This is a genomic window from Cobetia sp. 5-11-6-3, from assembly GCF_013374055.1.
In the GTDB taxonomy this organism is placed as follows: Bacteria; Pseudomonadota; Gammaproteobacteria; order Pseudomonadales; family Halomonadaceae; genus Cobetia; species Cobetia marina.
Genome location: NZ_BLWJ01000005.1, coordinates 57,672 through 115,342, shown reverse-complemented (window position 1 = coordinate 115,342; position 57,671 = coordinate 57,672). Strand labels below are relative to the sequence as shown.

General features: G+C 62.5%; 47 protein-coding genes (2 of these 47 cut by a window edge). 23 read left to right on the top strand and 24 right to left on the bottom strand.

The window, feature by feature from the left end; translation table 11 throughout:
• On the top strand, window positions 1-1,722 hold the 3' portion of the coding sequence (gene glmS / locus HXS66_RS10220; protein WP_176503494.1) for a glutamine--fructose-6-phosphate transaminase (isomerizing). The gene continues 126 nt to the left of window position 1, outside the view; 1,722 of the gene's 1,848 nt are visible here — the last part of the coding sequence; the start codon falls outside the window, past its left edge; the stop codon is at window positions 1,720-1,722.
• 169 nt (window positions 1,723-1,891) lie between these two features.
• Window positions 1,892-3,181, top strand: coding sequence for a 23S rRNA pseudouridine(2604) synthase RluF (rluF, locus tag HXS66_RS10215; protein WP_077379820.1), 1,290 nt, complete (start codon window positions 1,892-1,894; stop codon window positions 3,179-3,181).
• Here rluF and HXS66_RS10210 read toward each other — a convergent pair.
• Complete coding sequence (locus HXS66_RS10210) at window positions 3,178-3,870, bottom strand: YitT family protein (RefSeq protein WP_077379821.1); 693 nt, start codon at window positions 3,868-3,870, stop codon at window positions 3,178-3,180. The genes rluF and HXS66_RS10210 overlap by 4 nt on opposite strands.
• 333 nt (window positions 3,871-4,203) lie before the next feature.
• On the opposite strand from HXS66_RS10210, the gene HXS66_RS10205 reads away from it, so the two are divergent.
• Both HXS66_RS10205 and HXS66_RS10200 read left to right on the top strand, forming a co-directional pair.
• Window positions 4,204-5,031 (top strand): DUF72 domain-containing protein, encoded by an 828-nt coding sequence (locus tag HXS66_RS10205; protein WP_240704349.1) that lies wholly within the window; start codon window positions 4,204-4,206, stop codon window positions 5,029-5,031.
• Window positions 5,032-5,432: 401 nt separating this feature from the next.
• Window positions 5,433-6,800 (top strand): sodium-dependent transporter, encoded by a 1,368-nt coding sequence (locus HXS66_RS10200; protein WP_077379825.1) that lies wholly within the window; start codon window positions 5,433-5,435, stop codon window positions 6,798-6,800.
• A 483-nt stretch (window positions 6,801-7,283) separates the two neighbouring features.
• Here the strand turns inward: HXS66_RS10200 and HXS66_RS10195 are convergent, their stop codons facing one another.
• Window positions 7,284-7,502, bottom strand: a complete 219-nt coding sequence (locus HXS66_RS10195; RefSeq protein WP_077379827.1) for a PA3496 family putative envelope integrity protein — start codon at window positions 7,500-7,502, stop codon at window positions 7,284-7,286.
• A 166-nt stretch (window positions 7,503-7,668) separates the two neighbouring features.
• On the opposite strand from HXS66_RS10195, the gene hexR reads away from it, so the two are divergent.
• The 3 genes from hexR (at window position 7,669) to HXS66_RS10180 (ending at window position 12,209) form a co-directional block, all read left to right on the top strand.
• A complete protein-coding gene (gene hexR, locus HXS66_RS10190) occupies window positions 7,669-8,535 on the top strand; it encodes a transcriptional regulator HexR (protein WP_043331730.1) in 867 nt (288 codons plus the stop codon).
• Between the two features lie 144 nt (window positions 8,536-8,679).
• The gene (gene uvrD, locus HXS66_RS10185; protein WP_136939512.1) at window positions 8,680-10,902 is read left to right on the top strand and encodes a DNA helicase II; all 2,223 of its coding nucleotides are present in this window, start codon (window positions 8,680-8,682) and stop codon (window positions 10,900-10,902) included.
• 206 nt (window positions 10,903-11,108) lie between these two features.
• A complete protein-coding gene (locus HXS66_RS10180) occupies window positions 11,109-12,209 on the top strand; it encodes a TRAP transporter substrate-binding protein (protein WP_077379831.1) in 1,101 nt (366 codons plus the stop codon).
• Between the two features lie 129 nt (window positions 12,210-12,338).
• Here HXS66_RS10180 and HXS66_RS10175 read toward each other — a convergent pair whose 3' ends face one another.
• Window positions 12,339-12,764: an acyl-CoA thioesterase gene (locus tag HXS66_RS10175; protein ID WP_077379833.1), complete on the bottom strand. Its 426-nt coding sequence runs from the start codon at window positions 12,762-12,764 to the stop codon at window positions 12,339-12,341.
• A 388-nt stretch (window positions 12,765-13,152) separates the two neighbouring features.
• Here HXS66_RS10175 and HXS66_RS10170 point away from each other — a divergent pair, with 388 nt between their 5' ends.
• The 6 genes from HXS66_RS10170 (at window position 13,153) to cysZ (ending at window position 20,856) form a co-directional block, all read left to right on the top strand.
• Window positions 13,153-14,151: a PstS family phosphate ABC transporter substrate-binding protein gene (locus tag HXS66_RS10170; protein WP_176493840.1), complete on the top strand. Its 999-nt coding sequence runs from the start codon at window positions 13,153-13,155 to the stop codon at window positions 14,149-14,151.
• Between the two features lie 139 nt (window positions 14,152-14,290).
• Complete coding sequence (locus tag HXS66_RS10165; protein ID WP_176503493.1) at window positions 14,291-16,321, top strand: ABC transporter permease subunit; 2,031 nt, start codon at window positions 14,291-14,293, stop codon at window positions 16,319-16,321.
• Window positions 16,318-18,117 carry a phosphate ABC transporter permease PstA gene (pstA, locus tag HXS66_RS10160; protein ID WP_084207710.1) on the top strand — a complete coding sequence of 600 codons (1,800 nt, stop codon included), beginning with the start codon at window positions 16,318-16,320 and terminating at the stop codon, window positions 18,115-18,117. The genes HXS66_RS10165 and pstA overlap by 4 nt, the downstream gene beginning before the upstream one ends.
• Window positions 18,114-18,959: a phosphate ABC transporter ATP-binding protein PstB gene (gene pstB / locus HXS66_RS10155; protein WP_176503492.1), complete on the top strand. Its 846-nt coding sequence runs from the start codon at window positions 18,114-18,116 to the stop codon at window positions 18,957-18,959. The genes pstA and pstB overlap by 4 nt, the downstream gene beginning before the upstream one ends.
• Window positions 18,960-19,215: 256 nt before the next feature.
• Complete coding sequence (gene phoU, locus HXS66_RS10150) at window positions 19,216-19,941, top strand: phosphate signaling complex protein PhoU (RefSeq protein WP_077379844.1); 726 nt, start codon at window positions 19,216-19,218, stop codon at window positions 19,939-19,941.
• Between the two features lie 186 nt (window positions 19,942-20,127).
• On the top strand, window positions 20,128-20,856 hold the full coding sequence (cysZ, locus tag HXS66_RS10145; protein ID WP_084207711.1) for a sulfate transporter CysZ: 729 nt from the start codon (window positions 20,128-20,130) through the stop codon (window positions 20,854-20,856).
• Between the two features lie 94 nt (window positions 20,857-20,950).
• On the opposite strand, the gene phoR is transcribed toward cysZ, so the two are convergent.
• The 4 genes from phoR to HXS66_RS10125 all read right to left on the bottom strand — a co-directional run bounded on the left by phoR (window position 20,951) and on the right by HXS66_RS10125 (window position 24,802).
• Window positions 20,951-22,246, bottom strand: a complete 1,296-nt coding sequence (gene phoR / locus HXS66_RS10140; protein WP_136939518.1) for a phosphate regulon sensor histidine kinase PhoR — start codon at window positions 22,244-22,246, stop codon at window positions 20,951-20,953.
• Window positions 22,247-22,253: 7 nt separating this feature from the next.
• Complete coding sequence (phoB, locus tag HXS66_RS10135; protein ID WP_077379851.1) at window positions 22,254-22,943, bottom strand: phosphate regulon transcriptional regulator PhoB; 690 nt, start codon at window positions 22,941-22,943, stop codon at window positions 22,254-22,256.
• Window positions 22,944-23,170: 227 nt separating this feature from the next.
• Window positions 23,171-24,052, bottom strand: coding sequence for a 4-hydroxybenzoate octaprenyltransferase (gene ubiA / locus HXS66_RS10130; RefSeq protein ID WP_176503491.1), 882 nt, complete (start codon window positions 24,050-24,052; stop codon window positions 23,171-23,173).
• A gap of 30 nt (window positions 24,053-24,082) precedes the next feature.
• Window positions 24,083-24,802, bottom strand: coding sequence for a chorismate lyase (locus HXS66_RS10125; RefSeq protein ID WP_255303203.1), 720 nt, complete (start codon window positions 24,800-24,802; stop codon window positions 24,083-24,085).
• Window positions 24,803-24,881: 79 nt separating this feature from the next.
• Here HXS66_RS10125 and HXS66_RS10120 point away from each other — a divergent pair, with 79 nt between their 5' ends.
• The 3 genes from HXS66_RS10120 to HXS66_RS10110 all read left to right on the top strand — a co-directional run bounded on the left by HXS66_RS10120 (window position 24,882) and on the right by HXS66_RS10110 (window position 27,151).
• Window positions 24,882-26,066: an NAD(P)/FAD-dependent oxidoreductase gene (locus tag HXS66_RS10120; protein ID WP_176503490.1), complete on the top strand. Its 1,185-nt coding sequence runs from the start codon at window positions 24,882-24,884 to the stop codon at window positions 26,064-26,066.
• A gap of 274 nt (window positions 26,067-26,340) precedes the next feature.
• Window positions 26,341-26,616: an HU family DNA-binding protein gene (locus tag HXS66_RS10115; protein ID WP_024952843.1), complete on the top strand. Its 276-nt coding sequence runs from the start codon at window positions 26,341-26,343 to the stop codon at window positions 26,614-26,616.
• 178 nt (window positions 26,617-26,794) lie between these two features.
• Entirely contained in the window at window positions 26,795-27,151 is a 357-nt protein-coding gene (locus HXS66_RS10110) for a hypothetical protein (protein WP_136939521.1), read from the top strand.
• Window positions 27,152-27,234: 83 nt separating this feature from the next.
• On the opposite strand, the gene HXS66_RS10105 is transcribed toward HXS66_RS10110, so the two are convergent.
• The gene (locus HXS66_RS10105; protein ID WP_077379862.1) at window positions 27,235-27,651 is read right to left on the bottom strand and encodes a DUF2780 domain-containing protein; all 417 of its coding nucleotides are present in this window, start codon (window positions 27,649-27,651) and stop codon (window positions 27,235-27,237) included.
• Window positions 27,652-27,853: 202 nt separating this feature from the next.
• Here HXS66_RS10105 and yccS point away from each other — a divergent pair, with 202 nt between their 5' ends.
• Window positions 27,854-30,106 (top strand): YccS family putative transporter, encoded by a 2,253-nt coding sequence (yccS, locus tag HXS66_RS10100; RefSeq protein WP_084207716.1) that lies wholly within the window; start codon window positions 27,854-27,856, stop codon window positions 30,104-30,106.
• Window positions 30,107-30,186: 80 nt separating this feature from the next.
• Here yccS and recG read toward each other — a convergent pair whose 3' ends face one another.
• Together recG and HXS66_RS10090 are read right to left on the bottom strand one after the other, a co-directional pair.
• On the bottom strand, window positions 30,187-32,328 hold the full coding sequence (gene recG / locus HXS66_RS10095) for an ATP-dependent DNA helicase RecG (protein ID WP_176503489.1): 2,142 nt from the start codon (window positions 32,326-32,328) through the stop codon (window positions 30,187-30,189).
• Window positions 32,325-33,290, bottom strand: a complete 966-nt coding sequence (locus HXS66_RS10090; protein WP_176503488.1) for a hydrogen peroxide-inducible genes activator — start codon at window positions 33,288-33,290, stop codon at window positions 32,325-32,327. The genes recG and HXS66_RS10090 overlap by 4 nt, the downstream gene beginning before the upstream one ends.
• Window positions 33,291-33,361: 71 nt before the next feature.
• Between HXS66_RS10090 and HXS66_RS10085 the strand changes: the two genes are divergently transcribed.
• Entirely contained in the window at window positions 33,362-34,249 is an 888-nt protein-coding gene (locus tag HXS66_RS10085; protein WP_077379870.1) for an NAD-dependent epimerase/dehydratase family protein, read from the top strand.
• A 210-nt stretch (window positions 34,250-34,459) separates the two neighbouring features.
• On the opposite strand, the gene HXS66_RS10080 is transcribed toward HXS66_RS10085, so the two are convergent.
• The 4 genes from HXS66_RS10080 to gmk all read right to left on the bottom strand — a co-directional run bounded on the left by HXS66_RS10080 (window position 34,460) and on the right by gmk (window position 38,589).
• Entirely contained in the window at window positions 34,460-34,849 is a 390-nt protein-coding gene (locus HXS66_RS10080; RefSeq protein ID WP_077379872.1) for a RidA family protein, read from the bottom strand.
• 208 nt (window positions 34,850-35,057) lie between these two features.
• Complete coding sequence (locus HXS66_RS10075; RefSeq protein ID WP_176503487.1) at window positions 35,058-37,223, bottom strand: bifunctional (p)ppGpp synthetase/guanosine-3',5'-bis(diphosphate) 3'-pyrophosphohydrolase; 2,166 nt, start codon at window positions 37,221-37,223, stop codon at window positions 35,058-35,060.
• Window positions 37,224-37,334: 111 nt separating this feature from the next.
• Complete coding sequence (gene rpoZ, locus HXS66_RS10070; RefSeq protein ID WP_077379876.1) at window positions 37,335-37,586, bottom strand: DNA-directed RNA polymerase subunit omega; 252 nt, start codon at window positions 37,584-37,586, stop codon at window positions 37,335-37,337.
• 346 nt (window positions 37,587-37,932) lie between these two features.
• Window positions 37,933-38,589 (bottom strand): guanylate kinase, encoded by a 657-nt coding sequence (gene gmk / locus HXS66_RS10065; protein WP_176503486.1) that lies wholly within the window; start codon window positions 38,587-38,589, stop codon window positions 37,933-37,935.
• 546 nt (window positions 38,590-39,135) lie between these two features.
• Here gmk and HXS66_RS10060 point away from each other — a divergent pair.
• Window positions 39,136-40,323: an MFS transporter gene (locus tag HXS66_RS10060; protein ID WP_077379879.1), complete on the top strand. Its 1,188-nt coding sequence runs from the start codon at window positions 39,136-39,138 to the stop codon at window positions 40,321-40,323.
• 115 nt (window positions 40,324-40,438) lie between these two features.
• Here the strand turns inward: HXS66_RS10060 and HXS66_RS10055 are convergent, their stop codons facing one another.
• Window positions 40,439-41,440 (bottom strand): GlxA family transcriptional regulator, encoded by a 1,002-nt coding sequence (locus HXS66_RS10055; RefSeq protein ID WP_255303202.1) that lies wholly within the window; start codon window positions 41,438-41,440, stop codon window positions 40,439-40,441.
• Between the two features lie 294 nt (window positions 41,441-41,734).
• On the opposite strand from HXS66_RS10055, the gene HXS66_RS10050 reads away from it, so the two are divergent.
• A complete protein-coding gene (locus HXS66_RS10050; protein WP_176503484.1) occupies window positions 41,735-43,315 on the top strand; it encodes a BCCT family transporter in 1,581 nt (526 codons plus the stop codon).
• A gap of 340 nt (window positions 43,316-43,655) precedes the next feature.
• Entirely contained in the window at window positions 43,656-45,236 is a 1,581-nt protein-coding gene (locus HXS66_RS10045) for a BCCT family transporter (RefSeq protein WP_077379885.1), read from the top strand.
• A 96-nt stretch (window positions 45,237-45,332) separates the two neighbouring features.
• Here HXS66_RS10045 and HXS66_RS10040 read toward each other — a convergent pair whose 3' ends face one another.
• From HXS66_RS10040 to HXS66_RS10010, 7 genes are all read right to left on the bottom strand, one after another.
• Window positions 45,333-45,761 (bottom strand): organic hydroperoxide resistance protein, encoded by a 429-nt coding sequence (locus HXS66_RS10040; RefSeq protein WP_077379887.1) that lies wholly within the window; start codon window positions 45,759-45,761, stop codon window positions 45,333-45,335.
• Window positions 45,762-45,910: 149 nt separating this feature from the next.
• Entirely contained in the window at window positions 45,911-46,756 is an 846-nt protein-coding gene (locus tag HXS66_RS10035; RefSeq protein ID WP_176503483.1) for a DUF6339 family protein, read from the bottom strand.
• Window positions 46,753-47,670, bottom strand: coding sequence for a hypothetical protein (locus HXS66_RS10030; RefSeq protein WP_176503482.1), 918 nt, complete (start codon window positions 47,668-47,670; stop codon window positions 46,753-46,755). Before HXS66_RS10030 ends, HXS66_RS10035 begins: the two co-directional genes overlap by 4 nt.
• Window positions 47,667-49,514 carry a hypothetical protein gene (locus HXS66_RS10025; RefSeq protein WP_176503481.1) on the bottom strand — a complete coding sequence of 616 codons (1,848 nt, stop codon included), beginning with the start codon at window positions 49,512-49,514 and terminating at the stop codon, window positions 47,667-47,669. Before HXS66_RS10025 ends, HXS66_RS10030 begins: the two co-directional genes overlap by 4 nt.
• The gene (locus tag HXS66_RS10020) at window positions 49,511-50,515 is read right to left on the bottom strand and encodes a PD-(D/E)XK motif protein (RefSeq protein WP_176503480.1); all 1,005 of its coding nucleotides are present in this window, start codon (window positions 50,513-50,515) and stop codon (window positions 49,511-49,513) included. Before HXS66_RS10020 ends, HXS66_RS10025 begins: the two co-directional genes overlap by 4 nt.
• The gene (locus tag HXS66_RS10015; protein ID WP_176503479.1) at window positions 50,508-53,129 is read right to left on the bottom strand and encodes a Z1 domain-containing protein; all 2,622 of its coding nucleotides are present in this window, start codon (window positions 53,127-53,129) and stop codon (window positions 50,508-50,510) included. Before HXS66_RS10015 ends, HXS66_RS10020 begins: the two co-directional genes overlap by 8 nt.
• Before the next feature lie 221 nt (window positions 53,130-53,350).
• Window positions 53,351-55,039 (bottom strand): DNA cytosine methyltransferase, encoded by a 1,689-nt coding sequence (locus tag HXS66_RS10010; protein WP_176503478.1) that lies wholly within the window; start codon window positions 55,037-55,039, stop codon window positions 53,351-53,353.
• A 44-nt stretch (window positions 55,040-55,083) separates the two neighbouring features.
• Here HXS66_RS10010 and HXS66_RS10005 point away from each other — a divergent pair, with 44 nt between their 5' ends.
• The gene (locus tag HXS66_RS10005) at window positions 55,084-55,539 is read left to right on the top strand and encodes a very short patch repair endonuclease (protein ID WP_141392227.1); all 456 of its coding nucleotides are present in this window, start codon (window positions 55,084-55,086) and stop codon (window positions 55,537-55,539) included.
• Window positions 55,540-55,610: 71 nt separating this feature from the next.
• Here HXS66_RS10005 and HXS66_RS10000 read toward each other — a convergent pair whose 3' ends face one another.
• Window positions 55,611-56,474 (bottom strand): YicC/YloC family endoribonuclease, encoded by an 864-nt coding sequence (locus tag HXS66_RS10000; RefSeq protein WP_084207724.1) that lies wholly within the window; start codon window positions 56,472-56,474, stop codon window positions 55,611-55,613.
• Window positions 56,475-56,673: 199 nt separating this feature from the next.
• Between HXS66_RS10000 and rph the strand changes: the two genes are divergently transcribed.
• The gene (rph, locus tag HXS66_RS09995; RefSeq protein WP_176503477.1) at window positions 56,674-57,420 is read left to right on the top strand and encodes a ribonuclease PH; all 747 of its coding nucleotides are present in this window, start codon (window positions 56,674-56,676) and stop codon (window positions 57,418-57,420) included.
• 133 nt (window positions 57,421-57,553) lie between these two features.
• Here rph and HXS66_RS09990 read toward each other — a convergent pair whose 3' ends face one another.
• On the bottom strand, window positions 57,554-57,671 hold the end of the coding sequence (locus HXS66_RS09990) for an exodeoxyribonuclease III (protein ID WP_077379899.1). It continues 650 nt past the right edge of the window; only the last 118 of its 768 coding nucleotides appear in the window; its start codon lies beyond the right edge, outside the window — the gene reads right to left on this strand; the stop codon is at window positions 57,554-57,556.

The window sequence follows — 57,671 nt, the reverse complement described above, 5'->3', positions numbered from 1 at the left end:
TTGAATCGCGTGCGTGCGCTGGGCAAGGTGGCGGCGTTGCAGGAGCGTCTCGAAGAATCACCGCTCAAGGGACGCGTGGGTATCGCTCACACTCGCTGGGCCACGCATGGGGCGCCGAGTGAAGCCAATGCTCACCCGCACCAGTCCGGTGACAGCCTGGCCGTGGTCCACAACGGCATCATCGAGAATTACGAGACGCTCAAGCGCGAGCTGCAAGGTCAGGGGTATGTCTTCACCTCCGAGACCGACACCGAGGTGGTCGCCCACCTGCTGGCGCGTGAATACACCCTGAGCCAGGACCTGCTGACCGCCGTCCAGAAGGCCGTCGCCCTGCTGGATGGCGCCTTCGCGCTGGGCGTGGTGCATCGTGCCCAGCCGGACGTGCTGATCGGCGCGCGTCAGGGCAGCCCGCTGGTGATCGGTGTCGGGATCGACGAGCACTTCCTGGCCTCCGATCAGCTGGCGCTGCTGCAGGTCACCGATCGCTTCATCTATCTCAAGGAAGGCGATCTGGTGCGCATGACCGCCGAGCAGATCGAGATCTTCGAGCAGGGCGAGCGTCTGATCACCGAGGCCAACGAGCGCCCGGTCCAGACCTTCGAGCACGCGCAGGATGCCGCCTCCAAGGGCGACTATCGCCACTTCATGCTCAAGGAAATCCACGAGCAGTCCCGTGTGCTGGCTGCCACGCTGGAAGGTCGCCTGAACGGTGATCACGTGCTGGTGCGCAGCTTCGGCAGCGAGGCGGAAAACCTCTTCCGTCAGGTCAAGCAGGTGCAGATCGTCGCCTGTGGTACCAGCTACCACGCCGGCATGGTGGCGCGTTACTGGATCGAGCGTCTGGCCGGCATTCCGGCGGCGGTCGAGGTCGCCTCAGAGTTCCGCTACCGTCCGGTGGTGGTGGCCGATGGCACCCTGTTCGTCACCCTGTCCCAGTCCGGCGAGACCGCCGACACGCTGTCCGCACTGCGCTATGCCCAGTCGCTGGGCGGCTTCCTCGGCAGTCTGGCGATCTGCAACGTCCCGGGCAGCTCGCTGGTGCGTGAATCGGACCTCAGCCTGATGACCATGGCCGGACCGGAAATCGGCGTCGCCTCCACCAAGGCCTTCACCACCCAGCTGGTCGGTCTGATGCTGCTGACGCTGTCGCTGCGTCGCGTGCGGGGTGGCGATGAGGCCGGGGAAGCCGAGGTGGTGAGTGAGCTGCGTCAGCTGCCGTCACTGGTCACCAAGGCGCTGGCCATGGACAGCGAGATCGAGCGTCTCTCAGAGGCCTTCGCCGACAAGCACAACGCGCTGTTCCTCGGGCGTGGCACCCAGTTCCCCATCGCGCTGGAAGGCGCGCTCAAGCTCAAGGAAATCTCCTATATCCACGCCGAGGCCTATCCGGCGGGCGAGCTGAAGCACGGCCCGTTGGCGCTGGTGGATGCCGACATGCCGGTGGTCGCGGTGGCACCCAACGACGAGCTGCTCGAGAAGCTCAAGTCGAACCTGCAGGAAGTGCGTGCACGTGGCGGGGAGCTGTTCGTCTTCGCTGACGAGAACATCAGTCTCGAAGAGAGCGAAGGCGTGCGCGTGCTGCGCATGCCACATGTCAGCGAAGTGCTGGCACCGATTCTCTACACTCTGCCGCTGCAGCTGCTGTCCTACCATGTCGCCGTGCTCAAGGGCACCGATGTCGATCAGCCGCGCAACCTGGCCAAGAGCGTCACGGTCGAGTGATCCGCGATGCAAGACGGCTGCGTCATGTCTGGCGCAGCAGCAGATGAGCTCAGTCTCATCGTGCCAACGGCAGCCTCAGGGCTGCCGTTTTTGGTATCCTGTGCGCCTGCCTTCTTATCCTCTTACGTCCGCTGCGCGTTCATCGCCCGGCGCACGCACGTGACCTGCCATGACTGATCGCGACGCATCGCTTACCCGCCTCAACAAGTTCATCAGCGAAACGGGCTTCTGCTCGCGGCGCGAGGCGGATCGCCATATCGCCGAAGGGCGAGTGACCATCAATGGTGTCGTCCCCGAGATGGGCACCAAGGTCGCGCCGGGCGATGAGGTGCTGGTCAACGGCAAGCCGTTGAAGGCCAAGCAGGAAGCGGTCTATCTGGCCTTCAACAAGCCGGTGGGCATCACCTGTACCACCGAGCGCCACGTGGAAGGCAACATCATTGACTACATCGGCCATCCCAAGCGGATCTTCCCGATCGGTCGCCTCGACAAGCCCTCCGATGGCCTGATCTTCCTGACCAGTGACGGCGACATCGTCAACAAGATCCTGCGGGCCGGCAACGCCCACGAGAAGGAATATGTGGTGCGGGTCGACAAGCCGATCAACCCGGACTTTCTCAAGCGCATGGCAGCCGGCGTGCCGATTCTGGATACCATCACCCAGCCGTGCCGCATCGAGCAGATTTCCACCTACGTGTTCCGCATCATCCTGACGCAGGGGCTCAATCGCCAGATTCGCCGCATGTGCGAGGCGCTGGGCTATGAGGTCTTCAAGCTCAAGCGGGTGCGCATCATGAATGTCAGCCTGGACGGGCTGGGCATCGGCGAATGGCGCTATCTCACCCAGCGCGAGATGGACGACATCCATCGGATGATCGAAGGCTCCAGTGGTACCGAGGAGGCCTCACGACTGGCGGAGGCGCCGACGCCTTCCCAGCACGCGACTGCCGCGCGCCATCAGCGTGCCGCGCAGGATACGGATAGCGGCCGGCGTGGTGGAGCTCGGCGCGAGGACAGCAGCAAGCGCGCCATGGGCCAGCGCAGCTCGGATCAGCGCGGCTCAGGTCAGCCCAAGACAGGCCAACGCTCGGGTGCTCGCCAGGAAGGGGCGGGGCGGCGGGAGCGTACCGATGAGTCCAGGTCCGTTCGTGGCAATCAGGAACGCAGCAGCGCCGGCAAGGGCGGCTCCCAGCCGGGCAGCAAGAGCGCCAATGGCGCGGGCAAGCTCGCGAGCGGCCTCAAGCCACGCACGCGTGGCAAGGCCGGAGAGCGTCGCGATGAGCGCGATGCGGCGAGCAGGGGGGCTGGCGAAAAGTCCTCTGGTAGCAAGTCTTCTGGTAGCAAGACCTCTGGCAACACGACCTTTGGCAAGAAGAATCCTGGCGGCAGAAGTGCCGGGGGCAAGAGCTCGTCGTACAAGGGCGGCGGCGGCTCCAATGGCGGGCGTGGTCGCCGCTAGTGAGCTGCCTGCACCTGCTTGCCATCGTCTTGAGCGGTGGTGCTGGCATCTGAGCCTTGAGGCGTGCGGCGGTGGTAGCGGCCCAGTACGAAGGACAGCGTGGCGAACGCCAGTGCCGAGCAGATGACCTGCGGCCAGGGATAGACCAGCGCGGCGAGCGCGATCAGCAGCAGATCGAAGGCGAAAGTCGTGCGGCCTGCATGGATGGCGAAGCGTCGCTCCAGATCCAGCGCGAGAATGTTGAGTCCGCCGAGGGAGGCGTTCTCGCGAAACAGCAGGGTGACCCCCAGCCCGATGAGCAGGCCTGCGGCAATTGCCACCACCGGCAGATTGACGTCGCCCAGCGGCAGACTGACCGCCAGTAGATCCGTCAGGACCGAGAGCAGACTGACGCATCCCAGGGTGCGCAGCGTGAAGTTGAGCCCCAGCTGCTTCCAGGCTAGCCCGTAGAAGGGCAGGTTGATCAGGAAGAACAGACTGCCGAAGCTCAAGCCCGTCAGGTCCGAGCCAAGCAATGACATCCCGGCAGTACCACTGACCAGCAAGCCGCCGGCCTGCAGCAGGCGCACGCCGAGTGCCACCAGCAGACAGCCCTCGAAGAGCGTGATCAGGCTACGCAGCGTGATGGCATTGGCCGCACGGGAGCGGCCGTCGTTGGCACGCAGGATGAGTCGTTGGAAAGCAGTCATGACAGGCTCCGGGGTATGGGCAGTCAACAATGATGGCTTCCGACCTGCTTGTGGCGGGCAGAAAGCGATGTCGCGGCGAGGGGTGGTTCGCCTGTGACGGTTCATGCAGGAAGCGGACCATAGCACGCCGTGATGACAGTTTTTATTGTGCTTACGTCGCTCTAGCAGACGATATTATTCGGTGTATTGAGCCTTTGACCCTCACATTCCTCTAGCTATGGCGCCTTCATGCACCATTTTCATGCATCCTCCGCACCGACGGAGATGAATGTTCCGCACGCTGCGGGCCATGACAGAGCTTGCGAGGCGGGGCATCTTCATCTCGGGCTCGCGATGTGGGCCAACGATGACTGGCGCGGCAGCCTGCTGCCGGGCAGTGGCCCGCGCGAGCATCTGGCGGATTACGCGCAGGTCTTCGACTGTGTCGAAGGCAATACCAGCTTCTATGCTCTGCCGCCGGAGAGCGCCGTGGCCAGCTGGGCCCGCCAGGCGCCCGAGCACTTCCGCTTCTGCTTCAAGTTGCCGGGACGACTGACCCATGAGTTGAGGCTTCAGGGAATCGAGGAGGAGCTGGCGGAATTCCTGGCGCGGCTTGCGCCGCTTAAGTCGCGCATGGGGCCGATCATGATCCAGCTGCCGCGTGACCTCGGGGAGGAGGTACTCCCGCGTCTTGCGCAATTCTTCGCGCATGTCGAGGGTGCTGGCCTTGATTGGGCCGTGGAGCCCCGTGCCCCGAGTTTCTTTGCCAAGGGCTCGGTGGAACGACAGTTGAATCGCTTGTTGATAAGTCACGGAGTCGATCGCGTGATGCTGGATGTCCGTCCACTCTTCAGTGGCCCCGATACCGCGCATCCAGGGCTTGCCGTGGCACGCTCGGAAAAGCCGCATCGCCCATTGCATGTGTTCTCCAGCGCACGCCAACCGCTGGTCCGCTTCATCGGGCATCATGACGACGCGACCAATCTGGCCTTCTTCCAGCCCTGGGTGGAACGTCTTTCTCTGTGGATAAGTCAGGGGAAAAGCCCTTTCCTGTTTGTGCATACTCCTGACAACAAGGCGGCTCCGGCCTTGGCACGTCGTCTGGCCAATCAGGTGCTGGAGCGGCTTGATCGGCCATTGATCGGTGCCTTCCCCGGGGAAGGACAAGGACGTCTCTTCTAGCGCCATCCGCTGCCTGTCGCGCTTCAGTGTCTTGCGGGACGGGGGAAGTGACCTGCCGGCCTCAGTCGCTGTTTTCTATCGTGAGGCGATGGTCTGAGGGTGGCTTGCTGGTAGATATCGGGTCAATCGAGTAACTTTACCTACCTATTGTCGTTACCACGGCGATATTTACCGGGGCGGGCAGCGTGTCCATTCCGGCGTGTCTATCGACACCAGTCTGTCTGTCATACGGGCCTATCCGGCCATGATGACGGCCAGATGCACCACAGCAGTGATCCTGCGACGCCATCCTGTCGGCCACGGTTCATCCTTCCGTCTCGCCAGCATGATGCAACAAGCACAACAAGATGCCACAGGCCGCTACCCGTGGCTGGCATCATCGCGACGAATCAGGGACTCACATGTCATCCAAACCGCATTCCCACGCTCAGTGGTCTTCTCGCCTGGCCTTCACCCTGGCCGCCGTCGGTTCCTCCGTCGGACTGGGCAACATCTGGAAATTCCCGTACATGACCGGTGAGAGCGGCGGCGGTGCCTTCGTTCTTGTCTATCTGGTCTGCATTCTGTTGATCGGTCTGCCGATCCTGATGTCCGAGTGGCTGCTGGGCCGCCTGGGACAGAAGAACCCGATCTCGACCATGAGTCACATCAGTGCGCGCCTCAAGCGTAGCCCCGCCTGGGTGTTGATCGGGGTGGCCGGTGTGCTCGGCGCCTATCTGATCCTGTCCTTCTACAGTGTCATCGGTGGCTGGGCACTGGCCTTCATCGCCGACGCCGCCAGTGGCAGCTTCGAAAGCCTGACCTCTGACACGGCAGGCAGTCTGTTCGGTGGTCTGCTGGGCGACCCGACCACCCTGCTGGCCTGGCACAGTGCCTTCATGCTGATGGTGATCCTGGTCGTGGCCGGGGGCGTCGCGGGTGGTCTGGAGCGTGCCGCCAAGATCCTGATGCCGCTGCTGGCGGTCATGCTGGTCATGCTGGTCGGGTATGCGGCGACCACTGATGGCTTCGCCGAAGCGGCTGCCTGGCTGCTGACACCGGACTTCTCCAAGCTCGACAAGGATGGCGTGCTGGCGGCGATGGGGCATGCCTTCTTCACCCTGTCACTGGGCATGGGCATCATGATGGCCTACGGCTCCTATCTCTCCGATGACGTCAACATCGGGCGTACCGCGCTGATCGTGGTGGTGCTGGATACCGTCATCGCTCTGCTGGCGGGGCTGGCCATCTTCCCGGTGGTGTTCTCCAATGGTCTCGACGCCGCTGCGGGCCCGGGCCTGATCTTCCAGACCCTGCCGCTGGCCTTCGGCCACATGCCGGGCGGAGAAGTGTTCGGCGTGGTGTTCTTCGTGCTGCTGGTCTTCGCGGCCTGGACCTCAGGCATCTCGCTGCTGGAACCCATCGTCGAATGGCTGGAAGAGAAGACGCCGATGTCACGCGTGGCCTCTGCCTGGGTGGCGGGGATCGCGACCTGGCTGCTGGGGATCGCCACCATCCTGTCGTTCAATCTGTGGAGTGATGTGGCGCCGCTGGGCATGTTCGCCAAGTTCGAGGGCATGACCATCTTCGACCTGCTCGATTACGCGACCAGCAAGCTGATGCTGCCGCTGACCGGCCTGGCGACCATCGTCTTCGTCGGCTGGTTCATGGGGCGTGATGAAGTGCGCAGTCAGCTCAACATGAGCGACTCGGCCTTCAAGCTGTGGAGCTTCGTGGCGCGCTTCATCGCCCCGATCGGCGTGGTGGTGGTCTTCGCCTCCAGCCTGTAATCCCGGCCCCACTCTTCAGGCTGTCCTGATGTTCTGTCAGCACGGATCTGACGGCATTGAAGAACGACAAGAGGCTCGCCTATCCGGCGAGCCTCTTGCGTTTCTGGCCGAGATGGCCCGTGCACGACACCCAGGCGGCGACTCGATGCTCAGTGTGGGAGATGGCGGGCGTCACGTTCATGTCAGTGTGTACTTGCACCCTGTTGGTGCATCGTCCTGGGCGATGACATGACAATGAGGCAGAGAATGTCGGTGCAGATGAAGGACGATCGAGAGTGACACCGTGGCGAGCGCGCGGCAGAAGGCAGAGTCGTTGCAGAGGGAAATGAAGGCTGAGGGCCCGAAGGCAGAAGAAAATGTCGCGAGGGGGGCTGACCATGCTCATCAGAGATGGCGGCAAGGAAGACAGAAGCCCTCGTCCCTGAGCTGGCAGGGAGATGGGGGACTGCTCGGCGGGGAGACGTATCGCTCCCCGCCCGAGAATCAGTGGGTATCGATATCGCTTTCCGTTTCCAGCACTTCGATGTCGCTTAAATCCTCGCTCAGGCGCTTGATTTCGTTGTGCATTTCGATTCCGCGTCTGGCGCGGAGGTGGCGGACTGCGCTTTGTTTCTTGCGGGCCTGATGTTCGTCGGCACCGAGGGTCATGAAAATATCGAGAAGCTCGTTCTTGAGCGTATCTACCTGCTCTGAATTACGCATGATTCGACCTCCATGGCATCCAAAGGATGTGGGCTTTCACTGGCGCCACACCGTTTTACTATAGCTCACTTGACAAAATTGTGACCACAGACAGCCTGTGATGGCGACACCCCCCGGGGGATGTCGTAAGCTCAGGCATGCCCATGAAGTCTGCAAGGAGTGTGCCGTGAGTCATGCCATCTTCGACGACCTGAGGAGCCGGATGGAGAATTTCCGCCGCTCTGAACAGAAGGTTGCCCGTTACGTCCTCCGCCATCCGGAGGAGGTGATTCACATGCGGATCGTCGATCTGGCCAGTGAATCCTCGGTCAGTGAACCGACGGTAGTGCGCTTCTGTCGTGCGATGGGCTTTGCCGGCTTCCAGGACTTCAAGCTCCAGCTGGCGCAACGCCTGGCCACGGGCACCCAGTTCGCCCAGTTCTCGATGAATGACTCCGACAGCGTGGCGGAGTTCTCTCACTCCCTGTTCGATTCCACCATCGGCACGCTGCTGTCAGTGCGTGACCGTCTGGATGCCGAAGCCGTCGCACGTGCCATCCACTCGCTGGCCTCCGCCAGCCGGGTCGAGTTCTACGGCTATGGCGCCTCGGGTGCCGTGGCCCACGATGCCCAGCACAAGTTCTTTCGTCTGCAGATCTCCACTGCCGCCTACACCGACCCGCACATGCAGAACATGTCAGCGGTGACGCTGGGGCCGCGCGACGTGGTGGTCGCCATCTCCCAGACCGGACGCACCAAGGCGCTGATCGCCAGCGTGCGTCTGGCACGGGATGCCGGCGCGACCGTCATCGGCCTGTGTCCCAGCGGCTCGCCGCTGGCGGATGAAGTCACGCTGCCGCTGCACATCGATGTGCATGAAGACACCGAGATCTATACGCCGATGAGCTCACGCATCGCGCATCTGGTGATCGTCGATACGCTGGCGGTGGGGGTCGCCAAGGCACGTGGTCCCAAGCTCAAGGAGCAGCTGGAAGCGGTCAAGAAGAGCCTTGCCACCCTGCGCATCGATGATCACGACTTCGATACGCACTGAGTGCCATACAAGCGTCACCGGTCAGGGATGACGCGTGCAGGGAAGAGCAGGGCAGGCCGCTGTGATAAGGTGGATGCCTGAACAGGGGCAGCCCCCGACCCGCTGCCCCGCCCCTCGACTTCTCTGCCCTGTGGTGAGCCCTGCATGTCCGAATCGCCCCTCCTCGATCACCTCAACACGCATCAGCGTGAGGCCGTGTCCGCGCCGCCGGGCAACATGCTGGTACTGGCGGGCGCCGGTTCCGGCAAGACCCGCGTGCTGGTCCATCGCATCGCCTGGTTGATGGACCGATATCAGTTCTCGCCCTATGCCATCCTGTCGGTGACCTTCACCAACAAGGCCTCCCGCGAGATGCGCACGCGTCTCGAGGCGCTCAATGGCAGCAGTCTGCGCCACATGTGGGTCGGCACCTTCCACTCCATCAGTCACCGTCTGCTGCGCACCCACTGGCAGGAGGCGCGTCTGCCCGAGCACTTCCAGATCATCGACAGCGATGACCAGCTGCGCATGGTCAAGCGACTGCTCAAGGAGCACAACGTCGATGACGAGCGCTGGCCGCCCAAGCAGGTCCAGTACTTCATCGCCGGCTGCAAGGAAGAGGGGCTGCGGGCCCATCAGGTCCAGACCCACGGCGACGCCTACATGGGCAAGATGGTCGAGATGTACGAGCTCTATCAGCTGGCTTGCGAGCGTGGCGGGCTGGTGGATTTCGGTGAGCTGCTGTTGCGCTCGCTAGAGCTGCTGCGTGACACGCCGCACCTGCTGGCGCATTACCGCGAGCGCTTCGCCCACCTGCTGGTCGACGAGTTCCAGGATACCAATACCCTGCAGTACGCCTGGCTGAAGCTGCTGGCCGGCGATCGCGAGTGCATGACCGTGGTCGGCGATGATGACCAGTCCATCTACGGCTGGCGTGGCGCGCGGGTCGAGAACATCCAGCGCTTCACCGAGGAGTTCGCCAATACCCGGGTGGTGCGTCTGGAGCAGAACTACCGCTCCTCCAGCGCCATCCTGGAGGCTGCCAACGCCCTGATCAGCCACAACGGCGGGCGCATGGGCAAGGAGCTGTGGACCGACAGCGGCCGTGGCGAGCGGATTCGGGTCTATGCCGGCTTCAACGACATCGACGAATCGCGCTACATCGCCGATACCATCCGCGAACTGGTCAATGAGCATGGTTACAGTCGCGATGAGATCGCGATCCTGTATCGCTCCAACGCCCAGTCACGCGTGCTGGAGGAGACGCTGATCCGCCAGGGCATGCCGTATCGCATCTACGGGGGGCAGCGTTTCTACGAGCGTCTCGAGATCAAGAACGCGCTCGCCTACCTGCGCCTGATGAACAACCGCGAGGACGATGCCGCCCTGGAGCGCGTGATCAACGTGCCGGCGCGTGGCATCGGCATGCGCACCGTCGAGCAGCTGCGCGAGCGTGCGCGCTACGGCAACCTGACCATGTGGCAGGCGATGAGCGATGCGGTTTCCGACGGTGCCCTCAAGGGGCGCGCCGCGACCGCCGTGCGTGCCTTCGCCGACATCATCGATGGCCTCGACAACGACACCGCCGGCATGGCGCTGCATGAGCTGGTCGAGCACGTCATCCACGTCTCCGGCCTGCGCGAGCATCACGCCGCCGAGAAGGGCGAGAAGGGCCAGGCGCGCCTCGAGAACCTTGCCGAGCTGGTCAACGCCTGTCGCGCCTTCAGTCAGGGCGAGCGCATGGACCCGGAAGCCCCCAGCGAAGGGGCCGAGGCGCTGGAGCCCTTCCTCGCCGAAGCCGCGCTGGATGCCGGCGATCATGAAGCCGCCGAAGGCGAGGAATGCGTACAGATGATGACGCTGCACTCCGCCAAGGGGCTCGAATTCCCGGTGGTGTTCGTCGCCGGGGTCGAGGAAGGGCTGTTCCCGCACAAGATGTCACTGGAGGAGCCGGGGCGCCTCGAGGAAGAGCGTCGCCTGTGCTACGTCGGTGTCACCCGTGCCATGCAGCGCCTCTACCTGACCTACGCCGAGCTGCGACGCATGCACGGCAAGGAGACCTTCCAGCGACCGTCGCGCTTCCTGCGTGAGCTGCCGGAAGAGCTGCTGGAGGAAGTGCGCCTGCGTGGCCAGGTCTCGCGTCCGGTCTCGACCCAGCGTGCTACGCCGAATCGTCGCCCCTCCGGGCCGCGTCAGGAGAGTGTCGAGGCCAATGGCGACATGCCGGCGCTGTCGCTCGGCAGCCTGGTGCGTCATCCGCTGTTCGGCGAGGGCGTGGTCATCAACGCCGAAGGCCAGGGCGAGCGCGCGCGTGTCCAGATCAGCTTCGAGGGCGAAGGCGACAAGTGGCTGGTGCTGGGTTTCGCCAAGCTGGAAGTACTCAGCTGATCCTGCATTGATGGCAGACGCAGGCATGAGGCGCTGACAGCAGGCGCTGGCGAGAAGTGAAAAGCGGTGCAGGGGGCGCGGTATTCGTGCGCCATTACGGCCTTGGTGCAGTTGTGGGCCATCCATGGGTCGCGGCATAGTGGCAGATAATCTGCTGTCTTGATGCCGCGTCATGCATTGCCCACAACTCGAACAAGGAACGCCCCATGCAACGCCGCCGTTTTCTCTCTGCTCTGGGGGCCGGTGCTGCCGGTCTCGCCGCTGCACCTTTCGTCTCCACGGCCAATGCCGCCGAGGAGGAAACCATCCACTGGAAGATGGTGACCTCCTGGCCGAAGAACTTCCCGGCACTGGGCACCGGTGCCAATGAGTTCGCCAGCCTGATCGGGAAGCTTTCCGGTGGTCGTCTTCAGGTCAAGGTCTATGGGGCCGGTGAGATGGTGCCGGCGTTGGAAGTCTTCGACGCCGTGTCTTCCGGGACAGCCCAGATGGGCCACTCGGCGTCCTATTACTGGAAGGGCAAGGTACCTGCCGCCCAGTTCTTCACCGCCGTGCCCTTCGGCATGAATACCACCGAGACCAACGCCTGGCTGTATCACGGCGATGGCATGAAGCTGTGGGACGAGATCTACGCGCGTCACAACCTCAAGCCGCTGGCGGTGGGCAATACCGGCACCCAGATGGCCGGCTGGTTCAACAAGGAAGTGAACAGTCTCTCGGACATGAAAGGCCTGAAGATCCGCCTGCCGGGGCTCGCGGGTGAAGTGATGAACCGCATCGGTGCCAGTGCGGTGAATCTGCCGGGCAGCGAGATCTTCACTGCGATGGAGACCGGTGTGATCGACGCCACCGACTGGGTCGGTCCCTACAATGATCTGGCCTTCGGTCTGCATCAGGTGGCCAAGTATTACTACTCCCCGGCCTGGAACGAGCCCTCCGCCATTCTCGAAGGCACCGTCAATCTCGAGGCCTGGCAGGCGTTGCCGGAAGACCTCCAGCAGGTGGTGATCCAGGCAGCCAGGATTGCCAATCATGCGATGGTGGATGAATTCGCGCTGCGCAATGCCACCGCCCTGACCTCGCTGGTCGAGGAACATGGCGTTGAGCTGCGCGAATTTCCGCAGGATGTCTACGCGGCGCTGTTCAAGGCGTCCAACGAGGTGCTGGACGAGTTCATCGCCAAGGATGAGGACGCCAGGCGTGTCTACGAGTCCTACCGTGCCTTCCAGCAGCAGGTCGCCCCCTGGACGCGCATCGGTGAACAGGGCTTCCTTGATGCGCGTGCCCGGGTGCTGGGCGAGAGCTGAGGTGACCGCCCGCCGCCGTGTGTGGGGACATCGCGACTCGCTCGTCAGGCAGTGTCAGGCGGGCTCTGGTGGGAAATGAAGAAGCCGCCCCTCGGGGCGGCTTCTTCATGAATGGCGGTGTCCATCACGTCAAACACTTTCCTCGTCGTTGCCCTGTTCCGGCACCGCGCGGATTCGGCCATTGTCGTCCAGGGCCACCATCACGTAGTTGGCCTCGGTCACCTTGGTCAGCGCACGATGGTTGCGCTCCTGAGGCGGCCGAATCCAGACCTCGACCGTGAGCCGTACCGAGCTGCGTCCGACTTCCGTGACGTGCGTGAAGATATTGACCACCGAGCCGACGCGCACCGGTGAGAGAAAGTCGAGGCCCTCCACGGCGACGGTGGCAGTCCGTCCGTTGGCCACACGGCCGGCGGCCAGTTCGCAGGCCTCATCCATGCGATGCATCAACCAGCCACCGCTGATATCGCCATAAAGGTTGGTATCGTGACGCTGAGCGATCAGCTTGAGCGTCAGCGTGCCGTTCGGCACCGGGGCATCATCCAGGGCTTGCATGTCGTCACTCGCTGTCTTGTTGTTATGTCTTCAGGGTGCACTGGCGTCGGCGGTTTGCCCAGTGGCGTCGATGGTTTGCCTAGTGGCGATGGAAGGAGAGCCCGAGCGGGCAGTGGCTCACGAAAGGCATCTCATGTCCGGTATCCTACTCTGCCAGTGGAAGGGATGTCCTCTCTCGCCAGGCGTTGCAGCGGGAATTTTCTTGCATTGCAGCATGTTGGTCTCGTGCCTCAACGTTGCAATGAAGGATACTCGGCGCAGCAATGCCGCTGGTGAGACAGCCTCACGCAGGGAAGTGGTATTGAAGGAGTGGCAGGGGTTGAAGGAACAACGCGATAGTCATCACCGCCAATGAGCTCATCATTCATCTTTCAGGCCTGAAATCGTCATGTTCTTCATCGCATCCTTGCGTCGTCCCCGTTGGCTCTCGAGTCGCCTTGCGTTGCTGGCCTGCCTGCTGATGCCGGTCGTGCCCGCGTTTGCCGAGGTACCTGAATATCGCCCCGTGCCGGGGGTCGTCGGCAACCTGACGGCCGTGGGCTCCGATACCCTCTCGGTGCTGGTGACGCGGTGGGCGGCTCAGCTGCGTCGCTACCATCCAGGGGTGCGGGTCCAGTTGCAGGCAGCGGGGTCCTCGACGGCGCCGCCTGCCCTGATTGCCGGCACCACACGGGTGGGGCTGATGTCACGGCCGATGAGCGATCAGGAGCGCCAGGACTTCATCCGGGCATTCGGGTATCCGCCATTGGAAGTCCCCGTGGCGCTGGATGCCATGGGCATCCTCGTACATCGCCGCAATCCGCTGGAGTCGATCAGCATCGCGCAGCTCGATGCCATCTTCTCGGCCAGTCATGAGTGTGGCAGTCAGCGGGCCGATCGGTGGGGGCAACTGGGGCTGTCGGGAGACTGGGCTGAGCGTCAGATCAGCCGCTTCGGGCGCAGTGCCACCTCCGGGACCTACGGTGCCTTCCGGCGTGTCGCCCTGTGTGGCGGCGACTTCCGGCTGGACGTGAGCGAGCAACCGGGGTCGGCGTCGATCATCGGCGCCGTGGGCTCCTCGCCGGGCGGGATCGGCTACGCCAGCTTCAGCACCTCATCTCCCATGGTCAAACAGCTGTCGGTGAGTCGTGACGCCGGCAGCATGGCGATATTTCCGAGTCGGGCCAGTATCCGCGACGGGCGTTACCCGCTGACACGCGCCCTGTACATCTACGTCAATCGTGTACCTGACAAGCCGCTGCCGTCATTGGAGCAGGCGTTCCTGTCGTTGATCATGTCGCGTCAGGGACAACAGGCCATCCTGCGGGAAGGCTATGTACCGTTGCCGGACGATCAGCTGAACCAGTGGCGTGAACGTCTGGGGCTGGATGAGGGCGAGGGTCTCTGAGTACGCTTGTCATCTCGCTGTCATCTCATGGACATAATCTTGAGGCAGACCCCATCTTTCGCTCGCGGGAGTGATCCCTCCCCGCGCGCTTCTTCTCTTGTGGTGAATATTCATGCCGGCTGCTGCTGAAGCCTCACGAATGCAATCTCGCCGTCTGCGTCGCGATCGCCTGGCAAGCCTGTGGCTGACGGTTGCAGGTCTTGGCGTGATGGCGCTGGTGGTGGTGATGCTCGGCTATCTGATCAGCGTGTCATGGCCGCTGCTCAAACCGCCCGGCACGACGCCGAGCAGCTCGCAGGTACTGGAATCTCGAGCATTGGACACTCGCGCCGCGGACATGGACGAGTGGCGGATCGAGTGGCTGGCCGGCAACCGGTTGCAGCTGATCCAGCACACCGATGACGGTCTGCGTCGATCGAGTTCCCTCCAGGTACCCGAGGGATTGGATCATCGGCAGGCTCACCTCACGCAGAGCCGACAGCAGCTATGGCTGCGCATGCCCGATCGACAAGGTGATCGTCTGTGGCTGGCAAGACTGGCCTCGACCACGCCGCAAGGCAGCTGGCAGCAGCAATGGCTGCCCGGCCCGGCCAGCCTTTCGGCCCTGGAGGGGCAGTTGCTGGTCACGGCAGGGCCGCATGCCTTCACTCAATGGCAGTTGAACGATGCGTCCGCCGGCCAGGTACCTCTGGCCCGCAAGCTGGGCCGGCAGGAGCATGCTGCCCAGCCAATCACCGCCCTGAGTGTCCTGCGCGGCGGCAAGAGCCTGATCCTGGGGGATGCCGGCGGTGGACTGAGTCATTACCTGCTGCCCGCGCATGCCAGTCCGCTGATCAAGGCGGGAGACTTCGACAGTGGCCTGTCGGCCCCGGTGAGAACCATCGCCGCGGCACATCATGGGTTGGGCTTCGCGGCACTCGACGCGGATGGCCGACTCGGGCTGTATCTCGCCACGGCCGAGCGTCGTCGGCAGCTGGTGGACTGGCTGTCACCCGCACAGGTGGCGGCAGGAGTCGAGTTGAGCTTCCTGCAGGAGGATCGTCGTCTGCTGGCACGGCCAACGTCCGTGGCAGGTGGTCTGGGGGCTCTTGAACAGGCCTATGCGGGTCTCGAGATCCGTGATCCGCATCAGGTCGTGGGGCTTGGCGCGATCTTCGGCAAGGTCTGGTATGAGGGGCGTGACGCACCGGCCTGGATCTGGCAGCTGGAGAGCACCGGTGCCCATGAACCCCGCCTGTCGCTGGTACCCATCATGTGGGGGACGCTCAAGGTCGCGCTGGTCGGCCTGCTGTTTGCCGTGCCGTTGGGACTGGGCTGTGCCATCCATGTGGCCTGTTTCATGGCCCCGCGCCAGCGGGCGCGCATCAAGCCGATGCTGGAGATGATGGAGGCCTTGCCCACGGTGGTGATCGGCTTCATCGCGGCGCTGGTGGTCGCGCCCTTCGTCGAGCGTGAATTGATGGCCGTGCTGCTGGGGCTGGTACTGATTCCGCTGGGCACCATGGTGGCCGGTTTCGTGTGGACCCTGTCGCCGCGCGCACTGCGCAGCCTGATGCCGGAAAACATGGCCGCCTTCGGGCTGTTGCCGCTGCTGATGCTGCTGCTGTGGCTGGATGTGACGCTGGCTCATCAACTGGAAGCCTGGTGGTTCGAGGGCGACATCCGTCAATGGCTGTTTGCCCATCACGGCATCGATTACGCCCAGCGCAATACCCTGGTGACCGGTATGGCGCTGGGGCTGGCGGTGATGCCGACACTCTTCACGCTCAGTGAGGATGCGCTGTCCTCAGTCCCTCGCGGACTGGCGGCGGGGTCCGCGGCACTGGGGGCGACACCCTGGCAGAGTCTGCGCCGCGTGATCCTGCCGGCCGCCGCCGTCGGGCTGTTCTCCGCGATGATGATCGGCATGGGGCGCGCCGTGGGCGAGACGATGATCGTGTTGATGGTCGCCGGCAACACGCCGCTGGTGGATGCCAGCCTGTTCGAGGGAGTGCGCTCACTGGCGGCGACCCTGGCGATCGAGTTGCCGGAAGCCGAGGTCGGCAGCAGCCATTACCGCCTGCTGTTCCTTGCCGCGCTGGCCTTGTTCCTCTTCACCTTCGTGGTCAATACGCTGGCGGAAGTGCTGCGCCTGCGCTTCATGCCGCCGCAACGTGGAGGCTGGGGATGAGTCGTCCTGATGCGGTACCGCCGTCCTCGTTGCTCAGACCTCGTGAGCCTGTGACGGCGCGTCTGGCGCGTTACTGGCGTGATGGTGGCCCCTGGGGCTGGCTGAATGCCATGGCGGTCAGTGTCTCGCTGGTACTGGTGCTGGGGCTGATCAGCCTGCTGGTGGTGGGCTCGCTCAGTCACTTCTGGCCTTCACGGCTGGTCGAGGTCGAACTCACCACCCAGCCGGGGCAGAGCGTCACGGCGCTCAAGACCACCCGTGGCGAGCCGGCGGCGGACAACCGTCACCTGCTGGGCGAATTGATGCATGAGGAGCTGCGTCCCTCGGCAGCGGACACCGGTGATCAGCAACGTGAGCGACAGTCGCAGCGCTGGTGGCTGCTGCAGACCTCCTCTCAGGATGGGGCCTCGGCGAGCTGGCAGTGGCTGCCGGATACCCTGATGGAGAATATCCGCTTTCCTCGCCAGGCACTGATGCTGGAAATGCGCGACGGGCGAGTGCTGTATGGCATGGCCAGAGCGCTGAGTGATCCGCTCACCGGTGAGCTGGATCATTCTCCGCAGCTCTCTTCCGACAGTGCGGTCCCGGGGGCACCGACTCCTTCACTGCACCAGAATGCCGAGGCACTGCATGCGCGGTTGGCGGCGCTTGAGGGGCAGCGCCGTCAGCTGGCGGCACTGCGCGCTGACAGCGAGGCCTTGAGTGCGCGCCTGCTGGCCTTGCAGCAGCAACTGTCCGCTCGACAAGGGCCTGTCACGACGCAGGACGAGGCGGATGCCTCCTTGATCGCGGAGCTCGAGACGACACGCGAGGCACTGATCACCCGTGAGGGGCAACTGCTGGCCCTCCGGGGAGCCCTGGACGCCGGCCAGCTGCTGCTCGGGGGCAATGGCGGTCATGAGGGGCGCATCGCGCTGAATGACATCCGTCATGTCTGGCAGCCGAATGCCATGGGCTTTGGCGGACGACTGTTGCTGACGCTGGAGCGCTTTCGCGACTTCGTCTCCGGCTCGCCCAATGAAGGCAGTGGCGGCATCTGGCCCGCCATCTTCGGTACCGTGCTGATGGTGGTGCTGATGGCGATTTTGGTGATGCCCTTCGGCGTGATGGCGGCCCTCTATCTGCACGAGGTCGCGCATCAGGGGCGTCTCACGCGACTGACCCGCATCGCGCTGCGAAATCTCGCCGGCGTGCCTTCCATCGTCTATGGGGTCTTCGGGCTGGGGTTCTTCGTCTACGGGCTGGGGGCCGGCCTGGATGAACTGTTCTTTTCCGAGCGTCTGCCGACCCCCACCTTCGGCACCGGTGGATTGCTGTGGGCATCGCTGACGCTGGCGCTGCTGACGCTGCCGGTGGTGATCGTGGCCACGGAGGAGGGGCTGGCGCGGGTGCCGCATCGCCTGCGCGAAGGCGCGCTGGCACTGGGTGCCACGCGCTTCGAGACTCTCAGGCGCGTGGTGATTCCCGCGGCATCTCCGGCCTTGATGACCGGGCTGATTCTGGCGGTGGCGCGTGCGGCAGGCGAGGTCGCGCCCTTGATGCTGGTCGGCGTGGTCAAGCTGGCACCGGACCTGCCGCTGGATGACAGCTTCCCGTGGCTGCATCTGGATCGCAAGTTCATGCACCTCGGCCATCAGGTCTATGATCTGGCCTTCCAGAGCAGCGATGCCTTCAGCAGTCGCCCGCTGGTCTACGCGACCGCGCTGGTGCTGGTGGTCGTCATCCTGTGCCTCAATCTGAGTGCCATTCGCCTGCGTCACATGCTGGCACAACGTTACAAGGGAGCCACCGAATGAAGCGTGACTCTGCATTTGAGAGCGTCCAGTCGAGCTCGCAGCATCCCGAGGTCGTCAATCCGCAGGACACGTGCCTGGAAACCCGCCACCTGTGCCTCGATTATCAGGCGCAGGTGGGCAAGGAGCGTCACCGGCGGCGTGCGCTTGACGATATCAGCCTGCGCATCGCGCGCAAGCGCGTGACGGCTTTCATCGGTCCCTCGGGATGTGGCAAGTCGAGCCTGCTGCGCACCTTCAATCGCATGACCGATCTCGATGAGCAGTCACGCCTGAGCGGCAAGGTCTGGCTGGAAGGCGAGGACATCCATGCCCGGGGCGTGGATGTCCCCATGCTGCGCCGGCGCGTCGGCATGGTGTTCCAGACGCCCAACCCCTTTCCGATGTCGGTCTACGAGAACGTGGCCTTCGGGCTGAGGCTGGTCGGCGAGAATGACAAGCGCCATCTGGATGACAAGGTCGAATCCTGTCTGCGGGCCGCGGCGCTGTGGGAGGAAGTGAAGGACCGGCTGTTCGACAGCGCGCTGGGGCTTTCCGGTGGCCAGCAGCAGCGCCTGGTGATCGCGCGCACGCTGGCGGTGGAGCCGGAAGTCCTGCTGCTGGATGAGCCAGCCTCGGCGCTGGACCCGATCTCGACGCTCAAGATCGAGGAGCTGATCCGCTCGCTGCGCTCACGCCTGACGTTGGTCATCGTCACCCACAACATGCAGCAGGCAGCGCGTGTCTCGGATGCCACTGCCTTTCTGCATGAAGGGCAGCTGGTGGAATATGCCCCGACCGATCAGCTGTTCACCAACCCGCGTCGTCGCCAGACCGAGGACTACATCACCGGCCGTTTCGGGTGAGATCACCGAAGCGGCACTGCAGGTGGCTGACACGTGTCTCGCGCGGGACGTTGGCGGATGGGCCATCGCGTCGTGGATATTTCAGCGCGGCGCGAGATTCGATTGGTGTCCCGGCGCTCGAGTGAAATATAACTGCAATCAAGAGGCGTCATGCTAGGAGGGAGCCGCCTGCGCCAGACCCTGCTGCAGCGCTTCTACATCAATGCCACATGTCAGAGACCGCCTGCCTCGGCGGATGACTTCCCGGGAGAGGGTAATGGATATCACCAGCGATTCGCACGGCAAGCACATATCCCAGCAGTTCAATCACGAGCTGGATGCGCTGAAGACACACCTGCTGGCCATGGGCGGTCTGGTGGAGAAGCAGCTGCAGGATGCCGTCACGGCCCTGCTGGAGGGTGACAGCGAGACGGCGACACGCGTGCGTGACAATGACAAGGCCGTCAACGACATGCAGCTGAAGATCGATGACGAGTGCACCCGCGTGCTGGCGCGCCGTCAGCCGGCGGCCTCTGACCTGCGTCTGGTGCTGGCCGTGATTCGCGCCACCTCGGATCTGGAGCGTATCGGCGATGAATCCAGCAAGATCGCGCGCAATGCCATCTCGCTGGTCGAGAACGGCCAGAGCCCGCGTGGCATGGTCGAGGTGCGTCACCTCAGTCAGCATGTGCGCAGTATGGTGCGTGACTCGCTGACCGCCTTCGCCCGCTTCGACACGGATCTGGCGCTCAAGGTACTGCGTGAGGACGCCTCGGTGGATCTGGAATACCAGAGCGCGATGCGTTCGCTGATGACCTTCATGATGGAAGACGCGCGCCAGATCACCCCGGTGCTCAACGTGATGTGGATTCTGCGTGCGCTGGAGCGTATCGGGGATCACGCCGACAACCTCGCCGAGTACGTCATCTTCCTGGTCAAGGGCGTGGACGTGCGTCACACCGACACCCATGACCTCCAGCCGCAGGATCTCGACAAGCCCTGACGTGCAGGCCCCTTCCCCGGGGCCTGACGCCTGTCTGCCGATGACGCCCCGCCTCTGTCCCGCCGACGGAGTGCGGGGCGTCTGCCATTCGATGCGCCGACAGCTGCGTGGGGCGGGTGGTAGTGCTAGGGTGTGGCTCCGGCCGCCTGAGGGCAGCCGCCTTTCACGAGATGACGAGGACGTCGCATGATTGATGCCGTATCGGCGCTGGTCCGCGGGACCCGCATGGTCTATACCCCCGGGCTACGCCGTTTCGTGTTCGTACCACTGGCGATCAACCTGGTGCTCTACAGTGCCACGCTGTGGCTGTTGTTCAGCCAGTTCGAGGGCTGGATCGATTACTGGATGCTCAAGGTGCCCAGCTGGCTGGAATGGCTGAGCTGGTTGATCTGGCCGGTGCTGGTGCTGAGTCTGTTGCTGGCGGTGTTCTTCACCTTCAGCCTGGTGACCAATCTGATCGCGGCGCCGTTCTACGGCATTCTGGCCGAGAAGGTTGAGCATCGTCTGGATGGCACCCTGATCGAGGATGAGCGTGGCCTGGTGAAGATCGGGATCGACTCGCTGGGGCGCGAGATGGCCAAGCTGGGTTACTTCATTCCCCGCATGATCGCGCTGTTCATTCTCGGCTTCATTCCGGGCCTGAATCTGCTCTCACCGCTGCTGTGGGGGCTGTTCTCGGCCTGGAGCATGGCGATCCAGTATCTGGACTATCCGATGGACAACCATCAGGTCAGCTTCGGTGACATGAAGCAGCGTCTCAAGGCGCGCTGGTGGCCGTCACTGACCTTCGGTGGTGCCGTGTTCGTGCTGACGCTGGTGCCCTTGGCCAACCTGCTGTTCATTCCCGGGGCCGTGGCGGGTGCCGTCCTGATGTGGCAGAGCCACTACCGACAGCTGCCTGCCCCGCGCCGCTGAGCCAGGCTTTATCGCGAGCGTTGACGAACGCAGATACCACGACGCCCCGCCGTGACCTCATGCAGAGGGCGCGGCGGGGCGTTCGTGTCTACCGTCAGGCAGTCGTCGCGCAGCGGCGTTCCGCCGGGAAATGACAACGGAAGCGTGCGCCCTCGCCGGGCAGGCTGTCGATCTCCAGGCGGCCCTGATGGCGGATCAGCACATGCTTGACGATGGCCAGTCCCAGCCCGGTGCCACCAGTGGCGGTGCTGCGTCCCTTGTCGATGCGATAGAAGCGCTCCGTCAGGCGCGGTAGATGCACGGGATCAATGCCGTCACCGTCATCCTCCACCTCGACCATCACGCCCTCGCTGGTGCTCTGGCAGCGCAGCGTGATGTGGCAGTCTTCCGGCGTGTAACGCACCGCATTGAAGACCAGATTCGAGATCGCGCTTCTCAGCTCCTGCTCCTCACCCATCAGGGCCAGTCCGGGCTCGACCTCCACCGTGATGACATGCCGCTCCTTCGAGAGGCCTTCGGCATCTTCCCGGATACGTGTCAGCAGCTGTGCCATGTCGATGCGACGTCCTTCGCCCGACAGCTCGTCGGTCTCCAGGCGCGACAGGGTCAGCAGATCCTCGACGAGGTGCTGCATGCGGTCGGTCTGACTCTGCATCTGTCCCAGGCCACGCTGCCAGCGCGGGGGCAGGTCATCGGCATAGTCGGAATAGGTCTCGAGGTAGCCGGCCAGTACCGTCAGCGGCGTGCGCAGCTCATGGGAGACATTGGCCACGAAGTCGCGGCGCATTTCCTCGAGACGGTAGAGGCGGGTGACATCACGCACCATCACCAGGCGCTCGTTGTCACCGAACAGGGTGATGGAGATCTGCAGGGTCAGGTTGTCGGAGAGCGGCGATTGCAGGGTCAGCGGCTCACGATAGGCCAGCCGATTGAAGTAATCGATGAACACGGGGTCACGCAGATAGTTGGTGACGTGCTGGCCGCGGTCGTGACTGGCCTTGAGGCCGATCAACTGCTCGGCAGCGCTGTTCCACCACTCCATGTCGCCGTGGTTGTCGAGCATCACCAGGCCATCGCGCATCGCTTCCGAGGATTCCTGGATGCGGTTGAGGATACTGCGCAGTCGCTCCTGTGCCTGACGCTGACCCTTCTGGTAGCGATACAGACGATCGAGCAGATCCCCCCAGACGCCATCGCCGGGCGGCGGCTCTTCATGGGGGTTGGTGATCAGCCAGGTGTAGAGACTCTTGAGGTGCTTGAGATGGACGAACAGGTACAGCGCCAGCCCCAGCGCCAGGCCCCAGCCCAGCAGGCCGAGCAGTCCGCCGACCAGCCCGAAGCCGCCCGCCAGATAGCCCAGCCGCCATAGCTCGTTCGTCCAGTAGCGCATCCGCGTCTCAGGCCTGGGCGCTGAAGCGATAACCGGTACCGCGGACGGTCTGGATCAAGTGCTGATGCCCCTCGCCCAGCGCCTTGCGCAGACGACGAATGTGCACGTCCACGGTGCGCTCCTCGACATAGACATTGCCGCCCCAGACCTGATCCAGCAGCTGGCTGCGGGTGTAGGCGCGCTCCTGATGGGTCATGAAGAACTGCAGCAGGCGGTATTCGGTGGGGCCGACCTCCAGGGAGTTGCCGTGTGCGGTCACGCGGTGGCTGGCGGGGTCGAGCATCAGACCCTCGACTTCCACCGACTCCTCGACGCCCTTGGGCGTGGTGCGGCGCAGCACGGCCTTGAGGCGTGCCACCAGCTCGCGTGGCGAGAAGGGCTTAGTGATGTAATCGTCCGCCCCGGCCTCGAGCCCCTGGATCTTGTTGTCTTCCTCGCCCTTGGCGGTGAGCAGGATGATCGGCAGCTCCGCCGTGGTCTCGTCACGCTTGAGGCGGCGCGCCAGTTCCAGCCCGCTGGTGCCGGGCATCATCCAGTCCAGCAACAGCAGATCGGGCTTTTCATCGACGACGATGGCGTGGGCGTCCTGGGCATTGTCGGCCTCCAGCACGCGGTAATCCGCCATTTCCAGGGCGACGGCGATCATCTCGCGTATCGAGGATTCGTCGTCGACAATCAGTACGGTCTTGGAGCTCATCGCTAGATCCCATGCAGCAGTCGGCGCACGCGCCAGAATGACAAGTCGATGACGATTACAACCTGCTTATATGACAGTGAGATGACAATCGCCAGCTTGGCAGCTTGCCGCCCGGCTTGCCAGCGAGTCCCTCAACTCTATCAAGGCGTGAATGTCACGCCTCGCCGCACGAGGAAGGTCGCTGGCAGACCGGATGAGGACTCGGGCCCGTTGGCCGGAAAGAGGGATCAGGCAGCTGGCCAGGTCGCCAGCGCGATGCCCGCGAAGATCAGCAGGCCGGACCAGTGGTTGTTGAGAAATGCCTGGAAGCAGGGGCCACGCTCCCGCTCGCGAATCAGGCGCTGCTGCCAGACGAAGGTCACGGCCGCCGCGGTCAGCCCCAGCCAGTAGAAGCCGCCCAGCGCCAGGTGCAGGCCGATGCCGATCAACACCGCCAGCATGCCCAGCTGCAGCAGACCGATCATCAACTTGTCGACGCGGCCGAACAGGACGGCGGTGGACTTGATGCCGACCTTGAGGTCGTCATTGCGATCGACCATCGCATAGGCGGTGTCGTAGGCCACCGTCCACATCAGATTGGCCGCGAACAGCCACCAGCCATAGGTCGGCACCTCCTCAAGCGTCGCCGCGAAGGCCATCGGAATCGCCCAGCCGAAGGCGGCACCCAGCACCACCTGCGGCAGATGATGGAAGCGCTTCATGAACGGATAGCTGGCCGCCAGCAGCACGGCGACGATCGACAGCAGCACCGTGGTCAGGTTGGTGAAGCACACCAGCACGAAGGCGGCCGCGACCAGCACACCGAACAGGGTCAGCGCCTCGCGCTCCGTGATGCGTCCTGAGGTCAGCGGGCGATCCCGGGTGCGTTCGACATGCTTGTCCCAGTGGCGATCCGCGTAGTCGTTGATCACGCAGCCGGCGGCACGCATCAGATAGACGCCAGCCACGAAGATCAGCAGCGTATCGCGGTCCGGTAGCCCATCGGCCGCCAGCCACAGGGCCCAGAGGGTCGGCCACATCAGCAGCCAGGTGCCGATGGGGCGGTCCAGACGAGTCAGGGCGAGGTAATCGGCCAGTTTGGACGGGCGGGAAGCGGATGACGCTGACATCAGGACTCCTGATCGAACGGCAGTGGGGAATCAGAGTTCCAGAGCGTGCTGGAACCGAGGGGTGAAACCTTCCTGGACCAGTACCCGGAAGCGACCGTGCGAGAACATCGAGCGGCGCATCCACAGGCTGGCGGTGCGTGCCAGCGGCTGCGTGCTGGCAAGCCTCAGTGGCGCCCGGCTGACATCGATGGCGCTGCGGGTCAGGTCGGGCTGGCGGAACAGCCAATGGCCCAGCGAGCCTTCGCCGAGCGTCGAAAGACGGTGGCCATGGGCCAGGTCCAGCGCCGCCAGCGAGCGCGCGATCACCCAGGGCTCATCGCCATGACACAAGGCCACTTCGCGCCGCCAGACATGGCGTCGTGGCGCGATACCCAGTATCCGCGCCTCATCACGCCGGGCAGGGCCGGTGTCCTGCAGCAGCAGGCGCACGCGCAGCCCCTGACCATCGAGCATGCGCATGGCGTGATCGAGACGCTGGGTCAGCGAGTCGCTGGAGGACAGCCATGGCCACCAGCCGGCCGGCATGACGCCTTGCAGGCTCGCGGCGGGCTGCCAGTGGCGGCGGACCGCCGAGTCCATCGCTCTCTGGTGAGCGCAGGGAGTGCTGAGTTCCGAGCGAGACATGGCCCGGATGGCGATCTTGCCGGCAAACGCTGCCGAGTGGGAGTGACAGACCACGATGAATTCCCTGTCAGGATGACAAGTGGCGAGTCTAGCACGCCCGAACCGCAAGGCCTGCAGCGTGAGCATGCCCGCGCCAGTGGCAGGCTGGTATGCTGGGGCCCGACTACCCTCTTTTCCTCTCGGATCGATCTCAGGAGATGGCGCCATGCGCGACCCTCGTACCCTTGTCATCATCGGCACCGGCATGGCCGGCATTGGCTTGGCGCGTGCCCTGCGTGCGCGTGACAAGGACAGTCGACTGATCCTGGTCAGTCAGGACAGTGGCCACGATTACGCCAAGCCTCTGCTGTCCACCGCCTTTGCCAAGGGCATGAGCGCCCGGGCATTGGCACGGCAGACCTCCGTGGCACTGGTGGATGAACTGGACGCCGAGCTGCGCACCCATCAGCGAGTGACGAGCATCGATACCCACGCGCGACAGGTCTGGCTGGGCGAGGAATGCCTGGCCTATGACGAGCTGGTGCTGGCACTCGGTGCCGCGCCACGGCGACCCTTCCCCATCGATGACTCGGTCGGCTCGCGCGTGATGAGCATCAATGATCTCGATGACTATGCCGCCTTCAGCGCCACGCTGACGGCAGCGCGTGAGGCGGGAGAGAGTGGCCGTGTCGTGATCGTCGGTGCCGGTCTGGTGGGGTGTGAATACGCCAATGACCTGAAAGCCGCAGGACATGAGGTCACCCTGGTCGCAGCGGAAGACACTCCGTTGGATGGCTTGCTTCCCCAGGCGCTCGGCCGGCGACTTGGCAAGGCCTTCGATGCCATCGGCGTGCGTCGGCTGCAAGGAGAGATGGTCGAGACCATCACCGCCGGCAAGGCAACGCAGGCGCCCGTCAGCGTGGTGCTGCAGAGTGGTCATGCGGTGGAGGGCTCGCTGGTGCTGCTGGCCACGGGGCTCGCGCCACGCATCAAGCTGGCACAGGGCGCGGGATTGAGTGCTGGCGGGGATGGCATCCGCGTCGATCGTCACCTTGCCACCTCCCGGCCGCATGTCTGGGCGCTGGGAGACTGCGCCAGTGTCGAAGGGGTCAATGCCATGTACGTGCAGCCCCTGCAGGCCGCGGCTCGGGTGCTGGCCGCCAATCTGTGCGGCGAGGCGGTCGAGCTCGACTGGAAGGCCTGGCCCGTGCTGGTCAAGACACCGGCGCTGCCCATCGTGGCCTACCCGCCTCGAACGGCCGTGGCGCGCTGGGACATCACGGGCGAGGGAGATGATCTCGATGCCCGCGCTCTCGATGCGAACGAACGCTTGATTGGATATGCGTTGACAGGCGCCTCCGTTCGCAGGAAAGTCGAGCTGGCGCGGCAGGCACCGCCGTTGCTAGGCTAGGCGATGCCATGGCCGATGGTCGCAGACCCCTTGAAGCCAGCGTAGTCAGGCACGATAGTGAAGTTTCCGTCACAGAGCGTCAGGCGAGAATCAGGGACGACGTGTTACCGGTGACGTTCACCCCGAGAAAGGGGGACCCGGTATCGCATCGCCCAAGCGCCATGCAATGCCAGCAAGTGCAGCAACATCCGTGCAAGAACAACATCCGTGTAAGAACAACAACGAATCGGCGGCTGAGCCGCCCGTGCAGAATGCCAAACCAGGAGGGCTTTTCATGCGCAAGCCAGAACTCGCTGCGGCCATCGCCGAGCGTGCGGATCTGTCCAAGGACAAGGCTAGTCAGGTGTTGAACGTGATTCTCGACGAGATCACCCACACGGTCGCCAAGGGCAACGATGTTTCATTGATTGGTTTTGGCTCCTTCACGGTGCGTCAGCGTGCAGCGCGTACCGGCAAGAACCCCCAGACAGGCAAACCCCTGACCATCCCGGCCAGCAAGACAGTGGCCTTCAAGCCGGGCAAGTCATTGAAGGATGCGGTGACCAAGTAAGTCTGGTCCACGCCGCCGCGCCCCTGCTGGCGTGGCGGCCCGCCATGCTTGCCCGATGTCAGTATCGATGCCACCGGCTCCGCCACTCGGGCCCGGTGGCATTTTGTCATGGACGGTATCGATGGCTGTTCGCGGCTGACCGCTTGACCGTGCCGCCTCTCAAGGAAGGAATGACGCCATGAAGCTCAAGTTGCTGTTGTGGGTACTGGGCCTGTTGCTCAAGCGTGCCTTCCGGCGCGACCCCGAATTTCGCGCTCAGCTCGAGACGCGTTCGCTGGATTGGGGCGTTGCCACGGAGGATCTGAGCATCGCGCGTCATTATCGGATGTCTCGGGAAGGCGTGACCTCCGGCACCGGTCTGCCGGTGGATACGGAGCTTGAGCTGCGCTTCGCGGAGGCTGAGAGTGCGGTGGCCTTCCTGCTCAAGCCGTCTCCCAAGGCCTTCTTGAATGGCATGATGGAGCAGCGCGTGCGTCTGGTCGGGGATTCCGCCCAGCTCAATCGTCTGCAGTCATTGCTCAAGCGGATTCGCTGAACCGACGGCCATGCCGTAATGACCGAAAAAAACGCCCCGCTGATCTGCTCAGCGGGGCGTTTTTCGTGAGGGCACGCAAGGTGTCACAGCAGATGCTTGAGGCCCGGGATGCCCTCGATGACCTGGTCGACCACACCATCGCCGGCTTGCTCGCGCGCATAGCTCAGCGTCTCATCGGCCACGCCACGTGCCTGATCCATGTTCAGGTCCAGTCCCATCAGCTTCTGGCCCAGCTCCAGTGCTCCCCCTCCGCTGCCTCCGGTGAATGCACTGACCGCCCCCATCAGGCCGCCCATGAGGCCACCGCCCCCGGACTCGGCGGCTTCCTCGCCAGCGCTGCCGATCAACCCTTCGGCGCCCGGAATGGCCCCCAGCAGTGATGCCGCCGGCCCATCCGGGCCCTGTTCACGCACGAACTTGAGAATGAGGCCGACCGCCTGTTCGGCAATCTCCGGTGACAGCCCGAGGGCGCCAGTGACACGTTCGATGAGTGGGTGCATCGGTATTCTCCATGAAATCCGGGGTAGGCATGAGTGGGTAGCATGAGTGGGTAGAGTGGCACGGACGGAGAGTTTGGCGCCTGAAGCGCTTGCCAACGCTTGTGTGAGCCGGAGCTATCGGACACGGCAGAACAGGGTGGTATGCTAGCGGCATAAATCTAAAGTCTAATGCGCTGCTCGCGCCCTGGTCACGGAACACTTCATGACACGCTCCCTGCAACACTCGCTCATCCACTCCCTGCGTCGACTGTGGACGCTGGATGCCTTCAGCTATTCGCTGCGCATGCTCATCGCGCTGGGCGGTGTGATGGCGGTAGGGTTCTGGCTGGACGAGATGGCGCTGGTGATCCCGCTGTTTCTCGGCGTGATTGCCTCGGGACTGGCGGAAACGGATGACCATTGGCGCGGGCGACTGCGCGCGCTGGGCATGACGCTGGCCTGCTTCAGCATCGCCGCCGTCTCGGTGGAGCTGCTGTTCGGCATGCCGTTGCCCTTCGTGATCGGCCTGGCGCTGGCCACCTTCACTCTGCCGATGCTGGCGGCGATCGATGCCCGCTACGGGGCCATCGCCCGCGCCTCGCTGATTCTGGCCGTGTACACCATGATCAGTCTCGAGCAGCAGCATGGCGATGGGCAGATCGCGCTGCTGGAACGCAGCCTGCCCGAGTGGCTGCGTGAGCCGGGACTGGGCATCAATCTGGTCCAGCCGTTGCTGCTGGTGATCGGCGCGACCTGGTATGGCCTGCTGTCGGTACTGTGGTGCGCGCTGTTCTCGCGTCAGCCGCTCAAGCACAGCATGGCGACCCTCTACCGTGAACTGGGCCGCTATCTGATTCTCAAGGCTCAGCTGTTCGAGCCACTGCGCAACGTGGATCGCTCGGCGCGTCGTCTGGCGCTGGCGGAGCAGAATGGTCGCGTGGTCGTGGCGCTCAACCAGACCAAGGAGATGGTCTTCCGGCGTCTCGCCGGGCGGCGCGACACCAGCAAGCTGGATCGCTACCTGCGGCTCTACTTCATCGCCCAGGACCTTCATGAGCGGGCCAGTTCGAGCCATTACCCCTATGGCCAGCTCAGTGATGCCTTCTTCCATCACGATATCCTGTTCCGCTGTCAGCGCCTGCTGGAGCAGCAGGGCGGTGCCTGCAAGGGGCTGGGCCGGGCGCTGCTGATGCGTCAGCCCTTCGAGGCCAGTGACAGCCAGCAGGCGCTGGAAGACCTCAACGCCTCGCTAGAGTATCTCAAGCAGCAGCATCGGCCTGAATGGCGTCATCTGATGCAGGCGCTGGAGGCGCTGGCGGGCAACCTGCGGTTGATCGAAGGGCAGATCGAGCGACTCGGCGATCTGGAAGCCAGCAGCAGTGAAAGCGACAACAGCCTGCTGGATCGCTCGCCTCACGGCACGCGGGACATGCTCGAGCGCATTCGCAGCCATCTGACCCCGCGCTCGCCGATCTTCCGTCACTCGCTGCGCCTGACCGCGACCCTGGTGGCCGGCTATGGCGTGCTGCTGGCGGTCCACCCGACCCAGGGCTACTGGATTCTGCTGACGGGGCTGTTCGTCTGCCGGCCCAGCTTCGGCGATACCCGGCGCACCCTGGCTCAGCGCATCGTCGGTACCTTGATCGGCCTGCTGGCTGGCTGGGCGCTGATCAGCCTGTTCCCGGCCCCCACCCTCCAGGCCGGCATCGCCGTGGTCGCGGGGGTGCTGTTCTTCGCCACGCGCGGGTCACGCTACACCCTGGCGACGGCGGCCATCACCCTGATGGTGCTGGCCTGCTTCAACCAGGTCGGTGATGGCTTCGATCTCATCTGGCCGCGACTGTTCGATACGCTGGTCGGTGGCCTGCTGGCGGGGCTTTCCGTGGTGTTGATCCTGCCGGACTGGCAGGGCCGCAAGCTCTATCGTCAGGCCGGTGTCAGCCTCAAGACCAGCGGGCGCTATCTGGGGGAGGTGCTGTCCCAGTATCGTCACGGCAAGCGCGATGACCTGGCCTACCGCCTGGCGCGGCGCAATGCCCACAATGCCGACGCCGCCTTCTCGAGCCTGCTGGCGACGGCGCGCAAGGAGCCGGGCCATTTCCGGCGTGACGTGGAACCGGGCTTCGGCTTCCTGCTCCATGCCCATACCGCGCTGGGGTATCTGTCGGCATTGGCGGCGCATCGTGGCGAGCTGGAATCCACCTCGTCCGCCAGCAGCGGCATCGAGACGCTGTTGCGCCATGGCGAGCGTCTGAGTCAGCAGCTGACGACATTGGGTGAGCAGCTGGAGGCGGGCGGCGAGATCACCCTCACGCTGGAAAGCGATCATGAGATCGCGGCGCTGGAGGCCGAGATCGAGCAGGTCGAGTCCACCACCGGGCGCCTGGCGCTGTCACAGCTGATTCTGGTGCTGCGGCTGTTGCAGCCGCTGGAAAGTGCCGGCACCCAGCTGATCAAGGCCAGCCGCGCCAGCTGAGGGCTGGCGCGGCTGGCAAGTGGCCAAGTGAACGAGTGACCAGGTGAACGAGTGCGTTGGGGGACAGGTGGGCAGGGCGCTCAGACGGCGCCGTATTGGCCAGCCGCCTCCCCCAGCCAGCGGCGGATCAGGGGCTCCGCGGCCTGGGGGGCCTCAGTGAGGATGGCATCGGCCAGGGTGGTGGTCGGGGCGATCAGGTCGCTGTCACGCTCGAGATCGGCGATCTTCATCCCCGCCAGCCCCGTCTGGCGCGTGCCCAGCACTTCGCCGGGCCCGCGCAGCTCCAGGTCCTTCTCGGCGATCTTGAAGCCGTCGGTGGTCTCGCGCATCACCGCCAGGCGTTGCCTGGAGTGCTGAGAGAGCGGCGGATGATAGAGCAGCACGCAGAAGCTCTCGGTGCTGCCACGCCCGACACGCCCGCGTAGCTGGTGCAGCTGCGACAGGCCGAGACGTTCGGGGTTGTCGATCACCATCAGGCTGGCATTCGGCACATCGACCCCGACCTCGATCACCGTGGTGGCCACCAGCAGGTCATGTTCGCCTTCCTTGAACGCCGCCATCACCTCGGCCTTCTCGGCCGCCTTCATGCGGCCGTGCACCAGACCGATGGACAGCTCCGGCAACGCCTCGGTCAGCTCGTCACGCGTCACCTCGGCGGCCTGACAGGTCATCACCTCGGATTCCTCGATCAGCGTGCATACCCAATAGGCCTGACGACCCTCGGCGCAGGCGGCGCGAATGCGCTCGACCACCTCGGGGCGCCGCGGGTCGGCCACTGCCACGGTCTGTACCGGGGTACGCCCCGGGGGAAGCTCGTCGATCACCGAGAGATCGAGATCCGCGTAGGCGCTCATCGCCAGAGTGCGCGGGATCGGCGTGGCGGTCATGATCAGCTGATGGGGGGTCAGGCCGCCGGCCTCGCCCTTTTCGCGCAAGGCGAGGCGCTGATGCACGCCGAAGCGATGCTGCTCATCGACGATTGCCAGCCCCAGGCGCTGGAAGGTCACGTCGGCCTGGAACAGCGCGTGAGTCCCGACCACCATGCGTGCCCGGCCATCGGCGATGGCCGCCTTGGCATCCAGCCGCGCCTTGCCCTTGAGCTTGCCGGCCAGCCACGCGACCTCGATGCCCAGCGGCTCCAGCCATTCGCGGAAGTTGCGATAGTGCTGCTCGGCGAGAATCTCGGTGGGGGCCATCAAGGCGGCCTGACAGCCGCCACCGATGGCGATCAGGGCCGCCATTGCCGCTACCACCGTCTTGCCCGAGCCCACGTCGCCCTGCACCAGGCGCAGCATCGGCACTTCGCGCGCCAGGTCACGGCGTACCTCATCCAGCACACGGCGTTGGGCGCCGGTCAGCGAGAAGGGCAACTGGGCAAGAAAGCGGGTGCTCAGGCCACCGCTGGCGCTCAACGAGGGGGCGCCATCCTGCTGGATGCGCGCTCGCACCTGCCGCAGGCTCAGCTGATGGGCGAGCAGCTCTTCCTGGGCGAGACGCCGCTGACTGGGATGCACGCCGTCGCTCATCTGATCGACGGGCGCATCCGGCGGCGGCTCATGCAGGAAACGCAGGCACTCGATCACCCCGGGCAGGCGAAAGCGTGCGCGCAGGGCCTCGGGGATCAGGTCCGGCAGCTCATGGGGCGTCTCCTCGATCTGCTTGAGGGCCTGGCCGATCAAGCCGCGCAGGCGCGCCTGATTGAGTCCTTCGGTGGCCGGATAGATGGGGGTGAGGTGGTCTTCCACCGGCGCCGCGCCCTGACCGAGCAGACGGTATTCCGGATGGTAGATCTCGAGACCGGTGGCCCCGGCACGCGCCTCGCCGAAGCAGCGCACGCTGTGGCCACGCTGGAACTGCTGTTGCTGGGCGGGAGAGAAGTGGAAGAAGCGCAGACTGAGGATGCCGCTGCCATCGCGCAGGCGCACCAGCAGGCTGCGCCGGCGACCCTTGACGATGTCGCAGGCCGTCACCTCGCCTTCCACCACGGCCTCCATGCCGCTCTTGAGCGTGCCGATGGGGGTGACGCGAGTCCTGTCCTGATAACGCAGCGGCAGGTGGAAGAGCAGGTCCGCCACGCGCTCCAGTCCCAGCCGCGACAGCTTCTCGCTCAGCGCGGGGCCGACCCCGCTCAGGCTGTCCAGCGGTTGCGCCAGCGCGCCGGTGGCAAAGACACCGGCGCTGGCGGGCCCGGCAGATGAGGCGTCCGTGCCCGCCCTGCTCATGCCGGTTCGTGGCTCTGGGAAGCGGAACCCTGCATGCCGTTCTCGTTGCTCTGGCGGGCGCGGGTCGAGCACTCGGCGATCGCCTGGCTGATCACGTCAATCGCCTTGGGGCGCGGGAAGCTGGCACGCCATGCCAGGGCCACGCTGCGGCTGGGGGCGGGGTCCTTGAAGGGACGTGTCTCGAGCACGCCGCTCTCGTAATGGCCGGTACCGGTGGCCGAGTAGGGCAGCACGGTGATACCGAGGCCTGAGGCGACCATGTGACGAATGGTCTCCAGCGAGCCCCCCTCGGCGATCAGGGTATTCTCGGGATTGTTGATCTGATGGCCGATGGCCGGACACGCCTCGAGAATCTGATCCCGGAAGCAGTGGCCCTCGCCCAGCATCAGCAGACGCTCATTGATCAATTGCTCCTTGGCGATGCTGCCCTGTTCGAGCAGCGCGTGACCCGACGGCAACAGCACCTCGAAGGGTTCTTCGTAGAGCGTCTTGGTCAGAACGTCGGTCTCGGTGAAGGGCAGCGCCACGATGATGATGTCCAGCTCACCGTTTCTGAGCTTGCGGCGCAGATCGCCGGTCATGCCTTCCTCGATGTAGAGCGGCATCTTCGGCGCACGCCGCGTCAGTTCCGGCACCAGATGCGGAAACAGGTAAGGTCCAATGGTATAGATGGCGCCGATGCGCAACGGGCTGGAGAGCTGATCCTTGCCGGCATTGGCCAGCTCCTTGATCACGCTGGACTGTTCCAGCACGCGCTGGGCCTGCTGAACGATCTTCTCGCCGAGCGGTGTGACCTGTACGGTGGACTTGGAACGCTCGAACAGTGCGACTCCCAGCTCCTCTTCCAGCTTCTTGACGGCCACCGACAGGGTCGGCTGCGAGACGAAGCAGCGCTCTGCGGCGCGTCCGAAATGACGCTCCTGGGCCAAGGTTACGATGTAGCGGAGTTCTGTTAGAGTCATGATTCCTGCCCGGAACTGGCATCCTGGGATGCGGTGGGTACCGATTCGTTTTACCAAGGAGCACGGCAAAGGTGAAGAAGACGAGTCTCATCCTCGGTTGTGGCGACGTTGGCAGCGCGCTGGCGCGCGAGCTGCTCAAGGCCGATCAGCACGTCATCGGTGTCAGACGCGATGTGTCCAGGCTGGCGGATCTCGGTATCGAGACGCTGGCACTGGACATCACCGCGGAAGGTGCTCTGGCCAGCTTGCCAGATGCCGACACCGTGGTACATGTGCTGAGCGCTGACCACTTCGACGAAGACGCCTATCGGGCCGCCTACGTCGATGGCATTCGTGCGCTGGTCGCGGAGCTGGAATCGCGTGCCAACCCGCCGACACGCGTATTCTTCGTGTCCTCGACCTCCGTCTACGCCCAGAAGGAAGGCGAAGAGGTCGACGAGCAGTCCCCCACCGACGCCACCAGCTTCTCGGGGCAGCTGATGCGGGAAGGCGAGCAGGTCCTGCTCGACTCCTCGCTCAATGGCACCGTGGTGCGCTTCTCCGGTATCTACGGGCCGGGCCGCGACATGCTGATCCGTCAGGCGCGCGATGGGCGCATCGCCGCCAGCAATCCGCCACTCTACTCCAACCGAATCCATCGTGACGACTGCGCGGGGGTGCTGGCGCACCTGATCGCACTGAGTCTCGAGGGCAAGCCGGTCGAGCCGATCTATCTGGCCACCGACTGTGATGGCGCACCGCTGCACGAGGTGATGGCGTGGTTGGCACGTCAGCTCAAGGTCGAATCCACCGAGGTGATCCAGTCGCCGCTGCGGCGTCGCTCCAGCAAGCGCTGCGGCAATGCGCTGCTGCTCGAGAGTGGCTATCGCTTCCGTTACCCGACCTTCCGCGAGGGCTATGCCGAGGTGCTCAAGGAGCATGGCGTGACGGTACCGGAGAGCGAGCTTTCCGGACGCTGAGCGCCGCACGGCAATTGACTTGTCCACAGGAGGTCGCGCGTGGCGCATCCTGACCGGCTGTGGACAAGTCGAGGCGCCGGGAGCCAGGGCTGCCTGGCCCGATAACTGACAGTGCCCGCCCCGGGTTTCCGGGGGGGCACTGTCGTTTCAGCAGACCACGTTTCAGCAGGTCAGACGTTTCGGCAGATCAGGCGGCGAGATCCACCGTGATCAGTCGCCGATGACCATCACGCCCTCGGCTTCGAAAGCCACGCCCTTGGGCAGTGCCTTGACGCCGACGGCGGCACGCGCCGGGAAGGGCGCGCTGAAGAACTCTTCCATCACCGCGTTGACGCGAGCGAAGTCATCGAGATCCGTCAGGTAGAGGTTGAGCTTGACGATATCGCCCAGGCTGCCGGCGGCCTCTTCACACACGGCGCTCAGGTTGGTGAACACCTGACGCGCCTGCGCCTCGATACCGCCTTCGACGACTTCCATCGTCTGCGGGTCCAGCGGAATCTGGCCGGAGAGATAGACGGTGTTGCCCGCCTTGATGGCCTGGGAGTACGGCCCGATGGCAGCGGGTGCCTTGTCGGTGTTGATGATCGCGCGATTGCTCATGTTGTGCTCCTTGTGACTGTCTTTCCTACTGGTCTTGTGCCAGTTGCCTTGTGACAGTGAATTGCGATTGTGTTTGTGAGTGCGCTGCTCGCCTGTCTCGGCGAGGTGTCGGGCAGAGGCCCGTCGTGTCCATGGACGACCTTGCGGAAGTCCCAAAAACGAAAACCGCGCCGCCCGCCGGTGGCGAACGACGCGGCCTTGAATCCGATCAACTGATGACGCGGGTAATGCGCTCCACGTGCAACAGGTTGCGCATGCGCTTGATGATGCGTGCCAGATGAATGCGATCACGTACCGCCAGGGTCAGATTGACGATGGCCAGGTGTGCGTCGCGCTCCTCGATGCCGATGCGTTCGATATTGGCTTCCGCATCGGTGACGAGTTCGGCCAGCTCGGCGATCAGCCCGCGCTGGGTCTGGGCTTCGATGCGCAGGGCGACGGTGAAGTCGCCTTCGATCTGCTCGGCCCAGGTCAGCGGGAAGACACGCTCCGGATCGCTGGCCAGCTCGGTCAGATTGCTGCATTCCTGACGATGGACCACCAGGCCCTTGCCGGCTGACAGGTGGCCCATGATGGGCTCTCCCGGCAGCGGGTGGCAGCAGCGTGCATAGCTGGTGACCATGCTGTCGCCGCCACTGACCTGCATCGGCCCGATGCCACTGTCCTCCGGCTGGACGTTGCCATCCTTGGCCGAGAACTTGGGCTGCTGTGCCGCGGGACTCATCCTGTCTTTCAGCAGGCTCTGCGCCACGCTGTAGGCGGCGCGGGTACCGAGACCGATGGACTCGAGCAGATCATCACGCCCGCCTTCCAGCTCAAGCTCCGCCGCCAGGGTATCCAGGCGCTGGGGCGGCAGCTGTTCGAGGGTGATGTCCAGGCCGGCGAGTGCCTTGATCAGCAGGCGCTGGCCCAATGCCACGGACTCGCTGCGCTGCTGATGCTTGAGGTAGTGGCGAATGGCGGAACGCGCCTTGGCGGTGGTGACGAAGTTGAGCCACGCCAGATTGGGCTTGGCACCCGGTGCGGTGATGACCTCGACGGTCTGACCGCTCTCCAGTGGCGAGGATAGCGGTGCCAGATGACGATCGATGCGACAGGCGATGCAACTGTTGCCGACATCGGTGTGCACCGCATAGGCGAAATCGACCGCCGTCGCACCGCGCGGCAGCTCCATGATGTCGCCCTTGGGAGTGAACACGTAGGTATCATCGGGGAACAGGTCGTTCTTGACGTGCTCGATGAATTCCAGCGAGTTGCCGGCATGCCGTTGCATCTCGAGCAGGCCGCGTACCCATTCGCGGGCACGTGCGTGGCTGCCGGCGCCGATGGGACGGTCGGTCTGCCCGGCCTTGTACAGCCAGTGGGCCGCGATGCCGTTGTTGGCCATCGCTTCCATCTCGCGGGTGCGGATCTGTACCTCGATGGGCATGCCGTTCATGCCGAACAGCGTGGTGTGCAGACTCTGGTAGCCATTGGCCTTGGGGATCGCGATGTAATCCTTGAAGCGTCCCGGTACCGGCTTGTAGAGATTGTGCACCACGCCGAGGATGCGATAGCAGCTGTCCACGTCATCAGTGATGATGCGGAAGCCGAACACGTCCATCAGTTCATTGAAGGGCTTCTGCTGGTCACGCATCTTGCGGTAGATGGACAGCAGATGCTTCTGACGGCCGATCACCGAGCCGGGCAGCTGATCGCGCTCCAGCGCGTTCTGCAGGCTGGCCTGGATCTCGCGCATCAGGGTACGACGATTGCCTCGCGCGGCGGTGACGGCACGCTTGATGCGTTCGGAGCGCATCGGGTGCAGCGCCTGGAAGGACAGATCTTCCAGTTCGACACGGATGGTGTTGATACCGAGGCGGTTGGCGACGCGGGCGTAGATCTCGAGCGTCTCACGGGCGATGCGCCGCTTCTTCTCGGGGCGCAGGGCACCGAGGGTACGCATGTTGTGGAGACGGTCGGCCAGTTTGACGATGATGACGCGGATGTCCTGGGACATCGCCAGCACCATCTTCTGGAAGTTCTCGGCCTGAGCGACGGCCTTGTCCTCGAAGGTGATCTGGGTCAGCTTCGAGACGCCATCGACCAGCAAGGCCACCGGCTCGCCGAACTGGCCGGCCAGTGCCTCGAAGGTCACGCTGGTGTCTTCGATGACATCGTGCAGCATGGCCGCCATCAGGCTCTGATGGTCCATGTGCATGTTGGCGAGAATGTTCGCCACCGCCAGCGGGTGGGTCACATAGGGTTCACCGGAACGCCTGCGCTGGCCATCGTGGGCCTGCTCGGCGTAATAGAAGGCGCGCCTAACCTGACGGATCTCTTCCTCGGGAAGATAACCGCCCAGGCGGTCTGCCAGGTCATCGATCGTGAACATTCAGCGGCCTTGGCTCAAGGTGGTTCCGGGCCCGCACCCCGCGTGATGGCCATGATGGCGCGACGTTGGAGGTGCGGATCAGCACACGTACAGGAGACGGAGAGCCGGGGCTCAGTCCTCGATCTGCGGCAGCACCGGCTTGCGCTGGATCGGAGCTTCGACCGGCTCATTCAGGATGTCGCGGTTGACCAGACCCGCCGCCACTTCGCGCAGGGCCAGCACGGTCGGCTTGTCGTTTTCCCACGGCAGTTGGGCGTTGCGGCTGCCACGTGACAGCTGACGGGCACGACGAGTGGAGATCATCACCAGCTGGAAGCGGTTGTCGACGTTCTCGAGGCAATCTTCTACGGTTACGCGGGCCATGGCAGTGCACCTTCAATAGCGGGATATTCGGGGGTTCGCTGTCGGCGTGTAATCAGCGCAGAGTGCCGCGACCGCTAGGGGCCGCATACCCTGATCATCTGACAGTATCTCGCACACGACGCAAGCACAATGCCGCTGCGCCAGCCCGCCAGGGGCGAGACAGCGCAGCGGCCAATGATTCTGAAAGGGAATCGAGTCTACTCGACGCCCTTGTGGCGTGACAAGTAGGGCGCTATCCGGTGGCGCGACATGGCGCGCTCTCGGCGGCGTAAGCGACCAGAGCGCGCATGATCAGCACCGTAGGCCGCAACAAGTCCTTGTCATGCCTGGACTTCGTGCACGGACGTCATCCGGCGAGCAGGGAGTCCAGCAATGCGGCATGGCGCGCCTGGACGCGCGGGCGGCGTGCGCGCTCGGCGGTGATCAGACTGCACAGCTCGTCCAATGCCTGAGTAAAATCATCGTTGATGATGATCAGGTCGTATTCGTCGTAGTGGGACATCTCGCTGACGGCGTCACGCATGCGCCGGGCGATGACGTCTTCCCCATCGGTACCGCGGCCGGACAGACGCTCGAGCAGCGCTTCACGCGACGGCGGCAGGATGAAGATGGAGACGGCTTCCGGCACCTGGGCGCGTACCTGCTGGGCGCCTTGCCAGTCGATCTCGAGTATGACGTCCTCGCCCTTGCTCAAGCGAGCTTCGACCGCCGGACGCGAGGTGCCATAGAAGTTGTCGAAGACCTGGGCGTGCTCGAAGAAGTCGCCCTGCTCGATCATCGTCTTGAAGTGATCGACATCCACGAAGTGGTAGTTGACGGCATCCTGCTCGCCCGGGCGCTGGCCGCGGGTGGTGTGCGAGACGGATACGCCGATGCCGTCCATGCGTTCCAGCAATGCCTTGACCAGTGTGGTCTTGCCGGCGCCGGAGGGCGCGGAAATGATGTAGAGAGTGCCACGGGCGTTGCTGGCGGCAGTGGAGGGTGCTGATGATGTCGAAGACATGGAAGGGATCCGCTTGCTGTCGCTGAATCGGCGCATTATCGCACACTCACCCCTGCTTGGGCTGCAGGCAGACATGACGGTGTCATGTACCGATGTTGCACTTCCGGCACCACAGTTGTCGTGATGAATCGGTTGGGCCGGCGTGGCGTTATCTGCAACAATGGTCGTATATTTCATTGATCGCTCAAGCATCGGCCAGCCCCCGAGTCGGCTCGGCCCCATGAGGGATCGCACGGTTTGCTGACGCCTCGCCCAAGGCAACTTGAGGGGGGGTGCCACAATACCGTATGCCAGACGATAGAGCAGCGCCATGACGTGCAGCAGGTGTCCAAGAGAGACGCCACGCACGAGCGCATCACCTGTTACCTGTCCCGCGCGCCATTCATTCCCGCCTTCCTGGCAGATGATGAATGGCGCGCGGTCTTTTGCCTTGCGTAGCGCCAGCCATGCGCAGGCAATGCCATCCGTGGCCTGCACCTGTCAGCGGTGCTGCGGCTGAGCACGGACACGGGTGATATCCCCTTTCAAGTTTCAGGAGACCCGGACATGTCTGCCTCCCCCGTTGCGCGCCATCCGCGCATCGCCGAACTGGCGCTGGCACTCGGTGCCTTTGCCATCGGCACTACCGAATTCGTGATCATGGGGCTGATGCCCAACATCGCCGCGGACTTTCAGGTGTCATCCCAGCAGGTCGGCTATGCCATCAGCGCCTATGCGATGGGGGTGGTGGTCGGAGCTCCGCTGATCTCGGCGCTTGGCGCACGCCTGCCGCGGCGTGGCCTGTTGATTGGCCTGATGCTGCTGTTCGCGCTCAGCAACGTGGCCAGCCTGATGGCCCCCTCACTGACCAGCTTCGCCGCGCTGCGCTTCATCGCGGGGCTGCCGCATGGCGTCTATCTGGGGGTGGCCGCACTGGTGGCGGCGGATGCTGCTCCCGCCGGCGAGCGTGGCCGTGCCGTCGGGCGCGTGATGATGGGGCTCACGGTGGCGATTCTCATCGGGGCGCCAGCGGCGACCTGGTTCGGCAGTCTGTTCGGTTGGCATTCCGCGTTCCTCCTCGTCGGCCTGCTGGCGCTGGCGACGGCCGTGCTGGTGCGTGGTTTCGTGCCCTATCAGGCAGGCAATCAGAACGCGACGCCGCTGACCGAGCTGGCCGCGCTGATCAAGCCGCGGGTGCTCTATACCCTTGGCATCGCCTGCATCGGTTTCGGCGGCATGTTCAGTGTCTACAGCTATGCGGTGGAGACGCTCAACGTCCAGGCCGGACTGTCCCAGAATCTGGTGCCGATGGTGCTGGCCGTCTTCGGGGTAGGCACCATCATCGGCAACCTGATCGGCAGCCGTGCTGCGGACATCGACCTGATGCGCACCATTCCTGCCGTGCTGATCTGGAGCGCGCTGGTACAGGGTGGCTTCTACTTCGCCGCCGACGGTGTCTGGAGCGGTATCCTGTTCGTCGGACTGGTCGGCACGGGCATCGGTCTGGCACCGGCGCTGCAGATGCGCCTGATGGATGTGGCGGAAGATGCCCAGACCATGGCGGCGACCCTCAATCATGCGGCCTTCAACATCGCCAATGCGCTGGGCGCCTGGTGTGGTGGCCTGGCCTTCGCGTATGGCCCGTCCCACTCCTCCATCGGCCTGGTCGGGGTGGCCATGGCCATCGCCGGCTTGATCGTCTTCCTGCTCGGGCAGCGCCATGAGCGCCGCGAGCTGCAGACGGCCTCCGCCTGATGTGGGCATGAAGCGAGGCCGTGAAAGCCCCGTGAGCACAAGACGTCGCAACGCAGAACGCCGCCCTTCGGGGCGGCGTTCTGCGTTTCTGGGGCTCATCAGTGGCAAGGGACTGTCAGCATCTCTGGCGAGCGCGCGTCGGTGACATGCCGAAGTAATCCCGAAAGCAGTGACTGAAATGTGTGGTGCTGACGAAGCCGCAGGCCACGGTGACATCGGTGATGCTGGCATTGCCCTGGGTCAGCAGCTGGCGGGCGCGTGTCAGGCGCATCTCCAGATAATGGCGAGATGGCGTGGTATCCAGATGTCGCGTGAAAAGCCGCTCTATCTGGCGCCGCGACAGGGAGACGCAGTGCGAGATGTCGGTCATGCTCAGCGGCTCCTCGAGGTTGCTGCTCATCAACTCCAGGATGGAGCGCAGTGCCTCGGGAAGGTGACTGTCCGGTGCGGGCAGCGTCTGCTCGACATGCCACGGACTGGGCGTGGCCGGGCGCTCGCAGGCCAGAATCTCCTCGACGCTGCGCGCCAGATCCTCTCCGTGACGCTGACGCATGCCTTCCAGCATCATGTCCAGCGCACTGGCGGCGCTGGCGCTGCTGAGACGCGCTTCCTCGACGACCAGCGGGGCTCGGGACAGCTCGAGCGCGGGGAAGGTCTCGCTGAACAGCGCCGCGTTCTCGGGGTGAATGGTGCAACGATGGCCCTCCATCACCCCGGCCGAGGCCAGGAAGTAGCTGCCGTTCCACAGACTGCCCAGGCGACAGCCCTGCTGGGCGGCACGGCGCAGCAGCTCGTTGAGCTTCGGGATCTCTTCCAGCATCACGCGATAGCCTCCGCACACGATCAGCAGATCGCACTGGGCGGGGTCCAGCTCGGCAAGCGTCAGGCCGGGCATGATGTCGATGCCCAGATCGCTGCGTACGCTGCCATCGTTCAGGCCACAGGTGTGCAGGCGATAGAAGGGATCGTCACGGAGCAGATTGGCAGTCACCAGCGCATCCAGCCCGGAGGTGAAGGCGGGGAGGGAGAAGTGCTCCAGCAGCACGAAGGCCACATCGAGCGGTGCGCTCCGGGAGCAGGTCACGTCCTGAAGCAGACGCTGGTTGCGCAGTTTCATCGAGGGGGTGAAATCACGGCGGCGAGGCGATGTCATGGTATCGAGGGAGCACTATCGCGGATGAAGGAGGGGGCGGGGCAGGCAATGCCTCACGTGTCAGCTTCATCCTCTCAGGAGTTGGCAGGCACGGCGAGTGGTAATCCGGTGTCCTTGTGTTGGGCAGAATGTAATGCCGCTGTGGGCTTAGTGATACTTCGCGTAACACAGCAGTAAAATCATGGACTTGTCACAGCGATGCCAAGGGTGTGGCTGATAGACTGCCCGGCTAATCAGACCATGCCCAGAGGCAGATAAATGACGGATACCACCCGGACCCTTTCGTCCGGCGCCGCAACTTCAGCAGCCCCTACCCCTGTTTCCCGCGCTTCCTCCCGGGGCCTCGACTGGCCCGTCTTCCTCCTCAGCGGTGGCGTGATGGCGGTGTTCGTGATCGCCGCACTGGTCAATCTCGAGGGCGTCTCGTCGCTCATCCAGCATGCCTTCGATCTCTCGACCGCCTACTTCGGTGCCTATTGGCAGGCGCTGATGATCGCCACCTTCCTTGTCGCCATCGGCATGACGTTCGGTCGCACGGGACGGGTGGTGCTGGGTGGCCTGGACGCGCCGGACATTTCCACGCCGCGCTGGATGGCGACCATCCTGTGCACGTTGCTGGCGGGGGGCGGCGTCTTCTGGGCCGCGGCGGAGCCGATCGCCCACTTCACCTCGCCGCCACCGGTGTTCGGCCCGGACGCCGCCGCGGGCAATCTCGATGCTGCCTACAACGCGCTGGCGCAGAGCTTCATGCACTGGGGATTTCTCGGCTGGGCGGTTCTGGGAAGCCTGACCGGCGTGGTATTCATGCATCTCCACTATGAGAAGGGCCTGCCGCTCAAGCCGCGCACGCTGCTCTATCCGCTGTTCGGCGACCGGGTGATGCGTGGACCTGCGGGAGCGCTGGTGGATGCCTGCTGCGTGCTGGCGGTCATCGCGGGCACCGTGGGGCCAGTGGGCTTTCTCGGCATCCAGCTCAGCTTCGGGCTCAACGCGCTGTTCGGCATTCCCGACACCTACACGACGCAACTGGTGCTGTTGGCCATGTTGACCGCCGTCTACACCCTGTCAGCGGTGAGTGGTGTCATGCGCGGCATTCAATTCCTGAGCAGCGCCAATGTGCTGATCGGCGGCGCGATGTTGCTGTTCATCCTGATCATGGGACCGACGGAATTCCTGCTCAAGGCCTTCCCGCTGGGCATGGTGGACTACCTGAAACACATCGCGCCGATGGCGGTCTTTCGCGCGGACACTGGGTGGCTGAACAGCTGGACGCTGTTCTTCTGGGGCTGGTTCATCGGTTTCGGGCCCCTGATGGCGATGCTGGTCGCGCGTATCTCGCGGGGCCGCACGCTGCGCCAGATGGTGTGGCTGATCACTCTCCTGTCGCCGCTGGCGACCTGCGTGTGGTTCACCATTCTCGGTGGCAGCGGCCTGGCCTTCGAGCTGGCCGATCCCGGCAGCGTGTCCGGCCCGTTTACCGGCTTCAACCTGTCGGCGGCCTTGATCGCCATCACCCAGCAGCTGCCGTTCGGTTTCATCATGTCCGTGATGTTCCTGATTCTGTCGGCATTGTTCGTGGCCACCACTGGCGACTCGATGACGTATGCCATCTCGATGGTGATGAGTGGGCACGACGACCCGCCACGCAGCGTGCGCGTGTTCTGGAGTCTGATCATGGGCGTGGTGGCAGCCTTGCTGATCTCGATGGGCGATGGTGGCATCAATGCGCTGCAATCCTTCATCGTCGTCACCGCCGTGCCGGTCTCGCTGATCCTGTTGCCGAGCCTGTGGAATGCGCCCGGCATCGCGCGCAGGATGGCCCACGAGCAAGGACTCTGATTCATCCTCATGACTCATCCGATATGACTTTGGCTGACATGATTCGCCCGGCATGATTCGTCCGGCAGGATGGGCAGGGCCATGTCATCCGATGACGAGAAAGAAGACGCTGCCCTCCAGGGCGGCGTCTTCATGAGGAGAGGGACTGAGGGCACAAGCGGCGCGAAGGGGCACGACTCGAAAGATGCGTCATGTTACGGCGCGCCAAGAATGTAAAACGGCTGTAGGCTTGATGATACGTCGCGTTACATAGGTGTAAAAACAACCGCTTATCGCCTATTTCCTCCTGTCTCGACTGATACACTGCACCGTCACTCAGATCATGCCCAGAGGCTGACTAATGACGGATTCTTCCCGGACTGTTTCGTCCGGCTCCGCCACACCGGTAACTCCCCCCGCTGATTCCGCACACTCCCCGCAAGGTATCGACTGGCCTGTCTTCATCATCAGTGGTGGCGTGCTGGCGCTGTTCGCCATCGCCGCACTGGTCGATCTCGACGGTGTCTCCGCGCTCATCCAGAGTGCCTTCGGTGTCTCGACCCACTACTTCGGTGCCTACTGGCAAGCGCTGATGCTGGCGACCTTCGTCATCGCCATCGTGCTGACCATCGGCCGCACCGGACGGGTGCGCATGGGCGGACTCGCCGCGCCGGATATCTCGACGCTGCGCTGGATGGCCATCATCCTGTGCACGCTGCTGGCGGGCGGTGGTGTCTTCTGGGCAGCGGCCGAGCCGATCGCTCACTTCACCTCGCCGCCGCCGGTGTTCGGCGCCGATGCCCCGACGGGCAACGCCGATGCCGCCTACAACGCGCTGGCGCAGAGCTTCATGCACTGGGGCTTCCTGGCCTGGGCGATGCTCGGCAGCCTGACCGGCATCATCTTCATGTACCTGCACTACGAGAAGGGTCTGCCGCTCAAGCCGCGCACGCTGCTCTACCCGCTGTTCGGCGACCGCGTCATGCGTGGCCCCGTCGGCGCGCTGGTGGATGCCTGCTGCGTGCTGGCGGTGGTCGCCGGTACCGTCGGCCCCATCGGCTTCCTCGGCCTGCAGGTCAGCTATGGCCTCAATGCGCTGTTCGGCATTCCCGATACCTACGCGACCCAGCTCACCCTGCTGCTCGTGCTGACTGTCATCTACACCCTGTCAGCGGTGAGCGGCGTGACCCGTGGCATCCAGTTCCTGAGCAGCACCAACGTCCTGCTCGGCGGCGCGCTGTTGCTGTTCATCCTGATCATGGGCCCGACCGGCTTCCTGCTGGATGCCTTCCCGCAAGGGCTGGTGCGCTACGTCGGCGACTTCGTCTCCATGTCCACCTTCCGTGCTGACGATGGCTGGCTGAATGGCTGGACGCTGTTCTTCTGGGGCTGGTTCATCGGCTATGGTCCGCTGATGGCGATGTTCGTCGCGCGCATCTCGCGTGGCCGTACCCTGCGTCAGATGGTGCTGTTGATCGCGGTCATCTCGCCGCTGGTCACCTGCCTGTGGTTCACCATCATCGGTGGCAGCGGTCTCGCCTTCGAGCTGAGCAACCCGGGCAGCGTCTCCGGCCCGTTCACCGGCTTCAACCTGCCGGCAGCGCTGATCGCCATCACCCAGCAACTGCCGTTCGGCTTCACCATCTCGGTATTGTTCCTGGTGCTGACCACGCTGTTCGTCGCCACCACCGGTGACTCGATGACCTACGCCGTCTCGATGGTGATGAGCGGCCACGACAATCCGCCGCGCGGCGTGCGCGTGTTCTGGAGCCTGATGATGGGCGTGGTCGCGGCGCTGCTGATCTCGATGGGCGATGGCGGCATCAATGCGCTGCAATCCTTCATCGTCGTCACCGCCGTGCCGGTGTCACTGATTCTGCTGCCCAGCCTGTGGAACGCTCCGCTGATTGCCCGCCGCATGGCGCGTGAGCAGGGCGTCTGATCGGCTCGCATGCTCGAGAGCAATGAGCGTGTCGCACCATCAAAAACGCCGCCCCGAGGGGCGGCGTTTTCGTGTCTGGCGATCAGTCGCCAGTCATCACACGCTGACGTTCAGCGTCACATCGATGTTGCCACGCGTCGCGTTGGAGTAAGGGCACACCTGGTGCGCCTTCTCGACCAGCGCATCCGCCTCGGACTTGTCCATGCCCGGCAGGCTGATATCTAGCGCCACCTCGATACCGAAACCGGCCGGAATCTGGCCGATACCCACCTTGCCGGTGATCTCCAGGCCTTCCGGCAGCGTCACGCCGTCAGTGCTGGCCACGTGCTTCATGGCACCGATGAAGCAGGCAGAGTAACCCGCCGCGAACAGCTGCTCCGGGTTGGTGCCTTCACCGCCACCACCACCCAGCTCCTTCGGCGTGCTCAGGGTGACATCCAGCGCACCATCGGAAGAACGCGACTTGCCCTCACGACCCCCAGTGGTAGTGGCTTCTGCACGGTACAGCACTTGTTCGATAGACATGCCTGACTCCTTGAGCGGAAAAGCCCTCAGTCGAGGGATGCAGACAAGATTGTGGCTGTGGGGCAGAGTTTCAATTGCCTTCAATGAGGGCGAGTCTTGATGCTGCCTGTTTTGGGCAATGATTCCAGGTGCATCTACGTGCGCATGAATCACCTGGAGAGTGTCTGGCCCAAACTGTCAGAGGCAGAGAATTGTTCATCCTCTGCCTTCATGGCATCCGTATCAGTAGCAATTTCCGAGGAGGCTTGGGTGAATGCGGAATTGATCTCCGCTGTCAGGGCTTCTTCGGGAAGATAGGAAAGGTCAATGACTTGATTGCGTAGCCTGATCAATTTGGTGGCATGACGCATGACTTTCTCCATCCTGCCACGCCCGATCCGGTCAGCTGCTGCTTCCCAGGCTATTGCAATGGCGCGAGCCAGGCGAGCATTGCTGGCAATCGATGCTCGCTCGAAGATCTGTACCATGGCATCTTCGCTCAGGATTCCCAGCAGGTGCCAGCGTTTTTCGTATTCCGGCCCCAGGTCAAGTGTACGCCCGCGTACCCATAGGCGTTGGAACGTATTGCGGACACCACCGGCAAAACGTGCTTTCTGTGCGACTGAATAACGCCAGATGGTGAATTCCTGAAGTAATACGCAGGACATGAATGCCCACACATCGTCGCGTAGCAACTCTCCACCACCTAGGTCCGGGTGTTGACCGAAATAGGCAGCCACTTGCGTATCAAAAGAAGCTCGCTTGTGGTCGGTCGCTGGAGCGGGATAACCGCAATCGTGTGCGATATCACTGACCTTGCCCATGATCTCTTCTACCAGGGCCCGGTCAACCGAGCCACCGCTGGCTGCATACCAGATGTGTGCCTCATAAGCCTTGAGGCGGTGGTCCAGGCTGACCCCCGGCTCCAGATATCCATCGGTCTGGTCTTGCAGACTGGAAAGGCATTTTTCCACACCTAGCGGCGACAGCCGAGGTAGCAGTTTTATTCCCGTCATTCGGCATCTCCCATATCAGCTATCGAGATGAGTGCAGCATGAAAGGCACCGGGTGTAGTTGTCATCAAGCCATGGACATCCTCTGCAGACATGCCCGGGAAGGCAAGTTCCAGCCAGCTCGTGATCTGACAGCCTACCGACCCTTCCTCGCAGTCTTTCAGGATGTCCCATGTCTCTTCATCCTCAAGTGCTGCACGGCACATCTGGATCATCACGTCACCAAGCATGGCTTGCAACGTCGAGGAGTCTCCCTTCGAGACGCGCTCTGCGAAAATCTCGTGATCGGCATTCACGTACAGGCGAACGCTACCGGTAAAATCGGCTTCGGGTGACACCGGTCGCATATGCAAATACCAGGGGGCGTCCACCTGCCTCTGACCATGAAACGTTTGCTTGAAGGACAGCACTTCCATAGGGAATCGGGCATCGCCGCCATCTTCCAGATGCAAGTTGGTACTGTTTGACCATAACCGAGAGCCAGCGACCCGAGGAGCCAACGGGTTGTCACTCGCAAGGCTCTCGGCAAGCAGGATTTCAAGGCGTACCATCAGTCTCCCGCTCAGGTCACGGCTATCTATGGGAAGGCTGATGGTCATTGGCTCCGTCAGCGGAGCTTCTATCACTTTCTCGAAGACTGGCTCCAGGCGTCGTGAGAAACGGCCGCTACCAGTACCGATATTGACCACGATTGCCAGCTTGAGATCTACTCCTTCAGTCGCCCCAAGGGCTTTTGCCGCAGCATCGAAATCCAGATCCAGCTGAGCATCCAGCTGCAGATCTCTTGCATAATCCCAGGCATCCAGTTGCATCGATATCGGGAAGAGTGGATCACCCGGGTCGCCGATCAGCCATTGATCGAAGCCCACGACATCATCGGGAAGCGTCAGGAAAGGGAGTGCGTAGCTTCTGCTCATGCCTCATCTCCTTTCCAGAAGGTGAACTTGACGCTGGCCGCAACGTCTTCTGGCATGGCCACGCGACAGGTCACGATGCCTCCCTGGCTGCCGATACTGAGCTGGTCGGGATGTGCCTCCCCATCTTGGAGCCTGATATCGAGCAGTGAAACCTCGTAGCCCGCCGGGAGATCAGAGGCGTCTTCAAGCGATCCATCAATGACGAGCTGGGGGGCTGCATGAAGACGCATTCCCGGGTCACTTCCATCGTTGCTGAGGTCTGCTTCGAACACTGCCACAAGCTGGTTATCGATCTGGTCGAGCTTAACGAAGCGTGGCGCTGATATGGAGATCTTCTTGCGTTTACCACCGCCCCCTCCGCTTGCGCGGCGACCCGGCCCTTTGCTCGATGTCTGGCCAAGTAGCTTGCCAAGCTTCGTCGCCGTTCCGGCTACCGATGGCCCTTTCTGTCTTGAGCTTATGGCAAGAGATTTGGGCTGTGCATATGTCTGTGCTTCCTGCCTTATCTCTCGCAATGCGACGTTGACCAAGGTCTTTTCGCGACCTTTAGGCAGCATGTCCGGAATCCAGTCATCATGTGCTGGTGGCTCTGCATCGGCAAAGGCACGCTCGATGTCAGGTTTATCGGAACATATGAAGACACCAGCCCACTCAACGCGATCACTTGGATAGGCTTCGCCGGGCAAGTAACGAACGACAAGTTCAACCGGACGCATCAATGCGATATGAGCCGAATGGCTTGGTATCAGGCTACCTTCTTTTTGTGCAATTCCATCACGAGGCGAACGCAGGCCATGGACAATTGCAAGGTTGCCCAGCTTTGCCTTGTAACGAAGGCTCTCCACCGGCTTGCCTTCTCCCGCGCGGGCCTTGGCAAGAGCTTTTGAGTAAAGGTCGAGTGGGGGAAACTCCTCGGGAGCTGGAATCGGAATCTCCCTCCCTTCGACTTCGAGAGTGATACTGATCTTTCGGTCTGCAGGTGTCGTTGCGCACATTCTTGGCCAGAAGTTCCAGAGAACGGACTCGACGAGGTCAGAAGAGAGTTCGGCATCCTCATCAATGTGTGGTGCGATGATGGCGATAGTCGTTCCCGTGCGTGCCTTATCCCTCGCGGGAAAACCGAGCGCATTCGCCAGCTGGGTCGCTTCCTCTCCTTCTACTGGATCGACACCGCCGTCGCCATCCTCGCGCCCCCACCAGTGCCGCCCGGTATAGCGTTTCGGTGCCCCTTCGTGGTCATCCTGGTACGCGTTGCCAAGATGGCAGCCCATGACTCGTCGTACTGGTTGCCCGGCACAGGTCGTCTGGCTGTCCACGATGATCGTGGAGCATCCGCTCAATGCATATAGCGAGGTTTTCCCATAGCCGTAGGTTCCGCCACCTAGATTGGTGTCGCGGGCTGCTCCGACGTTGCGAAAGAAGTTCACGAAGTCAGGATCTTCTACTTCAGATATCTCATCTGCCCGTGTCGGGCCAGCCAGGCCACTTGTATTGAAATCGGCAATTTCGAAAATACCGAGGCGGCTACCGAGCAGTGCGGTATTGGAAGATCGTATTTCAGTATCTTCCGAAACCTGTGTCTGTGGCTCGCTCAAGCCGGGGGGAAGCTCCGGGAATGCCAGCGCCTTGAATTGCTCCAGTTCACCACCGTGAAGAACACGATACCGAAGCTTCACCTCAACTGAATTCCCATCGGGAGCTGCATCCACTGAGTTCTGTAGAGCCTCACGTATGACCGTCTGAAGGAGGCCCAGGGCCGGACGCCCGAGCAGACGTCGGAAACCTTCACCTGCAATATTTCCGGTCCTTGCAAAGGGTTCGCTGAATAGTGTCAACGGCGTCATGGCACAAATCTCCGGAGCATTTCTCGGCTGGTGACATCGTTCAATCGGTACTCTCTTGCATGAGAAAGGTCGATCCCGTATTCCAGGCTGACGATCCCGCCAGGTAACTCATCATCAGGGAACGACGATGACACGATACGGGGAAAGCCCCCCGTGACGGCGTAAAAGTCCATGCCTTCAAACGAGAAGGTCATGGCGTTCCAGTCATCGCCCTGCGGCTCACGACACCCCATGGCAGAAAGGCGCTTGTCCAGGGTGGGCTCATCAGCTCCCAGCTCGATGATGCGTTTCCTCAAGCTGGCAATGGACAGGTTGCCACGATCTGTCCGCTCTATTCGCAGATGAGCGAGGAAAAGCTCTGCGCCTTCAGGCTCGAGCAGCTGCTCCGATCCATGAATCTGTACTCGTGAAGCATCGGCTCTGGTTGATGTCTTTACTTCCAGGGCAAGAGGCCCATGGCGGAAATCGTGCCGCTGGCCCAGCGGCCCCATCCATGCTGATACCGCCTCTGGATTGTCTGCACTCAGCCTTTCGAGTATGACCAGCTCACCGATAAGACCTGCCAACTCGCCTGGAGAAACTTCAGTACGAGGGGTGATGGCCAGCAGCTTGCGAAAATCCTCGATGGTGCCCTGAACGGCTGTCTCTGGAGCATCTCCGGTTTCGATTCGCTTGAGAATCTCTTCTGCGAGCTCAGCAAAGACATTGGCGAGACGAGGCTCTTTCAATATCAGATCGAGAAAGTGAATCCCCTTTCCGCCACTGCGATAGAAGGCGCGCCCTACCTTGAGATTGCAGTTGTCTGCCGATATGGTCTCTTTCCCCGGGCGCCCGATGGGGATGAGCAGGCGGGGTTCGCCCACAGGCCCAGTCGCAATACGAACCATACCGAATCCTGTCGAGACATCCGTTGGTCGACTGGGAATCTCTAGGATACCGTCACCTTTACCGCTCTTTCGGATCAAGTCCCATTCAAGCGCAAGTTCAAGTGATTCAGGCATTTGCGTCTTCCGGTTCAATCTCTTCCAGCTCGTCGCTTCCTACTTCAGTGTCTTCAACGGATTGGCTATCAATATCTACCGAGAAATAATTTCCGGAACGATCCTTCTGCCCGGGGAAGACGATACCGAAGCCAACCAGATCAGATACTGCATCCAAGGCCGTTCTGTTTGTCTTTTTCTCATCAGCGTTGTTTTTTGTGCTAGATGCCGGTGAAGATAGCGCATCGATGAGATAGATAAGCAGCAAGGGCTTCTCAGGCCGACAGGCCTTGTAGCTGGCCCAATCATGCTTGTCTTTAGAAGGGTTCTTGGCATCAATGAGAATATCGGCCTTTGACATCAATGCCTTGATATCAGCGTAGTGCGATGAGGAACCTTTCAACTTGGAGCGGCGAATGGTCGGTACCTTGCCCATATCCCCCAATGCGCGACGTGATTCAGTCGAAGAGTTGGTGCTGATGATCCCTACATTCCATCTCTGCAAATCAGATTTGGCCTCATCGAGGTATCTGATGAGATGGGGCTTCTTCAGGTCCATGTGTTCTTCGGATATGTCGGTGTCACGGATGAAGCTGCGAACTGCTGACAATGGTACATCTTCGAAGAGAGTGCCACGTGACTCCTCGCTACCGGGGCCGCTCTTGAGGACTTCATTCACCAGCCTGGACGCTGCATCCCAGTTGTTGCCGACAATGTCGCTGTCACGGTGATTGAAGCGAATAGTCTGAACATGCTTGCCCGAAAAGCTCATGCTCGTCGCGAAGGCATGCTTCATCTTGGTTGCTGAGGTGATTGCCATGCCTGGAATGGCACGTACCTTGACGGCAAGTTCACGAGGTGTGAGGTCATTTTCCCGATAGAGAGCGATATCCTCTCGAATCTCTTCTTCGATGACGGCAAGTGACCTGAACTTGGAAGCAAGATCATCGGTTGTCCATAACCGTGGGAGGTCTTCGTAACCATGGCGATAACCAAACCACCGCCCCATCTGAAGCAGGGTGTCGTATTGCTTGGTGGTTCTCAGGAAGAATGAGACGCTCAGCCCTTCGATCGTCAGTCCTCGTGCGAGAACCGTCCCGCCCACAACGATACAGGTGACCGGCCCTTGGGTGTAATCAAGGCGCAGGCCGTCTTCCGTTTCGCCGTTCTCGACCGGATATGTCAGCTGATCGAGCACTGCCGGGAGATGCTCTCTTACTACTTCAAAGCTCTCGGTGGTAGCTCTTCCGGTGCCGGTAGCAGAGCTCTTCTTCTCAATCTCAAATACTTCGTGAAGTTGATCGAAGGCAGTACCTGCTCCGCTCAGGAGCTCTTCTCGACGTGCTTCAACCCACGATCTGATAAGCTCAGACATGTATTCATGTTGAGCCACGAATTGGGATGAGTGGACGAGCATGGACATATGCTTGTCATGCTGGCCGCGTGCCCTGCGAATCGCACAGCTCGCCAGGAACCACAGGATCGCTCGCTCCAGAGAAGGAGTCATCGATGGGCGGAAAACCCCTTTGTTCTTTGGCGATGTCGGACGGAGCAGTTCAGGTTCATCCTCAGCGAGGATACGGATCATGTCGCGTTCCTGGGAGTCCTCGTCATCACTGTCGCCGCCGAACACCTCGCGTGCACCGAAATACGCATCAGGGCGTTTCAGGGCTGTGATGAAATCACGAGGATAAAGGTCATCCAGTTCTTCACCGTTGTCATAGGGGTAAGGGTTGATGAAGACATTGGCGAATGGTGTAGCGGTATAGCCTACATAGCTGACTGCTGGCAGGGTTTGGAGAGCTCGGCGGAGATGCTCATTGATCTTCGAGATATCGAATTCACCGCGGGCTGAGTTGACCGATGCCTGGTCACACTCATCATCGATCATCAGTACCTTGAGCTTCTTCATGATGGCAGCTGGAGTACGGCTGATCGTCTTCCTCAGCTGCATCAGACGACTACCTTCCTTCTTCATGACGATCAATTGCGCATGCCCAGCCGTGGGCATGATGAAACCGCCATTCGGGGGCTGCACGAAATCCATGTCGCTGGTCGTATATAGTTGCCAGAGATTTCTGTGACGAAGCACATCCTGTTCGAAGCGATCCTGGGTCTGTTTTCTGAGCTTGTTGGTCACGCCGCCCAGTACGATGACCAGGTTGTATCCGGCATCCACAGCCTTTGCCATCACGGCTGTCATGTTTGCGGTCTTACCTGACTGGACATAGCCGACCACCAGTCCTCGGCAGGCGAATCTCCCCTCTTGGGGGTTACCCAGGAGAGACACGACTTCTGAAGAAGCGTCGCTCAGGGAGGCGATCGTATCTTCACCCCACCCCTTGGTCTTGAGGAATTCATGCAGAGCCGGCCAGTGGCGATCACCTCTTGACGGACCCTTGTACCACTCCGGTCGTTTATCGATGATCGAGAAGGGGCGCAGGATTTCCACGTCCTGCAATTCGCCACGTACCAGCTCCACTGCTGCAGCCAGGTCCGCTTTCATCTCATCGCTGAAGGGTACCATCAAGGACAGCTCAGACTGGATCGCGTCTGCGGTCTCTTCCAAGGTGCCGTAGTTCACATGTCTTTGTCGTACTTGTGTCGCGAAGCTCAGGATCTGCGGAGTCGTCATCTATAAGGCCCATTTGGAATCGTTTTTTTAGAATAGCCTTATGTAAAGATGAATTTCAAACTAAATTCAGTGAATATCCATATTGATGATGTTGTTGTAAGTTTATCAGGCAAGACTCCTAGTGCTATCCAATAGATCTTCTTGGCTTATGAAGGCATGCAGTCCTAGATATAACGTCGGAGGCTTTTTGAATAAAGGCCTCCGACGTTATTCATAGTGAATTATTGATAATCAGCGAGTTTTCTCAAGACTTTCTGTACTCTTCCAGCAATCTGTCTTGCCAGCAGCGGTGGCACAGCATTTCCCACTTGGACATATTGTTGTGTCCGGTTTCCCTCAAAGAAGTAGTCATCCGGGAATGTCTGGATGCGTGCTGCTTCTCTGACCGTCAGGCTACGGCATTGGTATGGATCCGGGTGGATGAAATAATGACCATCCTTGGAGATATGACTCGTGATCGTCTTGGAGGGCTGGTTTTCGACAACCACTCGGAAGCGGTCCGAGAAATTGCCGGATTTCCAGTTGGAGTGATTGGGTGCCAGACAATCCAGGTGTATCTCTTCGGAGCCCTTGGGGGCTCTTCCGGTAACCTTTGCATATGCGGAGCAATAGAGATAACGCGCCAGATCTTCCTTGATATGACCACGCGTCTCGTGGTTCACCCAGATAGGCATCACTTTCCTATCATAGGCACCATGCAGCCACTCCTCCAGTTGACTGACTATCGGGCTGGATTTGTAGGCCCCTTCTACCACCATCTGCTTTCGATCAAGGCGTAGTCCTTTGGCTGCATGACCAGATACGGACTTGATCTCGTCAAGCAGTTCCTCAGATTCCCTTGAGTCAAGCTTTACAGGAGGTTTTGCCTTCAATTCAGCAATGATTCTTTCCGCGGATTCATGAATCGTTCTGGACCACTCTTCACGTGAATCCTCGCGGCTCAGACCACTGCGCAGCTCAGGCATGCCTGAGTGATAGAGAACCTCTGCAGCAGGCACCGGCTCACCCCCCTTGTGAAGAGGAACCTTGAGCATGCTGGCGATCTCATCGATCCCCATGCTGTCGACAAGATCATTTCTGACCCCTGCCAGAATGACGCGATGGCGGGCCTGGGGTATACCGTATTGCTCTGCCTTTATCAGGAAAGAAGAGAACTCATCTCGCGAAAGAGGGGTGGAGCCAAACCAGCCACTGTTCTCGCGCGGATAGTGCACCTTGTCATCCACCAGAGAAAAGATGGTGTAACCCTTCCTCTGCACCGACATCACGGAATCCGCAGTAGTGACCTCGACGGCAGAATCTGGCTCATGTAGATCAGACAGGATCTGGTCGAAGATGTATTCACCATTGACCTTGGATGACAATATTCCACGAACGTTTTCCATGATGAAGACAGCAGGACGATGGCGCGCGATGACGGATAGATACTCCTTGTAGAGGAAGTGCCTCTTGTCATCTTCTGCCTTGTATTCCTTGTTGCCCTTGTTTCTGGAGCGCCCGGCAAGGGAGTAGGCCTGGCAGGGGGGGCCACCTATCAGTACCCAGTTTCTCGAATGATCCAGCCCCTGTTCGAGCCTCTCCTCAAGTGCATGATTGCCAGCTTCGCCTCCCAGCTCCAGTGACAATGCTTCATGCTCTGCGTGTTCCCAGAGGTCGCGATAGTCTTCGAGGCTGGAGGGATGCGGGCCGCCTGTCAGATAATTGAAGTAGGCACTCCTGTCCCTTCCGCTATCGAGCAGTTCCCGGAAGAAGGCACGAAGGGTCAGTGTCTTGTGAGCGGAAGCTTCCTTCTCGACCGAGACGAGCGTCTTGAAGACGCGCTTCTCGTTGACATCCCGTAGGGAGTTGAATCCTTCACCCAAGCCACCTGGGCCTGCAAAAAGGTCGACCACCTGAATTGAATGGTTCATGGTTCTAAGCCTGAATTGATGCCTGAATGAAGCAGGGGGCTGACATGACTGATGTGGTTGACCCCCAAGTGCGTTCCCGGATGATGGGGGCCATCAAGGGCAAGGATACGAAGCCTGAAATCCAGTTGCGCCAGTATCTGCATGCCCAGGGGTTCCGCTATCGCCTGCACCGGCGCGGTCTTCCCGGCTCTCCCGATCTGGTGCTCAAGCGTCACTCACTCGTCATCTTCGTACACGGCTGTTTCTGGCATCGACATGGAAAGTGTTTCTACGCCGCCAGCCCGAAGACTAGGCCTGAGTTCTGGCAACAGAAGTTCGAGGCCAACATGGCCCGTGATGCCAGAGTCCAGAATGAGCTGCGACAGCTTGGTTGGAGAGTGCTTGTCGTATGGGAATGCGGTTTGAAACACCTTGATCTTGAGGATCATCAGATTCCAGAGCTGATCCGGTCACTGCATGCTGACATGCAATGGCCATCAATTCCGCCTCGCATGAGGTGATCGGATGCTCGCATGGCGCCCAGCGTGACCAGGAGAATACCAGGTTCGCGGGCGCCCACCAAATGCCAGCTTCACTCGATATTCTGAATCTGCTCACGCATCTGCTCGATCAGCACCTTGAGCTCGACGGCGCAGCGGGTGGTGTCGGCGACGACGGATTTGGAGGAGAGGGTGTTGGCTTCGCGGTTGAGTTCCTGCATCAGGAAGTCGAGGCGGCGGCCGATGGGGCCCTTCTGGGTGAGCTGACGACGGACTTCGCTGACGTGAGTGTCGAGGCGGTCGAGTTCTTCATCGACATCGGCCTTCTGGGCCATCAGGGTCAGTTCGGCTTCCAGGCGTTGCGGGTCGAGGGTGGCGCGAACTTCCTCGAGGCGGGCGAGCAGGGTTTCACGCTGTCGGGCGAGGATGTCCGGCATCAGGCGGCGGACTTCGGCGACGTGGCTGTCGACGCTGTCGAGGCGAGCGGTGATGAGTTCGGCGAGGCGTTCGCCTTCGCGGGCGCGGCCTTCGATGTGCTCGTCCAGCGCGCGCTTGAACAGACTCAAGGCATCGGCCTTGATGCGCTCCTGATCGGCGCCTTCGCGTACCAGTACGCCGGGATAGTCGAGCAGGGCGAGGCGTGAGGGCTGAGGGGCGTCCGGGCAGTGCTGGCCGACTTCGGCGAGCACGCGACTGAGTTCGCCAAGGCGTCTGGCATCGACGGCGAGGCTGTCGGCACCGGCTTCGGCATCAAAGCGCAGCGAGAGTTCGACCTTGCCGCGGCTGAGGCGCTTGCGCAGGCCTTCGCGGAAGGCGCTTTCGAGTTCGCGCAGGCTGTCGGGCAGGCGGAAGTGCGGTTCGAGATAGCGCTGGTTCACCGAGCGCAGTTCCAGTGTCAGGGTGCCGTAGTCGGCTTCATGGGTCTGGCGGCTGAAGGCGGTCATGCTGTGGACCATGACGTGCTCCTTGTCGGTTGGCAGTCGGGAAGAAGGGGCGGAGCATGAAGCGTCCGTGATGATTGTCTTGAAGTGTACGCTCGCCGCTCTTGAGCGCCCAGTGCTCTCGGGCGGGCGGCCCGGTGTGCGGTGAAGGTCGTCGCCCGTGGGCGTGGCGTGTAGACTCTGGCCTCCCGAAGACTGCAACAAAGGAATCCCCATGAGCGAAGCCAACGTGATCCGCCCCAGTGGCCGCACCCCGGAGCAGCCGCGCGCGATCCGCCTGACCCGTGAGTTCACTCGTCACGCCGAGGGCTCGGTGCTGGTGGAGTTCGGGGATACCCGCGTACTGTGCACCGCCTCTGTCGTGGCGGGCGTGCCGCGCTGGCTGCGCGGTTCCGGCAAGGGCTGGCTGACCGCCGAATATGGCATGCTGCCGCGGGCGACCCACACCCGCAGTGATCGTGAGGCGGCGCGTGGCAAGCAGGGTGGCCGTACGGTGGAGATCCAGCGTCTGATCGGCCGTGCGCTGCGCGCTGCGGTAGATCTCAAGAAGCTGGGCGAATACACCATCACCATCGACTGCGATGTGCTGCAGGCCGATGGCGGCACGCGTACCGCGGCGATCACCGGTGGCTGTGTGGCGCTGGTCGATGCGCTGCAGGGCCTGCAGCGTGAGCGCAAGATCAAGACCGACCCGCTGGTGAGTCTGGTCAGCGCCGTGTCCGTCGGTATCTACAAGGGCGTGCCGGTCACGGATCTCGACTATCCGGAAGACAGCAAGGCCGATACCGACATGAACGTGGTGATGGCGGAAGGCAAGGGGTTGATCGAGGTGCAGGGCACGGCCGAAGGCGCAGCCTTTGATCGCGCCGAGCTCAACGCGCTGCTGGATCTCGCCGAGCGGACCGGAGCGGAGCTGTTCGCCGCGCAGCGTGCGGCGCTGGGCATGCCCGCCGAGGCCTGAGTCCTTTTTCGGGACCCGACGGAAAACGCCCCCATCGCTTGCGCGGTGGGGGCGTTTTCGTCAGTGCCGGATGGCACATCATGCGACTGGCAGGGTGGCCCGAGGCCGAGCGCTCAAGGCGAGACGCGACGGATCACAGTTCGAGGTCGTACTCGACGATCACCGGTGCGAATTCGCTGAAGGTCGCGTCGGTATCGATCCATGCGTCCTTGATGTGACGACGCAGGTTCGGGTCGATGACCTGATAGTCC

Coding starts and splice junctions, on each gene's coding strand:
- rluF (WP_077379820.1), top strand. CDS start 1,892: ATGACTGATCGCGACGCATCGCTTACCCGCCTCAACAAGTTCATCAGC.
- HXS66_RS10210 (WP_077379821.1), bottom strand. CDS start 3,870: ATGACTGCTTTCCAACGACTCATCCTGCGTGCCAACGACGGCCGCTCC.
- HXS66_RS10205 (WP_240704349.1), top strand. CDS start 4,204: ATGTGGGCCAACGATGACTGGCGCGGCAGCCTGCTGCCGGGCAGTGGC.
- HXS66_RS10200 (WP_077379825.1), top strand. CDS start 5,433: ATGTCATCCAAACCGCATTCCCACGCTCAGTGGTCTTCTCGCCTGGCC.
- HXS66_RS10195 (WP_077379827.1), bottom strand. CDS start 7,502: ATGCGTAATTCAGAGCAGGTAGATACGCTCAAGAACGAGCTTCTCGAT.
- uvrD (WP_136939512.1), top strand. CDS start 8,680: ATGTCCGAATCGCCCCTCCTCGATCACCTCAACACGCATCAGCGTGAG.
- HXS66_RS10180 (WP_077379831.1), top strand. CDS start 11,109: ATGCAACGCCGCCGTTTTCTCTCTGCTCTGGGGGCCGGTGCTGCCGGT.
- HXS66_RS10175 (WP_077379833.1), bottom strand. CDS start 12,764: ATGCAAGCCCTGGATGATGCCCCGGTGCCGAACGGCACGCTGACGCTC.
- HXS66_RS10170 (WP_176493840.1), top strand. CDS start 13,153: ATGTTCTTCATCGCATCCTTGCGTCGTCCCCGTTGGCTCTCGAGTCGC.
- HXS66_RS10165 (WP_176503493.1), top strand. CDS start 14,291: ATGCAATCTCGCCGTCTGCGTCGCGATCGCCTGGCAAGCCTGTGGCTG.
- pstA (WP_084207710.1), top strand. CDS start 16,318: ATGAGTCGTCCTGATGCGGTACCGCCGTCCTCGTTGCTCAGACCTCGT.
- pstB (WP_176503492.1), top strand. CDS start 18,114: ATGAAGCGTGACTCTGCATTTGAGAGCGTCCAGTCGAGCTCGCAGCAT.
- phoU (WP_077379844.1), top strand. CDS start 19,216: ATGGATATCACCAGCGATTCGCACGGCAAGCACATATCCCAGCAGTTC.
- cysZ (WP_084207711.1), top strand. CDS start 20,128: ATGATTGATGCCGTATCGGCGCTGGTCCGCGGGACCCGCATGGTCTAT.
- phoR (WP_136939518.1), bottom strand. CDS start 22,246: ATGCGCTACTGGACGAACGAGCTATGGCGGCTGGGCTATCTGGCGGGC.
- phoB (WP_077379851.1), bottom strand. CDS start 22,943: ATGAGCTCCAAGACCGTACTGATTGTCGACGACGAATCCTCGATACGC.
- ubiA (WP_176503491.1), bottom strand. CDS start 24,052: ATGTCAGCGTCATCCGCTTCCCGCCCGTCCAAACTGGCCGATTACCTC.
- HXS66_RS10125 (WP_255303203.1), bottom strand. CDS start 24,802: ATGCTCACGCTGCAGGCCTTGCGGTTCGGGCGTGCTAGACTCGCCACT.
- HXS66_RS10120 (WP_176503490.1), top strand. CDS start 24,882: ATGCGCGACCCTCGTACCCTTGTCATCATCGGCACCGGCATGGCCGGC.
- HXS66_RS10115 (WP_024952843.1), top strand. CDS start 26,341: ATGCGCAAGCCAGAACTCGCTGCGGCCATCGCCGAGCGTGCGGATCTG.
- HXS66_RS10110 (WP_136939521.1), top strand. CDS start 26,795: ATGAAGCTCAAGTTGCTGTTGTGGGTACTGGGCCTGTTGCTCAAGCGT.
- HXS66_RS10105 (WP_077379862.1), bottom strand. CDS start 27,651: ATGCACCCACTCATCGAACGTGTCACTGGCGCCCTCGGGCTGTCACCG.
- yccS (WP_084207716.1), top strand. CDS start 27,854: ATGACACGCTCCCTGCAACACTCGCTCATCCACTCCCTGCGTCGACTG.
- recG (WP_176503489.1), bottom strand. CDS start 32,328: ATGAGCAGGGCGGGCACGGACGCCTCATCTGCCGGGCCCGCCAGCGCC.
- HXS66_RS10090 (WP_176503488.1), bottom strand. CDS start 33,290: ATGACTCTAACAGAACTCCGCTACATCGTAACCTTGGCCCAGGAGCGT.
- HXS66_RS10080 (WP_077379872.1), bottom strand. CDS start 34,849: ATGAGCAATCGCGCGATCATCAACACCGACAAGGCACCCGCTGCCATC.
- HXS66_RS10075 (WP_176503487.1), bottom strand. CDS start 37,223: ATGTTCACGATCGATGACCTGGCAGACCGCCTGGGCGGTTATCTTCCC.
- rpoZ (WP_077379876.1), bottom strand. CDS start 37,586: ATGGCCCGCGTAACCGTAGAAGATTGCCTCGAGAACGTCGACAACCGC.
- gmk (WP_176503486.1), bottom strand. CDS start 38,589: ATGTCTTCGACATCATCAGCACCCTCCACTGCCGCCAGCAACGCCCGT.
- HXS66_RS10060 (WP_077379879.1), top strand. CDS start 39,136: ATGTCTGCCTCCCCCGTTGCGCGCCATCCGCGCATCGCCGAACTGGCG.
- HXS66_RS10055 (WP_255303202.1), bottom strand. CDS start 41,440: ATGAAACTGCGCAACCAGCGTCTGCTTCAGGACGTGACCTGCTCCCGG.
- HXS66_RS10050 (WP_176503484.1), top strand. CDS start 41,735: ATGACGGATACCACCCGGACCCTTTCGTCCGGCGCCGCAACTTCAGCA.
- HXS66_RS10045 (WP_077379885.1), top strand. CDS start 43,656: ATGACGGATTCTTCCCGGACTGTTTCGTCCGGCTCCGCCACACCGGTA.
- HXS66_RS10040 (WP_077379887.1), bottom strand. CDS start 45,761: ATGTCTATCGAACAAGTGCTGTACCGTGCAGAAGCCACTACCACTGGG.
- HXS66_RS10035 (WP_176503483.1), bottom strand. CDS start 46,756: ATGACGGGAATAAAACTGCTACCTCGGCTGTCGCCGCTAGGTGTGGAA.
- HXS66_RS10030 (WP_176503482.1), bottom strand. CDS start 47,670: ATGAGCAGAAGCTACGCACTCCCTTTCCTGACGCTTCCCGATGATGTC.
- HXS66_RS10025 (WP_176503481.1), bottom strand. CDS start 49,514: ATGACGCCGTTGACACTATTCAGCGAACCCTTTGCAAGGACCGGAAAT.
- HXS66_RS10020 (WP_176503480.1), bottom strand. CDS start 50,515: ATGCCTGAATCACTTGAACTTGCGCTTGAATGGGACTTGATCCGAAAG.
- HXS66_RS10015 (WP_176503479.1), bottom strand. CDS start 53,129: ATGACGACTCCGCAGATCCTGAGCTTCGCGACACAAGTACGACAAAGA.
- HXS66_RS10010 (WP_176503478.1), bottom strand. CDS start 55,039: ATGAACCATTCAATTCAGGTGGTCGACCTTTTTGCAGGCCCAGGTGGC.
- HXS66_RS10005 (WP_141392227.1), top strand. CDS start 55,084: ATGACTGATGTGGTTGACCCCCAAGTGCGTTCCCGGATGATGGGGGCC.
- HXS66_RS10000 (WP_084207724.1), bottom strand. CDS start 56,474: ATGGTCCACAGCATGACCGCCTTCAGCCGCCAGACCCATGAAGCCGAC.
- rph (WP_176503477.1), top strand. CDS start 56,674: ATGAGCGAAGCCAACGTGATCCGCCCCAGTGGCCGCACCCCGGAGCAG.